A 57,671-nucleotide genomic window follows, 5' to 3' on the forward strand; every position below is an offset into this window, starting at 1 on the left:
TAAAGTATGGTCCTCTTCTATAAATGACTGGTTGCTTATTTCCACCGGCAGCCACCGATTTGATTTTCCTGGGGTAACTCCGTTCCGGTCTTTAAACTTTCGCAGCCAGTACCATAACTGCCTGGGGCTGATGCCTTCATGGGCGGCGCACCATTCTCTGACGCTTTGCCCACTCATCTTGTATTCGGCTATTCGGGTTTCCCATAGCGCTTCCCGTTCGGCTTTGGTCATAAGAAAAAATCCTCCTCATCGAGCTTTTATCTGAGGAAGATTATCCCTTAAACTTGGGTATTATGCCAAGGTGGGTTGTATTTGACGCTTACCTTTAAATGGTATAGATAGCACCAAACTTGCACTTTTCCATACACGTGCCGCACCGGAGGCATTTTTCCAGGTCTATCCGGTGGGGCTTCTTTTTCTCTCCGGAAATAGCTTTTGCCGGGCATACCAGGGCGCAGCGCCCGCAACCGTTGCATTTTTCTTCGTCTATGGCGTACACCATCAGGGCCCGGCAAACCCCGGCGGGACATTTCTTGTGGTATATATGGGCCTCATACTCATCCCGGAAGTGGCGTATGGTACTGAGCACGGGATTGGGGGCCGTCTGCCCCAGACCGCACAGGGCGGAAGATTTGATGCTCTGTCCCAGCTCCTCAAGAAGCTCAATATCTCCCTCCCGGCCTTCACCCCGGGTGATCCGCTCCACAATCTCCAGCATGCGCTTGGTGCCGATGCGGCAGGGAGAACACTTGCCGCAGGACTCGTCCTGGACAAACTCGAGGAAGAAACGGGCCAGATCCACCATGCAGGTATCCTCATCCATAATGATCAGGCCGCCGGAGCCCATAATGGCTCCCAGCCGGGTCAGCGACTCGTAATCCACCGGCACGTCCAGGTAGCGGGCCGGAATGCAGCCGCCGGAGGGACCCCCTATCTGCGCGGCTTTAAATTGCTTGCCTCCCGGGATACCGCCGCCAATATCAAAGATAATCTCCCTCAGGGTGGTACCCATGGGCACTTCAACCAGACCGGTATTGTTTACTTTACCGGCCAGGGCGAAAACCTTCGTCCCCTTGCTTTTCTCCGTGCCGATGGAAGCAAACCACTCGGGCCCGTTCAGGATAATGGGCGGGATGTTGGCCCAGGTTTCCACGTTGTTGATCACCGTGGGCTTTCCCCAGAGGCCCTCCTGGGCGGGAAAGGGAGGTCTGGGCCTTGGTTCACCGCGGCGGCCTTCAATGGAAGCCAGCAGAGCTGTTTCCTCGCCGCAGACAAAGGCGCCGGCTCCAACCCGGATTTCCACGTTAAAACTAAAGCCCGTACCGAAGATATTTTCTCCCAGCAGGCCGTATTCCCGGGCCTTCTCGATGGCCAGGCTCAATCTTTGCACAGCCAGAGGGTATTCAGCCCGCACATAGACATAGCCCTGGCGGGCTCCTATGGCATAGCCACAGATAGCCATGGCTTCCAGCACGCTGTGGGGATCTCCTTCCAGAATGCTCCTATCCATAAAGGCCCCCGGATCGCCCTCGTCGGCGTTGCAGACCACGTACCTGGGCTTCCCTGGAGCTTTAGCTGAAAACTCCCACTTCAGGCCGGTGGGAAACCCCGCGCCGCCCCGCCCCCGCAGGCCGGACTTTTTAATGCACTCGATAACTTCTTCCGGGGTCATACTGGTAAGCACTTTGCCCAGAGCCCGGTACCCGTCCCGGGCAATGTATTCTTCCACCGATTCAGGGTTGATGATCCCGGTATTGCGCAGGGCAATGCGGGTCTGCTTTTTAAAGAAATCTATTTGATCAGAGGTCACCGCCGCCTTACCGTCTTCGGGCGCTTTATAAAGCAGGCGCTCCACCACCCGCCCTTTTAATAAATGTTCTTCGGCAATTTCCACAGCATCGGCGGGTTTTAGCTGGCGGTAAAATACTCCCTCGGGATAAACCACAATTACCGGGCCCAGGTCGCAGGGACCCATACAGCCGGTTTCAACCACCTTCACTTCGCGCTTTAAACCCAGCCTGTCTATGCTTTCTACCAGGGCAGATTTCACTGCCTGGCACCCCGAGGAAATGCACCCGGCCCCGGCACAAACCAGAACATGCGCCCTGTAAAGTTCCATACCAACTCCCCCTAGTTAACTACTTAATAATCCAATCTTTAATTATCTGGCCGTTGACCAGGTGGGAAACCACAATTTCCCGTGCCTTTTTCTCATCTACGTGACCGTAGATAACCTTATCCCGGCCGGGCCTTTCTACCTCCACCAGCGGTTCGCAGTGGCACATGCCGGCACAACCGGTCTGGGTTACCGTTACACCTTTGAGCCCTCTCTTGCTAACTTCTTCCAGAATGGCTGTAAGCACTTCCCGGGCTCCCGAAGCAATCCCGCAGGTACCCATGGTGACTACAACTTTTACGTCCTCCCTGCCCTCCCGCAGGCGCATCTCGTCCTGCAGCCTTTCCCTGAGCTTATCCAGCTCGGCGAGCGACTTCATAATCACCACCTCCAAACAGAATGTCTAAATTTTCCTCAACGTACTGGCGCAGCCAGAGAAGTACCTCCGGTGTATCCAGGGGTATCCCCTTGAGGCGGGACCGGATTTCCGCAGTATCCAATTTGAAGCTCTGACCCTGGAAAATATGATGGTAGCACAGGTTCAGGTGGCCGTTGCCCGCCAGCAGGCTGACTATAGTCCGGGGCATATCCCCCAGGGGAGGGCGGTCCCAGCAATAATAAGGAAATGTTGCCGTAACCTTTGTGCCCCGCCCAACTTCGCTTTTAATTTCCAGATCTCCACTGCAGCGTTCCACCGCCGCCTGCAGAAAAGGCAGTCCCAGCCCCACCTTTTTACCGCTCTTGGTGGTAAAAAACGGGTTGGTTAAATGGCGCTGGACGTATGGAGGAATCCCGGAACCGTTATCCACCACGGAAAAGCGCACCAGGTCACCGGCCGGATCTTCTTCCACGATAATTTCCACCCGGGTAGCCCCGGCCTCCAGGGAATTCCTGGCCACGTCCAGGATGTGGTGAGCCAGTTCTTCCATCATGGGGAAATCCCTCCCGTCAGTCACTCACTGCCGGTAAGCCGTCAGGATGTCAGACAAGCGTTCCGGCCTGACCCGGGCGTGAACGTCTTCATCTACAGTAATCACCGGCCCCAGGCTGCAGGCTCCGAGGCAGCGCACCACTTCCAGGGAAAACTGGCCATCATCAGTGGTCTCCCCGGGCTTGAGGCCCAGTTCATCTCTGAGGCGCTCCAGAAGCTGCCCCGCTCCCCGCACATAGCAGGCTGTACCTTTACATACGCTGATCTGGTGTTTGCCCTTGGGATAAGTGGTAAAAAAGGAGTAGAAAGATACCACGCCGTAAACCTGGCTTAAGGGTACACTCAGCGCCTCAGCAACCCTTTGCAGTACCTTTCTGGGCAGGTAACCGTAAAGCTCCTGGGCCTGGTGCAGCACCTGAATCAAAGCCGAGGGCTGTCCCCGGTACTTTTCCAGCAGCGCATCCATCCTGCTGTTCAACTCCCCGCTACACTTACAAGCAACGGACATCCGCAACAACCTCCTTGTACATGGTCTATCTACACCGTTAGCGAATCACAGCCCGGGATACACCACCTCCTTTATATTCCGACCTTCAACCTGCCGCAGCGGGCGTGACCGTCCCCCTTCATCTCTGGAGGTTTCCCCCTCCCGGTTTGATTAAACCTGCCCTGGTGAGCAGGTTATATAACCTGCCGGCAGCATGGAAACTATCCAGGGGGGTGGAGAAAAGGGGAACGCCCTCCCTCTCCGCCAGGGCCACGGTATCCGGCGGGGGAACCCGGCCCCCGGAAATAACCACCCCGCTTAAACCCACCAGGGATGCCACGGCGATCACGTTGCGGTGGCGCTGGATGGTAATCCACAGGCTTCCCCGGCGGGCACGGGCCAGCACGTCGCTCATCATATCACCACAATAGGCACCGTACACCGGGGGCAGGACCAGGGCTTTGTGGTGATGGGCAGCCAGTTCCAGTTCCGCAACTATTTCCTGCCAGTCAATCATTTTCACCACTCCCGTCCCTGGCCTGTTTCCAGTCCCGCCCCATGGCCGGCGGTTGTTTCTGGGCCAGTTCGACCATCTCTTCCGCCAGCTGCTGCAGGCGCTCCCGCAGCTCAAAAATACAGTAGCTGCGGCGGGCATACCCCTGCACTATATCTTCAGCCAGGGCGCGGCAGCTTGGTGAACCGCAGGACCCGCAGTCCAGCCCGGGAAGTTCGGCACAAATTCGCTCCGCCTCCTCCAGCCGGGCCAGGGCCACCCGGGGATCGCTGGCCAGGGTTAAGGCCGGACGGGCTGGAATGGGTGTCTTCAGGCGGTAATAATCCAGCTCCCTGGGGTACGCCCATTTTTCGCGGGAGCGGTGATGCTTGACCAGATTGCCCATGCGCACCCGGGCCACAAAGGGATTCTGCGGCACCAGGGGACCGCCGATGCAGCCTCCTGTGCAGGCCTGGGCTTCCAGGTAGTCGATGTCCGTAAGACCTCCCCTTTCTATTTCATCCAGGACGCTGATCACGCTGTGAATGCCATCAACGGCCAGCAGTGAACCGGTTTTAATGGCCTCGTTTTCTCCCCCTGCCCGGCCCCAGCCGATGCCCACTCCCGAAGCGCGGGGGGCCACCGGGTCTGTGATGGGCATTTCCAGACGCTTGAGCAGGGCACCATAAACCACAGCCATGGAGATGGCCCCATCAACACTGGACCTGCCTTCGGAAGGCTGCTTAACTTCCGTTACTTTGGCGGGACAGGGGGTAATGAAAAAGGTGCCAATTTCGCCCGGCTCAAGCCCGGTCTTCCGGCAGGCCTGCTCCCGGGCCATACGACCCGCTATTTCCATGGGAGATTCTATAGGAATGATGTGCTCCAGCAGGCTGGGAAAACGCACCTGGATTAGCCTTACCACCGCAGGACAGGCCGAAGAGATCAGTGGCCGTGGTCGTTCGGGGTAAACCTCAAGGTAATGCCTGATGGCCCAGGAAACGGCTTCCGCCGCCAGGGCTACCTCGAAAACATCATCAAAGCCCAGGGCCAGCAGGGCACTCAGAACTCTGGCAGGTGTATGTTCGGGTTTGAACTGGCCGTAAAAGGAAGGGGCCGGGAGAGCGATAATATATTTAAAATCTTTAAGTTTTTCCAGGGAATCGGTTATGGCCAGTTTGGCCTGGTTGGGGCAGATGCGAATGCATTCACCACAGTCAATGCAGCGCTCCTCAATTATGCGGGCTCTGCCCTTGCGCACCCGGATGGCTTCCGTGGGGCAGTGCTTGATGCAGTTGGTACACCCCCGGCATTTTTCCTCGTCCAAACGCACCGAGTGAAAATACTGCTGCATTTTCAATCACCACTTCTAGATAATGTCGCATACCCCGGCAGCGGTCGTCTTCCGTCGTTCCGTTCAACTCTTACCTTACTAATTGTTGAAAACTGCCGCCCACAGTTTGGTGCCTTTATTTACTTCGGACTGGATATCCAGTTCATCGGCGCTTTTCTTGATGTTGGGCAGGCCCATACCCGCCCCGAAGCCCATTTCCCGGATGTGGGGCGGAGCGGTGGAGTACCCTTCCTGCATGGCCAGAGAGATGTCGGGAATACCCGGGCCTTCATCTTCGGCAATAATTTCCACCCTGCGGGGAGTGATATTGGCAGTCAGGCTGCCGTGACAGGCGTGGATGACAATGTTCATCTCCGCCTCGTAGGCAATAATGATGGCCTTGCGGATGGTTGCGGGATCCATACCGGCCAGCTGTAAGGCTTTTTTGATCTTCGTAGCAGCCTGGCCCGCCCGGCTGAAATCCATTCCCTGCACCTGGAACTTCAACTGCAAGGTATCTCACCCCGCTTCAGAAACTCCGCAGTCCCGCCTGGTAAAGGATGCCGCAACTTTCAAAAAGGAACATATCCGTTGCCAGCAGGGGAAGGTTCTTTTCCCGCGCCAGCCCAATTACGTCCTCACGGGGCCTCTTACCCCGTACAAAAACGATGGCCCGCGCTTCCACCATTTCCGCCAGGCGGATGATCTGCACATTGGTAAGCCCGGTCAGCAAAAGGCAACCCGGCCTGGCAAAACATAAAGAGTCGCTGATCAGGTCGCAGCCGAAGCCACAGGTAACCTCTGTGTCAAGCAAGTTATCGCCGCAGAGAACATCGGCATTAAGCATTTCCTTAATAGCTTGTAACTTTATGGTCATTCACCTGCCATAAAAAGCTTTTTTGATCATGCACCCCGGTCAATAATCATATATTATTGTCAACCATCAAATTTATTTATTACAACAGAATAATACTTTTTTTCAAAAAAGCAATACAAGTTTGCTAAATGGTCATTTAAAAGAGCCGAGCGGTATTGTAATACGGCCCAATGGTTTTAACGACGTTTATTAACAAAAATCTCGTTTTATCACCTCCCAGTGTATTTTACAAAAAAATCCTCCTTCGTTACCAAAGGTTTTTCTGCCCAGGGTAACAAAGGAGGTTTTGAAGACCAGCAGATGTAAACGCGAAAACGCACAGTAAAACCTAAAAGTACAGGTCCCGCTGCCCTTTCTCGATCATCTCCAGACGGGCAATGGTTTCCTCACGCACGGCGGGATTTTCGATGAGCTCCAGGTGCTTCCGGATAGCCTCCTCGCCCACCCGCCGGGTTTCCGGAGAAGCATAGTCCAGGAGAAATTCCTTGAAGGTGAGAATGGCGTTGGGCTGGCAGACGTTCTGAATCTGGCCGGTTTTGGCCAGAGACATGAACCGGTCCCCGGTACGCCCCTTGCGGTAACAGGCCGTGCAGAAGCTGGGTATGTACCCGGACAGGCAGACACTGCGCAGCATCTCGTCGGGGCTCCGGTGATCCTCCACCTGGAACTGGGCGGTCTCGCCTTCCTCTTGATGCTCACCGCTTAGAGATTTGCGGTAGCCTCCCACGCCCGTACACGAGCCGGCGCTGATCTGGGAAATACCCACCGAGATCAACTCATCCCGGAACTCCGGCCGTTCCCGGGTGGACAGAATCATGCCCGTATAAGGCACGGCCAGGCGCAGGATGGCAATGATTTTCTTGAAGTCCCGGTCGGAAACCAGGTAGGGGAAATTATCCAGGTTGATATTTAAAGCCGGACGCAGCCGGGGCACCGAAATGGTATGCGGACCCACACCAAAGCGCTCTTCCAGGTGCAGGGCATGAAAGAGCAGGCCCAGCACCTCAAACTTATAATCGTACAGCCCGAACAGAACTCCCAGGCCCACATCATCAATGCCGGCTTCCATGGCCCGGTCCATGGCCGTGGTGTGCCAGTCGTAATCCCGCTTGGGGCCGGAGGGGTGCATGGCGCGGTAAGTCTCACGATGGTAGGTTTCCTGGAACAAAATATAAGTACCGATGCCGGCTTTCTTTAAAAGGCGGTATTCATCCACCGTGGTAGCGGCGATGTTCACGTTCACCCTCCGGATGCTGCCGTTCCTGTCCTTCACGGAGTAGATGGTCTCGATTGCTTCCAGGACGTAATCAATGGGGCAGTTGACCGGATCCTCGCCTGTTTCCAGGGCCAGCCGCTTGTGCCCCATGGCTTCCAGGGCAACCACCTCATCCCGGATTTCCTCCATGGTCAGGCGGCGCCGCACCAGCTCTTTGTTATCCCGGCGGTAGCCGCAGTAACGGCAGTTGTTGATGCAGTAGTTGCTGATGTAAAGGGGGGCAAAAAAGACCAGCCTTTTGCCGTATATTTTCTCCTTAATCCGGTACGCAGTGGCATACATGAAGTCCAGGATATCGGGTTCTTCCACATGCAGCAAAACGGCCACTTCCGAAGGAGTAAGTCCCTTTGCCTCTCCCGCCCGGGTGATGATCTCCCGGGCCGCGGCAGGGTCTGCCCGGCGGCCTTCTTCCAGCAGGCCGTAGATCTGCTCTTCGTTGATAAAGGTGGCCGGTTCACACTTCATTGTTCATCCCTCCTTGGATTTTCGGGGCATGCCCGGGCCCGCGCCCCACCCGCCGGTTCAAGGAATGGATCATGTTTTTCAAGGCAACCAGTGTGGCTTCCATTTCGTCGTGCAATCCCGCTTTGCCGGGATAAATCTGGTAGTAGCAGCGGTAGGGTGGCGGGGTGGTATCGGGCATAATCACATTGGCACCAAAACACAGGCCCAGGCGGCGCCCCCCGGGGTGGATGGTACCCAGGGCGGTGGTAGCGGGTAAATGGGCCCGGGGAAGGAGCAGCCTGGACACGGCCAGCACTTTTAAAGTGAGTTCCAGCCCTCCGGGGGGCTCTTTGCCCAGAGGTGTCTCCGGGTGAGGTATGAAGGGACCGATGCCCGCCATCTCCACGTCCAATTCCCGCAGGAGCAGGATATCGGCGGCCAGGGTTTCCAGGGTCTGGCCCGGCAGGCCGACGATGTTCCCCGACCCCACCTGGTAGCCCAGCTCCCGCAACCACTTCAGGCGCAGCAGCCGTTCCTGCAGGGTGGTACCCGGCCGCAGCCGGGCAAAAAGTGCGGCGTCAGCGGTTTCGTGCTTTAGAAGGTAGCGGTCGGCCCCCGCCTCCCGCCACAGGCGGTAATCCTCAAAGGAACGCTCACCGACGGAAAGAGTTACCGCTTCCACCCCCACTTCTTCTTTCAGACGCCTGATGATATCCGCCAGAACCGGAGCCGTGTAATGGGGATCTTCTCCCGACTGCAGAACAACGGTGGGAAGCCCCAGCCCTGCGGCTCTGCGGGCAGCGGCCAGAATTTCCCCGGGAGTCATGCGGTAGCGCCGTAACTTCCGGTTGTCCCGGCGCAGGCCGCAGTAACAGCAATTCCGCCGGCAGTAATTGGAAAACTCTATGATACCCCGTAAGTGCACCTCATCTCCCAGGAATGCCGCCCTCACCCCGTCGGCCGCCCGGCCGAGGGCATCAACCTCCTCGCCCCTGGCCTGAAGCAAAACAATTACTTCATGGCGCTCAAGGTGGTGGTTTCCTCTGGCTTTTTTCAGCACTTCCACGAATTCCTGCCGCATATAAAACCACCTATGTACGGGATGCCTGCTGCAAAAGGGCCAGCTCGTCTTCAAATTCCACCTGTTCCTCTTCAAGAACGGCTAAAGCCTGGGGGAAGGGTGACAATGCCCGTTTCAAAACCCCGTGGAGGTGGGCTATAAGCACGCCGTAGTTGACAATGGGTACCCCGGCTTCCCGGGCCTGCATTATGCGGTAGAGCATTTCCCGGCGGTTGAGCATACAGGCCCCGCAGTGCACGATCAGCCTGTAATCCCGGAGGTTTTCGGGCAGGGTGCTCCCGCCGCTGGCCACGTCAAATACCAGTTCCCCTCCCACCGCCTGCCGGAGCCAGCGGGGGATCTTCACCCGGCCGATATCATCCTGGATGGGGTGATGGGTACAGGCCTCGGCAATGAGGATTTTGTCCCCGGGCTTTAAATCCTTGACGGCCCTGGCCCCGGCCACCAGGGTGGGCAGGTCTCCTTTATAGCGGGCAAACAGGATGGAGAAGGAGGTGAAAAGCACATCCGGCGGTGTGTCGGCCACGGCCTTGAGATAGGCCGAGGCATCGGTAACCACCAGCTTCGGCTTCACGGCCAGGTTGGCCAGGGCGTGCTTCAGCTCCCGCTCCTTGACCATCACGGCGACGGCGTCGTTTTCCAGCACGTCCCGGATCACCTGCTGCTGCGGGAGGATGAGCCTCCCCCTGGGAGCAGCCTTGTCAATGGGGATGACCAGCACAACCAGATCTCCCGACTCGATCAGGTCGCCCACAATGGTGGAAAGGGACCAGTCCCGGGGAGCAGCCTTCACCATGGCCATTTTCAGCCCGTAGATGCCCCGGCGGGTCAGGGCGCTCACCGCTACAAAGGGCACATCCAGTTCCTGCTGCCACGGGCGGTTAACCGCTTCGGGGTAGAGGTCAATTTTATTGATGACCCCCAGCACCGGCACTTTTTGTTCCCGGGCCCGGTTCACCACATCCCGTTCATAATCCCCGATGCCCTGCCCGGGATCCACCACCAGCAGGGCCAGGTCGGTTTTGTTGAGCACCTCCAGGGTTTTCTGCACCCGCAGGGCGCCCAGTTCCCCGGTATCGTCCAGCCCCGCCGTGTCGATAATCATCACCGGCCCCAGGGGGAGGAGCTCCATGGCCTTGGCCACGGGATCGGTGGTTGTGCCGGGAATATCGGAAACGATGGCCACTTCCTGGTTGGTTATGGCGTTGATTAAGCTGGATTTGCCCGCATTGCGCCGGCCGAAAAGGGCGATGTGCAGCCGCTGCCCCCGGGGGGTAGCATTCAGGCTCATGGCTTATCACCTTCCCTGGTTAAAAAGCGCTTTAAATGCCGCACGCCGGCCACACCCGGTGTGGTCAGCTCTTCCGGTTTAAGGATTGCTTCGATTTCCTCCCTGGTGAACAACCCCTCCTCCACCAGCAGTTCCGTTACCGGCCGGCCGCTCCGGACCGCCCGCAGAACCATGGCGGTAGCCTTCTCGTAGCCCAGGTAAGGGACAAAGGCGGTGATCACCCCCTGGCTGGCTTCCAGCAACTGCCGGCAGCGGGCCTCATCAGCTTGAATGCCCCGGACGCATTTTTCCGCCAGCAGCCTGGCCGCCCCGGCCATCATTTCCAGGGAGTGGAGCAAATTGTGGGCAATCAGGGGAAGGAAGGCGTTCAACTCCAGCTGCCCGGAAGCCGCGGCCATGTTAATGGCCACATCGCCGGCCATCACCTGGTAGGCCACCTGGGTGACCATTTCAGGTATCACGGGGTTGACCTTGCCGGGCATGATCGATGAACCGGCCTGCACCTCAGGCAGCACGATTTCCCCCAGTCCCGCCCGGGGGCCGGAAGATAACAGGCGCAGATCCCCGGCTATCTTGGCCAGGTTGACAGCGGCGGTCTTTACAAAGCCGGAGACCTCCGCGAAAATGTCGGCATTTTGCGTGGCTTCCACGGTATTTTCCGCCCGGGCCAGGCCAAAACCGGTCAGCTCCCGCAGGATCTCCACCACCCGGAAGATATAACGCCGGCTGGCGTTGAGTCCCGTCCCCACGGCTGTCCCACCCAGGTTAACCTGCCGCAGGCGTTCCTCTGCCTTGTACAAACGCCACCAGTCCCGGGCTACCGCCTCAGCGTAGGCGCTGAACTCCTGGCCCAGGGTAATGGGCACTGCATCCTGCAGCTGGGTGCGGCCGATCTTGAGTATGGAGGCAAACTCCTTTTCCCTGGCCTGCAGGGCCCCCTGCAGAACGGCCATGGCCTGGCTCAACTCCCGCACCAGTTTGATGGCCGCCACCCGCAGGGCCGTAGGGTAAACGTCATTGGTGGACTGACCCAGGTTAACGTGATCCAGCGGATGGACCAGTGAGTAATCTCCCTTCGTCCCCCCCAGGATTTCAATGGCCCGGTTGGCAATGACCTCGTTGACATTCATGTTGGTGGAAGTGCCCGCCCCGCCCTGAAAGGCGTCGACGACAATTTGATCATGCCACTGCCCCCGGGCCAGCTCTTCCGCCGCCTGCACTATGGCCCCGGCAATGCGGGGTTCCAGCAAGCCAATCTCCCTGTTGGCCATGGCCGCGGCTTTTTTGACCAGGGCCAGGGCCCGGATGAGCTCACGATGAACGGGAATCCCGGACACGGCAAAATTTTCTCTGGCCCTTAAAGTATGGATGCCGTAGTAGGCCTCCCGGGGGATTTCCCTTTCACCCAGCAGATCTTTTTCTACCCGGTAGGACACCTCAACCCAACACCTTTTTTAAATATGTTACTTACGGGACACCAGGGCGCTTTTCACCTGCACCCCTTTGATGCTACCCAGTTTTCCCGTCATAGCCCCGATTTCATCGGTGGTGCCGTCAACAATCAGGGCGATGACCGAAAGGTTCTTCTCCCGGTAAGGTATGCCCATGCGCCCCACAATAATCTCCGCATATTCTCCCAGGATGCTGTTGATCTTTCCCGCGGCATGCTGGCGGTCTTCGACCAGGATGCCGACCACCCCAATGCGCCTTTCCACACTTTCACCTCCCCCACGCCGCAGCTTAAACGCACCCCGCAATTCGTTCACAAATGAGCGCACCATGCCCTCTTAAGATGTTATTACTGTAAACAAAAAAGCCTGCCTTTCTCCCACGAAAAGCAGGCTGCTGCCCGGTTTCTCCACTGTCCCCTTGAGTACAGGAAAAACCCTTTTCGCAGGGAAGGCTGTTATGCCGTTGTCATACCCCTCCGGTTCAGGGCCACCAAGCCCCCAACCGTTAGGGTAGCTATGTAAAAATTATACTGCAAAATCAACGATATGACAATTAGTAACAATGCTCTGGTCCGGGTCTAAGCGATATTCGGCGCCGGGAAAGTATTTCATTCCCTGCTTGAGCCATTCTGCCCCATCGCCGCCAATGTAGATTTTCGGGGTCCGGCTCAGATCCCATTTCCCTCCGATTTCCGCATAACCTTCTTCCCAGATTGCCTCACCTTCAGTTAAGCTGCTTAACACATGCTTGTTTTTCAGGACAAAGCGATCCCGGCCTACTTGCTCCTTTCCTTCATATGCTACCATGTGTTTGATTTCTCCTCGTTTCTGCTCTGCCCTTTGCAGACGGATCATTACCCCGTCGGCTTCGATGTACAACTCCGGGGCCACCTCTTTCCCACCGGGAGCTTCGCCATCTTCAAAAACCGCTGCTCTTTTTTCTTCTCCTTCTTGCTGGAGAACCTCGCCTACTTCCCGGGTGGCCTGCCAGATGGTCATGGGGCTTACTCCGGGAACAAGGTAGCTTAAAATCTCCGCGGCCCGATCAAAGGGAAGCTCGGTGCTTAGTTTGACAGCCAGTTCTTTTAAGCGGGGGGTGATCCTGGCCCGGGCCGGCCAGCCCAGTAGCTCATCTAAAAAGAAGCTGGTTTCCCCGGTTTTTTTGTTTTTGTACAGGCGCCTTTTGTAGAGAAATTCCCCAAAGGTGCTGATGGCTGTTTTATCCCGAAACCCGACCACCTTCCAGGTGCTCCGATCACGTTCATTCATCAGGCGGGTATCGAGCTGTTCCAGTGCCCAGGTGAATATTTGGTTGCTGACCTTCTGACAAAGTTCAAGTCCTTGCAACTACCAAGTAATTCAATTAGACCCTTAACGAAAAGAAGGACTGCACCCACTATTTGGCGAATATTTAGCATGAGACCTCACACTCCTTTTGCTTGATTTCTGGTGTTTTTGGGGCGCGTGAGGTCTCATTTCTTTTTCAGGGGGCTGATCCCCTTCTGTTACCTACTGAAATTTTACACGGCCGGGGGCTAAATAGCGTCTTTGACCAGTTCCTCATAAAGCAGGGTGCCGAAAAGACGGGGATTGGCTGCCTTCTTTTCCCGGATTTTCTGGGCCATTTCTTCAGTTATCCGGCGGCTTTTACCCCGGTCCGAACGGTACCCGGGCTTTAAACCCTCCAGTCCGTGCCGCCGGTAAAGGTACAGCCACCACATGAAACTCTTTATGGAATAGCGCCTGGGACCGTAGTGGGGCATTTCAATTGGCCGGGCCGCCAGGTTTTTAAAATATTCCGTTTGGTTCTGTACCTGGCCGTTTAATACCGGTGCGATTAAAGAAAATTTCTTCAGGGCAATGGTTTCCCTTTCCTGGTCGGTGAGCATAAACTACCAGTCCTCCCTGTTACATTTTCTGGGAGGCTCTAAGCGCTTAAAGCCCTTTGACGCGTCACCAGCATAATAACACTTTCTCCGGTCGGCCCCAAGAAAAAAGGTTTGTTGGTGGTATCATGAACAGATTCCGGGTACTCTAAAGGTTCCTTTTATGCTAAAATATTGTGCAAAGGAGCCATAAAAGAGTACCCACATTGGGCATAAAACCTGCTGGAGAAGGTCTGGATCTGGGGAAATCCAGCTGCCACAATGTGCAGTACCTTTCTGGCTCCTTCTTTTTTGTCCGGGCTGTCCTGTGGAAGGCTGACCCTGGGGAGAAGCTGGCACAGGCCCACTTTAATGTTGTTTAAGTTGGCTAAAAACCGCCTCACGTAAAATTGCAGATGGCTTGCTTCCCAGTACAGGTTCTCGAACAATTTTTTCAGCAGATTTAAACACTCGGAAAATGAGTGGTGGGAAACCAGAGCATGCCAAAGGGTACTAAAGATTATCTCGACTGTGTACTGGAAGTACGGCAGGCAGAATGAAGGCAGATACGAGATGGTGGTCCGGCAGTGTTTGCAATAGTAGCGGCGGATGAGAATCCGGCCACAGAAATTTGCCGCGATGACGTTGCGTTGATAAAAACCGTGTTTTTGAGGGGGTGCCTTGACCAGACAACCGGGGTTGGGGCATGAGGTGGGTTAGGGAAAATGAAAATCTTTGCCCAGGCGGGCGTATTCTTCCGGCGGTACAGGCGTGTAAAATATCTGCTGCATGGCGGTCACTTCCAGCAAATATTCTACCTGTTCCACAGCCGGAAGAAAAGGGGTCAGTCACTGGTTGTCATATTCTGGTGAATAGACGGACTGACTGACCTGAAATACCAGCACAATTTGCGAAGCAGTTGCAGATTATTCTGGTATCGGAAATAGTTGCAGATTGTTTAGTCTGCGAAAAAGGGCAGGGGTTGGGCTAAATTAAAGTGAGAATTGACGCCCAGAAGTTCCGCGAGGCGCTTCTGGCTCAAGCCCAATTTGGCCCGCAGTCGCCTGATCCGGTCCGGATAATCAAAAGGGATATACTCCACTCTCGCCCCCCCATTTTCATCCAGCAAAGGATTCTCTTGCTAAGAGCATACAGGATCGCGTGGCTTATGTCAAGGCTATATCAAGTGCGATAGGGAAACAAAGACATCAACCAAGTGCGGGTCGAAATGGCTTCCCGCGCACTTTTTAAGCTCTGCTATCGCCTCTTCTTTGCTCCTGGGCTTTAGGTACGGCCGCCCGCCGGTCATGGCGTCAAAGGCATCGGCAATGGACAGGATGCGGCATTCCACCGGTATCTCTTCTCCTCTCAGCCCCAGGGGGTATCCCTTCCCGTCCCACCTTTCGTGGTGCTTGAGAATCAAGTCCGCCACCCCGGCGAGGTCGGGGGAGGACAGGGCGATGCGGTAGCCCTTTTCGGGGTGCTGGCGCATGACCTCCCATTCTTCCTCTGTAAGCGGGCCTTTCTTGAATAAAATGCTGTCCGGCACGGCAACCTTGCCCAGGTCATGGACCTGGGCCAAAAGGGCCAAGTCTGCCATCTGCCGGAGAGAAAGTCCCAGTTTCTCGCCCATTTTAAGGCACATTTCTTTCAGCCTTTCGGCGTGCCCCGCGGCGAGGTAATCCTTTTCTTTGAGGGCTGCCAGCAGGGCGCCCACGATCTGGTTTCGCGCGCCGGCCCTGTGCATAAGCTTATGGCGGTACATGAGGTCGTCGGCCTTCTTGAAGGTGTCTTCGAGGGATTCGTCCCCGCTCCGGCACGTGGCAAAGCCTGTAGATACGTGCAGGGGCAGCTCGGGGTGTTCCTTGTTGTACTCACCGATCCGGGAGCGTATCCGGTACACAATATCTTCCCCGGTTTTTTCATCCGTTCCCGGCAGAAGGGCGGCGAATTCATCGCCCCCTATGCGGGCCAGGATATCGGAACGGCGCAGGGAATTTCTCAAAACATCTGCACAGGCCTTCAACATTTCATCGCCTCTGGCGTGACCCAGGGTATCGTTGACCAGTTTAAGGCCGTCCAGATCGGCCACCAGGATGGTTATCGGGTATTCCCGGCTGAAAGATAAGCGCCTGAGCTCTTCCTGGAAAAAGGCCCGGTTGTAAAGGCCTGTCAATGGGTCGTGCAGGCTCAGGTATTTCAACTGTTCTTCGTAGCGCCTGCGCTCGGTGATATCCAGGGCTGCTTCCACGGTCCCTATCACGTTTCCCTTTTCGTCCTTAACGGGGGAGGCAGTAATACTCCACAGGCGGCCGTCCGGCGAAGCCACCTCCCCCGCGCATACCCGGCCGGTCTCCATAGCCTGCACCACCGGGCACCCCTGACAGGGATCGCTCCTGCCGTGCCATATTTCGTGGCATTTCGCTCCAAAAAGATCTCCGGGGCTCCTGCCGACGGATTGGCCGGCCGCGCGGTTGGCCCAGATGATCTGCATGTCCCGGTCTATAAATATAACCAGCTCCGTAAGGCTGTCGAGAATCAGGGATTTTTCTGCCATCAACCGCTGCAGCTCTTCTTCCAGAATCCTGCGCGGGGTGATGTCGGTCAAAAAATGCAGGGTGGCGGGCTGCCCCTCCCATTCGACCACCACGGAGTTTGTTTCCGCCCACTTGATACTCCCGTCCCTGGCTATTATCCTGAAGGGAAATGCGTATAAGATGCATTTATTCTCCAGCAATTTCCTGTAATGTTCCCATACCGCCTCCCTGTCTTCCGGGTGGATGAAGTCAAGGAAATGTCTGGAGACAAGCTCTTCCGTTGTGTAGCCTGTATGGACCGCAGCCGCCCGGTTGGCAAATTTGACCACACCCTCCTGAACCACCACAACGGCTTCGGCGGCGTTTTCCACCACCGCCCTGTATTTCTTTTCCTTGTCGCTTATCTCCCGCCGGTATTCCTCCAGCCTGTCCAGCATTTTGCCGATTTCAGCGGAAAGAAGGGCAAGCTCATCCCTTCCCCCCAGAACCGGGAACCCGGAGGAAAGGGGAAACTGGTAGCCCGTGCTGGTTACGGCAGCGGTAAGCTTTGCCAGCCGGGATACGACAGCACGGTTCAGCCAGAACAGAGCCAGGCCGCAGCACATGATCGCCGCCAGCGCCAGGTAGAGGCTGAAGGCCTTTTCGGCGGACTGGAACACCCTGGCAGCGCGCCTGTCCGAGTTAACCTGGAGGATTAAAGCGGTTTTTCCCTGCAGGTCTTTAACTACGGTAAAGCCGGCGCTTTCCCCAGGGGAAATTATCCTGGCGTAGCAGGCCTCCCCGTTCTCTAAAGAGCCCGCCGGCTGCAGGTCGCGGAAGTCCACGGCCCCCGGCGGGTGAAGGGTGAGGGGCAGGCGGGTAATCTTCGAGAGCTCTTTTAAATGCTTATCATTTAAGATACGGCCGAAAATCAGGGTTCCCCGGGCAGGCCCGGTGTCATCGCTTTTTAAAACGGGCCTGGCGGCCACCAGCACCGGCCCTTCCGGCGTCACCACCAGCCCTTTAAGACCGCCTGCTTCCTGGCGGACCGGAAGAACAATCTCCCGGGGTACGGGGATATCTTTCCCCTCTTCCGGATCGTATCCCCTGGCGTATACTGTCTCTCCTCCGGTGTTTATAATCACTGCGTAGTTGATCTTAAGAACCTCAAAGGTGCTGTCGACCAGGTTCTTTTTTATGTATTCCTTGTTTCTTTCTTTCACAAATATATACGTATCATCCCATGCAGCCCAATCTTCGGTATATTTATCCAACTCCGCCATTTCCCTTTCCAGGGCCTGCAGGGCCCGCTCAATATTCTGCTTAAGATCATCTCTTTCCAGCTCAGCTACAATGTTATTTGCGATCACATGAGAAACCGCGAAAAAAACAAGGGCAAGAATGGCAAAGGCGGCGCAGAGAGTGAGAACTATCCTGGTTTTTAAGGACATCCCGGTATCTCCCCCAGGTCCTGGCCGGCAGCCGGGTTCCCGTCACCGCATGAAGGTAAAGCGGCGAGCTCTCGGTGCAGCGGGGGGTATATTCCCCGGCATGTTCGGTTTTATTACTTTACCAAATTAAATGCCGTTACCAATAAAGCTTCAATATCTGGGGAAATTCGACACTTTAGCTCGATTACCTACCAGTCAGGGAAATTTTTTACCTCTTCGCCAGATCGCGTGAGCAAACATCTGTTCCCAGTTTATTGTTGTAGCGGAAGGGCAAAAATCCTCAAATTTGGAGTAACAAAAAAGCCCCGGCAAAAATTCTTACCGGTGCTACTGGTTCTCTGACCAGGATACAGCGGACTTTAAGCCTTTCACCAAATAACCTCTACCGGGTAACTGGCAATTTTGGGATCCGCAGTTATAATGGGCAGATTTTCTAACTGAGCCTGGGCAATCAGAAGGCGGTCAAAAGGGTCCCGATGGAAATCCGGGAGGGTATAAACGTGGAGGGCGTGGCGCATCGAAACAGCCAGGGGTTCAATGGCATTTACGGCAAGTTGTTCGAGAATGAAGGGTTCCGGGTTATCCGGCAAAGAGAGCTTGCCGAGCCTGGCCTTAATAGCCATTTCCCAACCGCTGGCAGCACTGAGGTACAGCTTATTTTCTCCACTGCTAATGATTTTCCGGGCTCGCGGGGACAACTGAGGATCGTCGGTAATCCACCACAAGAAAACGTGGGTGTCCAGCAGCGCTCTCATTTTTCAAACGCCTCTAAAATATTCTCGGGAAGTGGCTCATTAAAATCTGTGCTGATACCGACTCTCCCTTTTGCGCTGCCGGGAACGCGCCGGGCCGGCCGCTCCGTTACTGGAACCAGACGGGCTACTGGCTTGCCGGCTTTTGCAATTACAACCTCCTCGCCCTCTTTTACCCGCGCCAAAAGCCTGGAAAAATGGGTTTTTGCCTCATGAATATTCACCTGCACCGGCATCCGGATTCACCTCCGTTACCGGTAGTATAGACTAAGTTATAGACTAAGTCAATATTGCCTTCGGCCCTCTTCGCTTACCAGCCGCGGTTTTTCTTCCTCCAGGGATAAGCTCTGAATAATACTCATAGCACCAAATAACGGCCCGTTTTCTAATTTGGTGCCGGTGCAAAAAGGGTTTATAATCTGCCGCCTGATCAAGAAAATTATGCCGGACGACTTGATTTATCACGCAAATAGGTGATACACTCAGTTACGTGGAGGTGGAGCATGTGGAGTACCAGAATGTTACCCTTTCGCTACCTAAGGAAGTGCTACGCCGGGCGAAACATATCGCTATTGAGCGGGGGACCTCGCTCTCCGGTCTTCTCACCCACCTGCTCGAGGAACTCACGCGCAGGGAAGACGAGTACCGCAGGGCAAAGGAGTACCACCTAGCCATGCTGGACGAGTTTGACCTGGCGACGAAGGGAAACGCCACGTGGACCAGGGGCGATCTCCATGACCGGTAAAAATGGCGACCGGCAGTTTGTGGATACCAACGTGCTGGTTTATGCCCACGATACCTCGGCCGGGGAAAAGCACGCCCGGGCTAAAGCTCTGGTCGCAGAACTCTGGCAATCGGGCAACGGCTGCCTCAGCGTGCAGGTATTGCAGGAATTCTACGTGACGGTAACGCAAAAGGTCCGCAAGCCGCTTGCGCCGGAAACGGCATCACGGATCATTAAGTATCTGTCGAACTGGCGCGTGCATACGCCGGATGCCTGCGACGTGCTGGAGGCCATCCGGATTCAACAGAGGTACGCCATATCCTTTTGGGACGCGATGATTATTCGCAGCGCTGAGGCACTGGATTGCAGAGTGATCTGGTCCGAAGACCTGAGCCCCGGGCAGTATTATGGCAAGGTGAAGGTCGCAAATCCTTTTTCATGCGGCGACGATCACAACCGAAGCGGCCAGAAAACCTATTTTTCCAGGTACCTCCGGGGGACTCGATAAGTTAACTCGATAAGTTAATAAGTTAAGTGCCTGGCACCACTGCTGGACCTCGGCCCACCCCATATGGGCTGATTTGCTTATCGTCGCCAACGATGACGACTTTTTTAGCCCGGAAAAGGGCCAGAATGCCCAAAGAATCCATCTGGCTGCTTTCATCTATGATGACCACGTCGAAAGGTTCGTTTAAGGGGTGAAAGCTTTCCACCACCCGGTTTAGCGGCATGACCCACACCGGTACGGCGGCGCGAGCCTTTTCCATCTCCCTCTGCGCCAGCGCGCGGTAACGACCGGCATATTTCCCGGTGCCCTTTCCGATTCTCCGGACATAGTCCTTCCAGGCAACAAGGCTTCTGCGCTGCTCTTCCGTTACGCGCCCGGCGAGAGTGAGCCAGGTAGAAAGAGCCACCAGCTCTGCCACGAGCTTCCCTTCCCTTTGGAGAAGCTCATCGAGCCTCCTCGAAAGCTCCCGGGGGTCCTCTGCATGCATCTTTTTGAGGTAAGTTTCGGCTTTGCGCCACTCCCAGGCCTCGACGACGTTTTCCGGCGGTTTTAAGGGGCTGCCCTTCCCGCCTTGAAGCACGACCGTTTCGGCCCACTTCGGGGCTACTTCAGCGAGGCGGGACTTCAACGACTGCAGCTCAGCTTCCATCTTGTGTACTTCGTTCAAATGCTGGATGCGCCGGACCGCTCCGTCCCACCGATCCCATTCCCCGGCTTCCAGGAATTCGCTTAATTCGTTCCACAGGCCAGAAGCGCCCGGCCGCGCTCCTCCATCCTTCAAGTACCGGTGGACTTCTTCAATTTTGGTTTTCAGATGGTCAAGCTTAAGCCTTTTCTCAATGAAGGCCAGGCGATCTGCAATTTCCCGGACTGTGTCCGGGGTAACTGTACAGGGTACGGCCAGGCCAAGCCTCTGGATCTCTTCCGCCAGCGGTGCCCATAACTTTTCCTTCCAATCGAAAACGTTTTTAATGATACGGACGTACCCGTCTATTTCGGCGGGAAGTCGAGATCCCTTCGCGACGAGTTCCGGTCCGCCCACCGCAACTATTTCATTCTGCCAGCGGGTGTGTAGCTTTTTTACCAACTGGCAACGTTCCACTTCTTTTAAAACGAGCCTAACTTCTTTAACGGAAGAGATCTTCATGCCGTCCACCAGACAGTTTTCCATTAAATATTTGAATCGGGGCTTTAAAATTTTAGTCAACATGCTGACCTTTTTTCCCCGCACCAGATGTGTTTCAAGTTCCTCCAGTTCGCTCTTCAGAAGTGTTATATGCCGGTCTCCAGGAAGTTCTATCCTGTGCTCGCTCACGACCTGCGAAAGAGAAATTAAAGTATCGCGCACCTCTTCCAACCAGGAGGTGAATTTTTCCCAAATCTCACTTCTCGCCCCGCCGCTCAGTACGTCTTGAAATACCGCCTGCAGCCATTCCTCCCTGAAATACTCCCGCGCCCCGGCCTCGGCCCTCATCGCCTCCTCCCGAACCCGCTCCACGACGTTAATTTCCAACTGCACCGGCGGTTCCCAGCCGGAAAGGATCTCTCTGCTTCCGGCGAGCTGCTTCTGAAGATGATGAATCTCCTCAACCAGTACCCTCAATTCCTTCCCCGGCGGCAGTAACCCGGGGTCGGGAAGAATCTGCCCGGCCTGAACACATTCTTCTCTGTCGAGTACGCCTGCCAATTCGTAAAACCTGGCAATTTCCCGAAGGGTCAGGGGCAGAACGGCGCCTTCAGGAAGGTCGTCGGGGATCCACCCCAGGCGGGATTCATTTTCCTTCACCCATCTGGCTAACTCCCCTGGCGTGTATTCCCGCCCGCTCAGGTTGTAGCTCTTGTTTTCACGCATGGCGACGTCCCGGATTTTCTTGCGGAGGGTGGCAATCCCTTCGCGGACGTCCCGCAGATTTTGCCGGAGCAGTTTAATCCCCTTCTCCGCCTCGTCCTTATCGAGAGTGGTCACTTTTTCGGACATTACCCGGACGGCTTCCTCGAGTTCAGCAAGCGAACCGCTGTCGTCGGCCAAAACGGTCACGCACAAGGGCCGCAGTTCCTCCGGAAACATCTCCCGCAGCACCCTCAGGGGTCGTTCCGCCTTAGCTGTGATCAGCACGCGCTTCCCCTGCGCCAGAAGGTGGCAGGTCAGGTTGACAATGGTGTGGCTCTTACCGGTGCCGGGCGGCCCCTGTACCGTTACACCGGTCTGGCGCGCCAGGCGCGTGGCGATCTCCCCCTGTTCTTTGTTTGCCGGAAGGGGAAAAAGCAGCTCCTCGCCTTCTTCCCTGTCGAACTCAGTGCCTGCTTCTACGACGGGCGATTCGTCCGTAACGATGCCCGCCACCGGGGGCGGTACATCGTGCCCTTTTCGCAGTGCGTCCAGAATGGTTTCCAGGTCCCGGCGGTAACCCGGCCTTTTGGGCCGGACGAAAATGACCGGTTCGTGGGCGATGCACGGCCTTTCTTCGGGCTTCATATTATTCCGGTCAAAGAGAACTTTTCCTTCGGGGCTAATCAGGTTGACGAATCTTTCGTAAAAGGCGGCGGTTCTTTCAAGGTCCCACGGGTTGACAAATTCACCGCGCAGGGCGGCAAATTTTTCCCGATCCGCAATGGAAAGGTCCAATCCTTCCAGAAACCAGGTTTCCGGCACTGTGGGGACCCTGCCCAGGATGGTCGTAGCCGGAGTAACTGCGATCACCCCGGCTCTTTCGTCGAACTCGACGGTCAGCCGGGTGGTCAAAACGGGGTGCCGGATCCGTTCTTTCCCCAACCGCAGGTAGAACATCCCGTGACCCCAGACCAGTTCCAGGTTTTCCTGCTCGAGGTCAAGCCGCTGTTTCAAGAGAAAAAGTTGGTTATAAAGATTCTGCACCTTCTTTTTGGGCGCCGCTTCCCTCGACCAGGGCTCCCATTCTTCTTTCAGCCATTTCTGCCAGCGGCGCATCCTTTGGGGATTGTCGTCGAACTTTTCTTCCGAAGCATTCTCGTTAAGCTGCTCGTCAGTTTTAAGAGGTTCAAACAAACTGTTTTTTTCCGCAAATCTTTTCTTTATCTGCCTTACTTCCGGAGGCTTAAAGGGATCTTTCCAGGTACCCTCCAGCCATTCGGATATCTCTGGGGGAGGATTTGGGGGATCGGGGATCCTTTGTTTTTTTACGGTGAGCCAGGCCCCTTCGGGTGCTCCTTCCGAAAAAAGGCGGCACCCCTCGCCCTCCGGCAAGTCTCTTTCCCAGCGGACAATCTCGTACTTTTCAATTTCTCTTACCGGTCTTTCCAAACAGTAGGCCCTGAGTAAAAACTCAACGAGATTGCAGGCCTTTGCCGGTAAGGCGTTTGTGGCTGGATTACTGAAAAGGTCTTCGCTCCGGATGTTTTCAAGTTTTTCAATAACCTTTTTAGAAGGCAATTCTCCTCCGGCATCAGCAATTACCTTCAGCAAAGGAAGCTTTATGCTTTCCTCGGTTGGAATGGCCATCTATGCATCTCCCTTCTTTATCTTTAGACTTTCTCAACGTTTTTAAAGAAGAGGGTCTTTCTGCACTTACATCCTATAATCCAGTACGCCCACTTTTTCCGGATCAGCCCGGTTAAAAATTCTCTCTTCTGCTGTCACCAGGGGGTAAAGTGGAAGGCGTCGAAGCGGTACATTCCTTCTTCCTTCATAGCCTGCCAGAAGTATTTAACTACCCCCCCCGAAATTTAAATCCTATCTTAAAATCTATACATCAAATTGTAAGGGGGAAGGGATGACATATGTGTGTCGGAGCAAAAAAGTTTTTTCTCATCCTCGCCGCCGCCGGTAATTAAACGCCGGATACTTCGAGTCACTCGTCCGCACACTGTCAAAGCTGGATACGGAACACCAGACCTGGCGATTTAAACGTCGGGTTGATCATTCACTCCCTCTTTTTGGTAAACGTTCGCGACCCTCTCTGCCAGGGCGCGCACTTCTTCCCGCAACCACGCCGGCTCCAGCACCTCCACCATATCTCCCCACTGGAAGAGCCAGCCCACCATCTCGGCGATGCCGCAGACCTCGAAGGAAACAAGGGCGGACCCGTCGGACAATTCTTCTTCGATTTTCTGGGAAGGGTGATAGAGTACATTTTTCACCCGGTGAGCCACCCGTTTGTTAAATTTAAGCAAAACCCGGCAAACTTTTCCGTCGTTGATCACGCCCCAGCTCGAGGCCATGTAGCCGGAGAGGGAGAAATCCGCGGGGTATTCAAAGCGTTCGGTGGTATAGGGAAAAATGTCTTTGATCTGGTCAATCCTAAAGACCCGGATGTCGTTTCTTTTCAGGCAGCGGCCGACCAGGTACCAGTTCTGGTGCTTGCAGATCAGGCCGTAGGGCTCCACCACCCGTTTGGTCTCTTCCCCGCTATGGGTGGTGTAGTACCAGATTTTGACCCGGTGGGAGTCCTTGATGGCCTGCACGAGCGCGTTAAAGAGGCCGCCCACCTTCTCCGGTTCGGCCAGGGCCTCTTCCACGATGTGGATGCGTTTCTGGAGCTTTTCTACCGCCAGTTCTTTGGGGTCGTAGTGGTACTTGAAGAGGGTGGAAACGAGGGCGTCTTTGATTTCGTTGAGGTGGCCGGAGAGGGCGGAGCCCTTTTGCTGGAGCAGGCTCAAAAAAATGACCGTCGCGGTCTGGGGGCTCAAACCGGGCAGGTAGCCGGCCTTTATGCCCACGCGCACGGTTTTGCCGGTCTCCTGGCGGACCAGGGGAACGCGCAGGTAGTTTTCGATGGTGCTTAAGTCCCGGTAAATTTGGCGCTCGCTCACTTCAAACTTTTCGGCCAGTTCCTTGACGGTGACGCCGCCGTAAGGAGTCTTTTTGTTGAGCCAGTCGATGATCATGTTCAGCCGCAGGCCCCGCGTGGCGTCTTTTTTTGTTCTACCCGGCACGACGGACACTCCCGGCAGATATTTTTTCATCTGCTGCCAAAATCCCGTAAGCAAAAGAAGGTTGGCTGGTTCATTTCTTTACGTAATTTCGTTGGAATGCTACAATTTTCCTGCCGGGAGGAATTACTATTTTGCTAATGTTCCAAATTAAGATCGGCCCGGTAAGGCGACAAAAAAGAGTTAATGAAGGCTGTTTCTGGTTAGCAGGGAGGCGAACTTTTGTCCCGGGGCCAGGGTTTCTTCAAACCGCGCCAGCTCTTCAGCCAATTCCGGGGTATTGCCTCACCGTACTCAAAAGTACCTGTTTAACCCTGCCTCACCGGCAGTAAACGCACCGGTCCAGCCCCTTCACCCAGCCCGTCCAGGGGGCGTCCTTATCCTCCCTGCCGGCGGCGGCGCGGGAAAACATGTCCGCTTGAGCATCCAGCAGGTCGAGCTGGTGCAGGAGAGCCGCTTCCAAAAACTTGGGCCGTTTGGGCGACTGCCACTCGTAGCGCCCGTGGTGGCTGATGATCATGTGCAATAGCTTTAAGCGCAGGTCTTCCGGAAAGTCCGGCACCCTGGTTATATAGCGGTCCAGGAGCAGTGCTCCGGAAACGATGTGCCCTAAAAGCCGCCCTTCGTCGGTCTGCTCTATGGCGCCGCGGCAGCGGTATTCATACACCTTGCCGATATCGTGCAGGAGCGCCCCGGCCACCAAAAGGTCCCGGTCGGCCTGGGGGTAGCCTTTGGCGATACCGTCCGCGGCGGCAGCCACGCCGACGCTGTGGACCAGCAGCCCGCCCAGCAGGGCGTGGTGGTACTGAGCTGCGGCTGGGGCCAGGCAGAAGGCTTGATAAAAATCCGGATCAGAAAAAAGAAGGGAGAGCAGTGCTTTTAAGTATGTATTGGTTAATGAATCAATCAATTGTTGGAGCTTTACTCTGGCTTCCTCCAACCCTTCAGCGGAAGGGATGAACCTTGCCGGGTCAATTTGACCATTCTCTTTAACGATGGAATCGATGCGCAGCTGCACCACCCCGTTGTACGCCACGGCCTGGGCCTCCACGGCAACGATATCCCCCACTTTCAGCCGGGCTCCGGCCTCCTCGGCCCCTTCCCAAAGCCGCCCCTCCACTTCGCCGGTTCGGTCGACAAGCGTCACCGCCAAAAAATGCCCCGGGGCCTCCCGGTAGGGAAGGAGCCTTTTTGACTTCAGTGCGAAGACCCCGCGCACGTTCAGCCCGGGGCGAATCTGTTCAACCAGCAGTTCAGCCATTTTGACCCCCCTCTACAGTCGAGCCCTCCGTCTCCTGCCCGGCCTGCTCAGCGGGCATCTGCTCGTCTCCCGGTCAGCATTGTACCGGGTGGTCGTGACATATCTCTGTCAATCAAATTGACATCTGCACCATACATAGACAAGGCTATAATGGAAAAGCTAACATGGGAGGTATAAATGGAGATGGCAGATATCACCATTCACCTGGAACCGGTTATCAATGAGCAGGAAATAGCCCGTCTGCAATCCGCTTTAAACGATCTGGGCGAAGGCGATGAGCTCAACATCGTTATGGAAGCTGCTGACGCCCACCAGGCCGACCGGGTTACGGAAATCCTGGAGGCAGGTGGTTTTGACTACCAGCCCCGGGGCAGCCATGACGGGAGGCTCTACCAGATCACTGCCCGCCGGAAGACGAAGTAAGGGAATTCAACTCTTTCCACCTCTGCAGCTCCTGTACTGTTTCCCGGGGCCGGCCCAGCCAGAGGGCCAGGGACAGAAGAACCAGGAGGGTACCGCAGACCAGGGGAAAATACCGGACCGGTCCGGCCAGGAATCCCCTCCCGGCAGCCATTGCCGCGCCGTAGAAGCCCAGCCCGGGGATCATCACCCCGTAGTTGCCGGCGCCCAGCTCCACCACCATACCGGCTAAGGCCAGAAGCCCGCCTGCCCCTACAAGCCAGGGCGACAGGTCCAGCAGGGGAACCAGAACCTCCCCTGCCCCACCCAGGCAGATGACGTACCGCCCGCAGCGGGCCAGCGGTTTGAACCAGGCATACCTTTCCATATACAGGGCATAAAAATCAGCCAGGAGGAAAAATACCTCCCGCCAGGCCTTAAGCTTCTGCTGCCAGTTGAGAGTGGGGGTAATTACGGGCAACGAATCCAGGGGGTGTTTCCGCCCGGGGTAAAGGTAGCCCAGAAATTCAGGTACCAGGGCCAGACCCGTAACAGCAACAGCCACCGGCCACGATAGGTCAGCACCTCCGCCAAAATATTCTAGAATATATAACACCAGCAGATAGGTGACGGCAAAGAGCAGGCTGTGCAATAGGCGCCGGAAAGCCGCCCAGAGGGGCAAAAAGCAAAGCCAGAGCAGGGGAGTGATGATCACCCATATCTCACCGGCCCCCGAGCCCCAGACAAACAGACCGGTAAGGAAAGCCCATGCCAGGGTCGTCACCCAGGCCAGGGGTGTATGATAATATGTAGCAAAAAAATATACTCCCGAGAACAGGTGGTAGGCAGCAAAAACGGCAGCGGCCAGTATTACAGCTTCCAGGGCCTTTTTAAAAATAAACAATTCTTTAAGTCCGGAAATGATGGCCGCAACGGCCAGGGCTCCCAGACAGAAGCCTGCCCAAAAGTAAACCTGCCGGACACGTCCTGCCCGCCAGGATATATAGAACCCCAGGAGCAAGAGTATGATTGACTGGTAAAACACTTGCCCGGCCAGAACAACTACAGCGGCTGTGGTCATCCCTTCCCCCAGGAACGCGGCAGGTGAAACGGCCCCCCGGGGCCGGTGTAAAGATTCCCTTTGGTTAGACACATTGTGCACCTCCACATTTTATAATTCGACAGATGGATTTTAATCCCTGCCCTGCCATTGGAACAGCGCTACCTAAAGGCTACTTTTTAAAACTTCAACAATTAAAGGCAGGAACCCCAGCGAAAATAGCGAAAAATTATTTTTACAATTTATATCTAACCGGTCTGGCAGGCTGGCCGGTCAACCATTTTCTGAAGCGAAATTAAAAAATTCCGGGTGGAAAATACGCCGGTCCGGTTCAAAAACTGCCCCGGATATTTTAAAGTTAATAAGTTAATGATAAAATAACAGTAAGTCCCCGAACAGGTTAGGCGGTTCACCCGGTCAAGCGATACGGAGGTGGGAACGGTGATCCGTGTCAATGTAAAGGGAATTGCCTATGATATGTCGGGCAATCCCATTATCCTGCTGACCGATCAGGAGGAAGAAAGGGTACTACCCATCTGGGTAGGGTTGCTGGAAGCCCATTCTATCGCCGTAGCCCTGGGACAAATAGCCGTACCCCGTCCCTTGACCCACGATCTGTTCAAGTCCGCCTGTGAAGCCATGGGTGCCCGTATCTCACAGGTTGTCATTACCGACCTGAAAGACAGCACTTTTTACGCGGAAGTCCACCTGGCGCTGCCGGAACACGGTCTGGTGCTGGACGCCCGGCCCAGCGATGCGGTGGCCCTGGCCCTGCGGGCAGCGGCACCGGTATACGTTACCGATAAGCTCACGGAACATATGCTTTCAGTAAAGGACCTTTTTGACGAGGAAACCCGGGCCGAGCTAGAAAAAATATTCGAACTTGCCAGGGAATATAAAAAATCCCTGCACTAGGCAGGCGACGCACTGCACCTCCCCTTCAAAGGGGAGGTTTACTTTTTTATTTATATATGCACAGGAGATTAGGGTATAAAGGGCGGGGTAAAAATAATCTTCGAAATCAAAATACTAAAAATCAATGAAGGAGGGTACCCCATGACCAAACCTTATATCCCCGGAGACAAAGGGTACCGGAGACCCGAAACCATTGCCGACCTCCACCGCCCGCCGGGCAGCCCCCGGCCAAGGGAAATCAAATCCCAGGAGGCCCAGCTGGAAAGCGCCCACAGGCACGGAACCAATAAGGCAGTAAAGTGGCAGATGTCCTGCAAAACGGGACAGGTAGAAAGAAAAGATAAAGAGTAAAAATTGAATCAGGAGCAACTGCTCAAAAGGGCCGGGGAAACCCGGCCTTAAAAGTCAGCGGCAGGGGGGGCTGCAGGAAGTGCGTTCCTCCACCTGCTGTTGTTCCTGCAGGCGCACAGCATACCGGATGAGCAGGCGGTATATTTCCTCCACCACTGCGGGGTCCATCCCTTTCAACCGGGCCAGGTGGGACACCCGGGCCAGGACCCGGGATTCACGGTGAGGATCCCGTACCGGGTAAATACCTGCCTTCAGTTTTCCCAGGCAGGCCACCAGGGCACTGCGCCGGGCCAGCAATTCCACCACCTGTTCATCCACATTATCGATGGCCTGCCGCAATTTCTCTATTTTTTCCCGTCGTGCATGGGATGGAAGCATTGCCTTCCCGGCAGACCCGGTTTTAATGGAAGCAGCCCCTGAAATGCCGCCGGCAGGCTCTTTTAGTTCTTCCGGAGGAAAACCAGCATCTCCCGGCATACCCCGGTCGTCCGCGGGATAAGAACCGAGCACCTTTAAACCAGCACGCAGGGCCACTGCTGCCAGTGCCTCCTGAACCGGCCTGTCACACCTGTGGCCCATCAGATCGATGAAGAAAAGGTACTCCCCAAAACGGCGCCGGGAAGGCCGGGACTCTATGCGCGTCAGGTTGATCCCCCTGGCGGCAAACTCCCCCAGCACCTCGTAAAGAGCTCCCGGACGGTGAGCCACGGAAATAAGCAGGGTCGTTTTACACCCCGGCGACCAGGGACAGTCCTCATGTCCCACCACCACGAACCGGGTAGCGTTGCCGGTGCAGTCATTGATTTTTTCCACCAGCACTTCCAGTCCGTACTCCCGGGCAGCCGCCGCGGGACCAATGGCCGCCCACGAAGCACCCGTGGAAGCCACCAGTTGCACGGCAGCGGCCGTGCTTGCGGTTTCCACTACCTGAACTCCGGGCAGGTGCCGGGAAAGAAACTCCCGGCACTGGGCCAGGGCCTGGGGATGGGATAGCACCCTTTCAATTGTTTCCAGCTTTACCCCCGGAGGAGCCATAAGGCAGTGAACCACCGGGAGGATGACTTCCCCTTTTATGCGCAGGTCCGGGAAGGTATGGACCAGCAGATCCTGGGTCTGGTTGACCGCCCCTTCGCTGGAGTTTTCCAGCGGCACCACCCCTTCGGCCACCTCCCCCCGGGCCACTGCCGCCAGCACTTCATATAGGGAGGGCAGGGCTACCAGCCGGACATCTCCCGCTGGTTGCCGGGCCAGATACTGCCGCGCGGCCAGCTCGGAAAAGGTGCCGCAGGGACCGAGATACCCGATTCTTTTCACCATGTCTTTGCTCCTTTCATCATGCAGCCCGGCCAACAGCAGCGGCCACGGCCCGCAATTCTTCCATCAGGGCAGCAAACTGCGCCGGTGTGAGGGACTGGGGACCATCGCAGAGGGCCCGGGCAGGTTCGGGATGAACCTCAATCAACAAACCGTCGGCACCGGCAGCCACCGCTGCCCTGGCCATAGGCCCTACCAGCCGGCGGTCTCCCGTGGCATGGCTGGGATCCACAATGACCGGCAAATGGCTTAAAGATTTCACCAGCGGTACAGCACTCAGGTCCAGGGTGTTGCGGGTGGATTGTTCAAAAGTACGAATTCCCCGCTCGCAGAGGACTATCTGCTCGTTACCTTCGGACATGATGTACTCCGCCGCCATCAACCACTCTTCCACCGTAGCCGACAGGCCGCGTTTAAGCAATACCGGCTTGCCGGAACGGCCAACCGCCTGCAGGAGGCGGAAGTTCTGCATGTTCCTGGCCCCCACCTGGAGCATATCCACATACTGCACGGCCAGCTCCAGGCTGTACTCGTCAACCACTTCGGTAACCGTAGCCAGCCCGGTCTGGCGGGCCGCCTCCGCCAGCAGTTTCAGGCCTTCTTCTTCCAACCCCTGAAAGCTGTAGGGTGAAGTGCGGGGTTTGAATGCGCCGCCCCGCAGGATAACCGCTCCGGCCTGCCGCACCCTGTGTGCCGCCGCCAGCAGCTGCTCCCGGCTTTCCACGGCACAGGGTCCGGCAATGACCACAAGCTGGTTACCTCCAATGGCCGCCCCGCCCACCCGGACCACGGTATCTTCCTCCCTGGCCTCCCGGCTGACCAGCTTGTAGGGCTTCATAATCGGCACAACCCTTTCCACCCCCGGCATGGTTTCCAGTCCCAGCGAATCGAGGGTACGGCGGTCACCGACAGCACCAATAACAATCCGCCTGACCCCATAAATGGGGTGAGGAGAAAAGCCATGCTCCTTCAAGCGCAAGATTACCGCCTCGACCTCCCCGGCAGAAGCCCGCCCGTCCATAACTACTACCATTTTCACCCCTCCATTCAGATAAAATAAAAAACCCGCCGCTTTCATCCCGGGGACGAAAGCAGCGGGCTTCCGCGGTACCACCCCAATTGACCGGAAAAATCCGGCCCCCTCGTTCAGGGTACGGGAAAAACACCCCGCAGCAACGGGAAAAATAAAAGCTTCTCGCACCTAGGGACGAGAAGCAATTTGCTTTCCGCGTTACCACCCTACTTGACCGCAAAAAACGGCCCACCTCTTGCAGGGTACGGGAAAAGTTTTTCCGATACCCCCTTCCCGGTAACGTGGGAAGACTCCGGCGCGACCTACTTGCCCGCAGGCGCGGGTTTCAGCCTGCATCTCCGGGGAGAACTTCAACCGGTCATGTTCTGGAGGCGCTTCCAGTCGCCGGCGCCCCCTCCCTGGAGAACTGTTTCCGGTCTACTTTTCCCCTTCATTGACTTTCGACATATAATTTTAGCCATAATTATAATGAAAAAAAACCGGCAATGCAAGGGGCTGGTTGTCTTTTTTTAAAGCCTATTATATAAAAGCTGCCTTAACGATATCCAGCACTTTTTGAACTTTTACCGGAGCATCGGGGGCACGGCTGTCAACCGCCTCCCAGGCTGCTTCCACATCGGCGGACAGGTCTGGTTTTAGATGGCCGGCAATGAAGAGATAAGAGGACAACCTTCGTTCCAGCTGAATTTTGAGCCTTTCATGAAGGGGTTTTTGCAAATATTCATGGATGGTGTTCAGTATAGCCGCTTTATCACCGGGCAGCTGTCCCTCTACTTCCCACAAAAGATTGCACATCTGGTCGCTGGCCAGGTAAGCATGGCAGTCCAGGTGCTCCAGGAACAGGGCAATTTCTTCCACCACTTCGTCTTCTGTCAGCGGCTCAAATTCCCCGGCCAGCACCCTGTCGTAAAGGGGGGTGCCCCGGCGGGGAACAAGGGTGCGCAGGCGGATAAAATCCGGATCAATTTCGTTTAATACCTGCGCGGACTCAACGGCATGCTTTTGTGACCATTTCCTTCCCCCCAGGCCGGGCATGTAATACTCGCTCAATTCAAAACCCGCTTCCCTGACCTTTTTGCCAGCCAAAAGATGCTCGGCCGCCGTGGTACCTTTTTTCACCCCGGCCAGCACTTCGTCACAGCCCGACTCAAACCCGATGTGCAGGCGGGAAAGACCGGCCTCACGCAACCGCTTCAGGTCCTCCGGCTTTTTTCTGGCCATGGTCTTGGACCTGGCGTAAGAGGTTATGCGCTCAATGGAGGGGAAATTTTCCTTGAGGTAATTTAATATTTCCACCATCTCGGCTGTCCGGATTTGCGGAGCATTGGCATCCTGAAGAAAAACAGTCCTGGCCCCGGAGGAAAGCCAGTGGACAACATTGGCCAGGCTTTCCAGCCGCCGCTGTACAATGGAGGGCTCGCTGTAAGCCTCGCTGTAAAGTGAGGGGTTGGCGTTGATAAATGCAGCCACCACTTCCCGGTTAATGGTGCCCCGGTAGCCAAGCCGCCAGGAAGTGGCCTTGAGCTCCTCAGCCAGGGCTTTAACCGTATCGATATCGGCTTTAATCTCTGCCACACTGCGCAGGCCGTAGGTTTTATTCTTGTAAGTGCGGCAAAATTCGCACCGGTTCCAGGGACAATTTCTGGTAATTCGGAGGAGCAGTGAGCGGTCGCGGCCCTCGCTGGGTGGCCTGATGGGCCCCATTTCGTGGTATCCCTTACCGTGCTGCAGGATTGCGGGCAGCATCGTTTTTCCACCACCTTACCTGTTGAACTTCACTGAAAGTTATAATACTTTTAATTCTTCAACCGGCAGTCCCGTACCTGAAGGATACCCCTACCCCACGACCCCTTCGGATTTTAAGGTCTCAATGTCCTGATCCCGGTAGCCCAATTGGCGCAGGATCTCCACCGTATGCTCCCCTGCCCCCGGTGCCGAAGAATCAGCTTCTTTCTCCACACCGTGTATTTTTAAAGGCTGGCCAACTGTGGTAATGACCCCTTCACCCGCGGGAAGCTTTATAAATAAGTTTCTGGCCCTTACCTGGGGATGCGCCGGCACCTCACTAACATCCAGCACAGGCTCAATACAGGTATCCACCCGGCCAAACAGCTCCATGATTTCGGCAAGCGTTTTGCTGCTGAAAAACTCCTGCACCGCCCGCCGCGCCTCCTCATCCTCCCTGTACTGCAGGGGCAGCAGGTCCGGCCGCCCGGCGGCATAACAAAAGTTTTCCCAGAACCTGGGTTCAAGGTTGCCCACGCTTACATAGCGCCCGTCCCTGGTGGAGTATATGTTGTAACACACCCGGCCACCGTTCAGATCTTCCGCACCGCGACGTGGTTCGCCAGCCCCGGCCAGGTACTGGGTAAGGTAAAGGCTCATCCACGACACCACCGTGTCCATCAATGATACATCTATGTAGGCACCACAGCCGGTCAGCAGATTCTTGATGCAGGCGGCCAGGATGCCCACAACTGCCATCAACCCGCCGCTCAGGTCGGCCACCTGCACCCCGGGCAGGACGGGGGGCCCCCCGCGGCTACCCGTCAGGCCGAGGGCGCCGGCTATGGATATATAGTTGATGTCGTGTCCCGGCCGCATGCTGTAAGGGCCGTCCTGTCCGTAACCGCTCAAAGCACAATAAACCAGCCGCGGGCTTGCAGCAGAAAGGATTTCATATCCCAGGCCCAGGCGTTCCATAACTCCCGGACGAAAACTTTCCACCACCACGTCGTACTCCCGGACCAGTTGTAAAAATATTTCCCGTCCCTTCAACGTTTTGAGATTTAAACGCATGGACTTTTTGTTGCGGTTGACAGCGTGAAACCAGGCACTTTCCCGCCCTACCTGAGGCCCCATTCCCCGCAGGTAATCTCCTGTCTCCAGGTCCTCAATCTTGAGCACCTCCGCTCCCAGATCCGCCAGGATCATGGTAGCATAAGGGCCCGGCAGAAGGCGCGTCAAATCCAGAACCTTTACGTTTTTCAATATCCGGTACAACAGCTTTCCCTCCCCCTATTTTACGAAAATTATACCAGGATAATGCTTATTGTGGTAAGATTTAGATTAATTAAAAACAGTTAGAGCAACATAAGGAGGAGGCTATTCAGTAATATGGTAGAAAACCTGCAAAGTCTCATTCCCTTCTTTCAACCCCGGTCAATAGCACTCATTGGAGTTTCCACCAGGACGGGCCTGCAGGCTTTCAATATCCTGGAGCAGGTACTGGCCGGCGGTTACCGGGGGCGCATCTATCCCGTCAACCCCAAGGGGGGAACCCTGCTGGGCCTCCAGGTTTACCGTACGGTCAGCGAGATTCCCGAAACACCCGACCTGGCCGTAATCTCCACGCCACGGACAGCCGTAAAGGAAGTGATACAGGAATGCACAGCCAGGGGCATTAAAGCTATAATCGTTATCACTCAGGGTTTTGCCGATGCTGACAGCTGGGGAAAACAAACACAGCAGGAATTACAGGAAATCGTTTGGAACGCGGGAGCCCGCCTCGTCGGGCCCAATACTATTGGCGTTGTTAATCTTTACGAAAACTTGAATACTTCCTTTATTGGCTTTCTACGCAAAGAGGCCGACACGGCCATGATCTGCCAGTCAGGTATTTTTTTGCTGGGTGCTGCCGATTTCACCGGCGGCATCGGGCTGGGGGTGGATATCGGTAATGCGGCAGACGTTGGTTTCAGCGAAAGCCTGGCCTTTCTGGGGCAGGAACCCCGGGTCAGGGTAATTAACCTGCACATGGAAGGGATCAAAGATGGTCATAGATTTATGGAAGTTGCCCGCGCGGTGACCAGAACAAAACCCGTCCTCTGCCTGAAAACCGGCCGCAGCGAGGCCGGAGCCAGGGCCGCCAGTTCCCACAGCGGTTCTCTGGCCGGCGAAGATCATGTTTTCACCGCCGCATTTAAACAATGCGGAGTCATCAGGGTGCGGGACGTGGAGGAAATGCTCTATCTGAACAAAACTTTTCTCACCTATCCCTCCATGCCCGGACAGCGAATAGCCGTGGTAACAATAAGCGGCGGTGCGGGTATCATGGCTATAGATGCCTGCAGCGCTTGCGGCCTGGAAGTAGCCCGTTTCAGCGAAAAAACCCGGGAGAAGCTGGCTGCTGTTTTCCCCGACTGGATGGAGGTAAATAATCCGCTGGACATCTGGCCGGCAGGTATGGCCAGGGGATACCTGGAAATTCTGGAACTCTCCCTGGACACGATCCTGGAGGACCCGGGCGTGGATGCAGCTCTGGTTATCAGCCCTGCTTATTTACCCCCGGAAGAAGACCCGCGCCTGGACATCTCCCGCACCATCAACCAGGCTGCATCCCGGCACCCGGAAAAACCTCTGGCCCTGTGGATATTTGGCAATTACCGGCATGAACTGGCGGCCAGGATGGAAAAAGAAAACCGGGTGGTGGTCTACCCTTCCCCGGAAAAAGCCATGGCCTCCCTGGCGACTTTATACCGCTACCTGCATGAAATTAAAGGCCGTGCCCCCGGACATCCAGCAGTTTTCACCGATTTTCATGAGGAGCGCATTGACTCCCTTCTTGCCGTGGCCATGCCGGAAGGACAGGCAACCATAAATGAAGCCGCCCTGGAAATCCTGCAGGCTGCCGGCATCCCCGTGTTACCTTCCCGGGTGGCACACAGCACCGGAGATGCCGTAAGAATAGCCAGCTCCCAGGGTTACCCGGTGGTAATGAAAATTGTCAGCCCGCAGATCTCCCATAAGTCCGATGTGGGCGGGGTGAAGGTTAATCTAAAGGATGACCGGGAGGTAGCAGCAGCTTATAACGAGATGATGGAAGTGGTTTCTGCCCGGGTACCACAGGCCACCATCAAGGGAGTGCTCATTCAGCCTTACAGGCCCGGTGGAGTGGAGGTTCTCCTGGGCTGCAAGCGGGACCCCTCCTTTGGGCCGGTCCTGGTTTTTGGCCTGGGAGGGATTTACACGGAGCTGTTCCGGGACGTTTCCTTTGCCATTGCGCCGGTGGACAGGGAAAAGGCCCTGGACATGATCAGGGAAACAAAAGCTTACCGCCTGCTCCGGGGGTTCAGGGGACAGCCCCCGGCCAATATCGATGCCCTGGTGGAATGTCTCCTGCGCCTGGGTCAGCTGGTTACCAGGTGGCCTGAAATTGTAGAAATGGACATCAACCCGCTCCTGGTTGACCCGCAGGGCGCGGTAGCCGTGGATGCCCGTATAACTTTGCACACCTCCAACTTGTAGAGCCCGTGAACCTCAGGCCAAAAGCATATGGAAATTACGTTAATCGCCCCACCCAACGCTTTACGCAGCAAACTGCAGAACTGGTACCCCCGGGCAACGCCTTCTGGGGGTACCGGTTCCTGTCCACCGCCTGTCACAAGCGAATACTGCTCCAGGTTCATATTTTACGGTGTAATTTGACAAGAATACCATTTATTACTGCCTTTTTCAAGCTTCTTTCAATAACGCCACCAGTTCAACCTCTACGGCCGCATCCAGAGGCAGCTCATTCACCCCTACTGCCGACCGCGCATGCTGGCCAGCTTCGCCAAAAATCTCACCCAGTAAGTCGGAAGCGCCGTTAACTACAAAGGGCTGCCGGTTAAATCCAGGGGCGCTGTTCACAAAGCCGGTTAATTTAACGATACGTTCAATCTTATCCAGGCTTCCGGCTACCTGTTTAACCACGGCCAGGCAGTTTAACACACACAAACGCGCCGCCTGGTATCCCTCTTCCTCCGACAGGTCGCCTCCTACCTTCCCCTTATAGCGGAGCTCACCATTCCAGAAGGGAATCTGCCCGGAGGTAAAAACAAGCCGGTCCACTTTCACTGCTGGTACGTAGGAAGCAACGGGCTTGGGCGCTACAGGCAATTCTATCCCCATAGCTTGAAGTTTTGCTTCAAACATTTAATCACCCCATCTTGCCTCTAATTTTAATTGTTGCCTCCAGCTGTAAACCCAATTCTACACCATCCCGGCGGTGGGGTGCATAGAGCACCACATTCAGATGGTTGGGCAGGTGGGTCTCATCAAACCCGATAATCCGGCCCAGCAACGTATCATTGCATACCACCTCGTCCCCTTTTACCAGCACCCCCCCGCTTTTAATCTCCACAAAACCCAGGTAAGCTATTCTCTGAACCTCTTTCCCCGGCCCCGCTTCTTCTTCATCGGTTACAATCAGTTCGTGAATTTCGTTCTGCAAAACAGCCCTGGATATGGGAGTAATTAAATGCAATCCCCGGTTCTCCAGCTTTCCCTGCAGGACAACCACCAGCTTTCCTTCCACATCCCTTTTCCGGGCATAAGGGCTGGTGCGAAATAACTTTTCACTGTAGGGATCGCCCATAGCTGCCCCCTCCCATTTCCCAATAACCTTATTTTTGATGAGGTGTTTTTTTTGCAAGTGTTCCTCATCTATGATGAGGTACTTATATAGTTCGACAACTTATTTCGATTTCCTTCCCGGCTTAAGACTTTTATAAAAATAAAAATCCGGCAGGAAACTCCTACCGGAAAATCTACGGTTTTATAAAAACCTCACACCGAATTATCACTGCGCATTTGCGACCAGTATTTCTTCACATCTGAAATGAGGCTTTCAATATGGTCTACCATGGCCCGTTCCGCTTCAGCGGGATCCCGGTTAATAATAGCCCTCAGAATCCGGGCATGTTCCACAGCCAGATTACCCTTAACTTCCCGGCGAATATATTCGAGGATCATGGACATCTGCCTTCCCTGGCGGATTAAATCCAGGGTCGCAGCCAGCACTTTGTTTTTTGCGGCACTGGCAATCAGGCGATGAAACCGGAGATCCTGTTCCACAGACATCTCATTTTGGGCAGCCAGCCTTTCCTGTTCCCGCAGTACGGATTCCATCAAACCTATTTCCGCATCGGTAGCCTTTACGGCTGCCAGGCTGGCCAGTTCCCTTTCAATGGCCCTCCTGGCAACCAGCATATCGATCAGGTCCTCCTGTCTGTGGGAGTTAAGAATACGTACCAGCCGGGAACTGTTATGATTCAGGCGACTGTCACTTTCAACATCTTCCAGAACCTTTCGCCCGTGGGTGGAAATTGAGCGACCCCGGTACCCGTATTTCACGGTCAATTCTTTACGGTCCATCTCACTTAAAATCCTACCCACAGTGGCCTCACTCAGGTTAAAACCCTTTTGAAGTAAAAGCCTGCGCAGCTGACCTGAACCCAGGGGCTTATTTTCCAAGCTTAATATTTTTAAGATCTCGTATTCATGCCTTTTGAGCTCTTCCACCTGTTCCACTCCCCCAGAGTTCGGTTAAAATCCCTTTTCACACACCTCCGGTAAATTTCTTATATCATATACTTAAGAAAGTTCGCAAGCAATCGCAAATCTGAAGTATCCAATCAAGCGTAATCAAGCGCTGACCATACACATATCATCACCGGGAACAATAAACTTGCGATGCAGAGCACGAACAGCCCGGGAAACTTCATGTGCTTTAATAATACAGGAGATCTTGATCTCCGAAGTAGCAATCATTTCTAGATTAATGTTTTCCCTGGCCAGGGCTTCAAACATCATGGCCGCCACTCCCGCATTGGTAGCAATCCCGGAACCCACAATGGAAACCTTGGCCACATTTTCATCATACGTATAATCCGTGGCACCAACCTGTTCCCGGATATTTTCCAGGACAGCAAGTGTCTTTTTCAAATCACTTTTACAGATGGTAAAAGCAATATCGTTTAACCCATCCCTCATAGCACTCTGAATGATCATATCTACATTGATATTTTCCACAGCCAGGGCATGGAATATTTTCCAGGCAATACCCGGCCGGTCGTAAACATCGAAAAGGGCGACTTTGGCAATATTTAAATCATGGGTTACGCCGGTAACTATTATCGATTTTTCCACTTCGCCAGCCTCCTTAACAATGGTGCCGGGATTGCGGTTAAAACTGCTGCGCACATGCAGGGTAACACCGTGCAGCTTGGCACATTCCACAGCCCGGTAGTGAAGCACCGCCGCTCCCAGGTGGGCCATCTCCAGCATCTCATCATATGATACGGTGGGCAGCTTGCGGGCATCGGGAACCAGACGGGGATCAGCGGTATAGACACCATCAACATCGGTATATATTTCGCACAGATCAGCCTTCAGGGCCGCGGCCAGGGCTACAGCAGTGGTATCCGAACCGCCTCTCCCCAAAGTGGTAATATCGTTGGCGTCATTTACTCCCTGGAAACCCGCCACCACGACAATTTTACCCGCAGACAGTTCACGGATAATACGCTCGGTATTAACCTTAATAATACGTGCTTTTGTATGCACGCCATCGGTAGCAATGCCCGCCTGCGATCCGGTTAACGAAATAACATCCTCCTCCAATCTGGAAATAGCCATGGCCAGCAGGGCAATGGAAACCTGTTCCCCGGTTGACAGGAGCATATCCACTTCCCTTTCAGGCGGGTTATCGGATACTTTATTCATTAATGCAATTAATTCGTCAGTGGTATCCCCCATCGCCGAAACAACCACCACAACCTGATGTCCCTGCCGGCGATATTCCACCACCCTGCGGGCTACTCTACGGATGTGTTCGGGAGTGGCTACAGAACTGCCCCCGTATTTTTGTACTACCAGCAACGTTCTCTTCCCCCTTATGGATTCTGCTACTTGAGGCGTCCCGGCACCGAAAAATTTAAAGCCACCCGCAACAGGTGGCTCAGTCAAACGATAGGTTCGGCAGGCCAGGACACACCACTGGGTTGCGGGCAAGATCAAAGAAAAGGCATGCACATCAGGCCGCGCATAGCCATGCCCGAATCCATCATAGTTATGCCCCTGGTAGTGGTGCCAACCCAAAGCATGATCCGGCCCTCCTTAATGTAAAATGCATGGCTTAACTATAACATAAAATTCCGGACCATGCAATCGCTTGTTTTGAATTATCTACCCCATCAAGGATTTAAAGGATATAAAGCAACCGGAGCGAATGGTATATTAAAGCAGGACAAGTTCCGGATAATTTATGCCAAAATAGAGAGGATGGTAATAATGACCGGCAGCTGGCAAAAGGTAAATTTTGTTAACTCCCGAGGGTTAAACCTGGCCGGGCTATTATATGTCGCTCCGGGGAACACAGGTAGGATCATCATTAACTGCCACGGCTTTACGGGAAGCAAGGAAGGAGGCGGGCGTGCCCTGGAGCTTGGCACCGAACTAAGCCGGCGCGGGTGGTCGACCCTGCTTTTTGATTTTTCGGGTAATGGTGAAAGCGAGGGTAATTTTGCAGATCTAACTTTATCAGGACAGATTGACGACCTTACCTGCGCAGTCGACTGGGTGGTAAAAAGAGGCTATAACCAGATTGTCACCGTCGGCCGCAGTTTTGGCGGCTCCACAGTTATCTGCCAGGCAGCAAGGGATCACCGGATAGCCGGGGTTTGTACCTGGGCCGCCCCGGCCAGGTTAATGGACCTTTTCACCTCATTCACCGACGAGTCTCTGGACAGCCCTGAAGAGATGGTAACCATGGCAGGGGAAAATGGCGTCATCTATTTGAAGAAAGCTTTTTTCCGGGATCTCCAGTTATACGATGTTCCCCGGGAAGCAGCGCGCCTGACACCCCGTCCCCTGTTAATCATCCACGGTACCGGGGATGGCGTGGTCCCGCCCGGGGACGCCCGTCTGATCTTTGAGGCAGCCGGAGAACCCAAAAAGCTGGTATGGATTGAAGGAGGAGATCACCAGTTTACCGGGCATTATCTACAGGTCTGGGAAAATCTTTTTGCCTGGCTGAACAAACATTTTCCAGGCATATAAAAGCAAAGGCCACAGGGCTAGATGGGCTGACGGTGGTTTGTCCCCTATAGACACAGGTAAAGCGTTATGATATAATTGCTTTAAGTCAAACTGGTTGGGTTACCGGCAAATACTCTTCTCCTGGATGGGGGAGCGGGTAGTTTGTGTTTGGGTCCCTGAACCAGTAAGTCCCTGAAAGGAGAGGAGTATTCATGTCTTACGAGGACAAAGTGCTTACCTGCCGGGATTGCGGCGCAGACTTTGTTTTTACCGCTGGAGAACAGGCTTTTTACGCTGAAAAAGGTCTGCTGAATGAACCTACCCGTTGCCGGGACTGCCGCCGCCGGCGCAAGCAGCACAACAACGCTGGTGCAGCTGGAATGGATCGCCAAATGTACGATACTTTTTGTTCCAGTTGCGGCGCACCCACGCAGGTGCCTTTCAAGCCCACCGGAAGAAAGCCCATTTACTGCCGTGAGTGTATGGCCGTAAACCGGCGGGCAAGCTTCCGCTAGATCATTACAGATCTCAAAAGCCTACCTGGAGAACAGGTAGGCTTTTTTGTTGAATACTGGAGAAAAATAAGCGGGTTGTTTTATAATAACAATTGTATCAATGCATGTTTGGAAGGTGATTTAAATGATCGATCCCGTAGCCTTTCAGATTGGCCCTTTACAAATTCGGTGGTACGGCATTATTATGGCCACCGCTTTTTTAACCGGCATTTATTTAGCTTTACGCCGGGCAGAGCAAAACAGAGTAGATCCCAACCACATCTTAAACATGGTAACCCTGATTATACCGGCAGCCATTATTGGCGCACGGGCATATTATGTTTTTTTTGAATGGCCAAGCTATCAGCATAATCCCTGGGAAGCGCTGGCCATCTGGCATGGCGGGCTTGCCATCCACGGCGGCCTGCTCGGAGGTACACTGGCAGGAATATGGTATGCCCGGAGACATAAACTCTCTGTTCCATTGCTGGCCGACATCCTGGCTCCCAGTATTATCCTGGGCCAGGCCATTGGCCGGTGGGGTAATTTTATCAATCAGGAAGCACACGGTGGCCCTGTATCCCCGGAGTTTATGGCTCATTTTCCTGAATTCATCCGCCGGCAAATGTTCATTGAAGGCCAGTATTATCATCCCACCTTTTTATATGAATCCCTGTGGAATTTGGCAGTGTTTACTTTTTTAACGTGGTACTGGCCCAGAAAACGCTTCACCGGGGAAGTGGCGCTTTTATATCTGGGCCTTTACTCGGCCGGACGCTTCTTTATCGAAGGTTTGCGTACCGACAGCCTTATGCTGGGACCTGTTCGGGTAGCCCAGCTGGTGAGCCTCCTGCTGATTATACTTGCCCTGGCAGGGATATGGTACGGGCGTAATAAAGCCGGAACCGGCAAATCCCTGAGGTGAAGCACCGGCCCCATGAACAATAACTTTTTTTGACTCCCCCGGCCGGCAACAAGGTAAACTTGCCTCTTTGTCCACTTTATGGTAAGCTCAAGATATGATGAGATTGGGCATCTCTTGTCACAACCGGTCGTTTTAACTTGCAAGGAGGGGAACCCGTGGCCAAACACCGGTTGGAGGAGCTAAAATTCGAGCTTTACGGGCTGGCCATAATTACCCTGGCCCTGCTGGGCATGGCCAGCCTGCTGACCCCGGCGGCAGGAACGATAGGGCACTTTTTAGCCAGGGGTCTGACAATTACCGCCGGAAACGGTCGCTATTTATTGCCCGTAATTCTCTTTTGTTTTGGGGTTAAAGTTTTACTCGAAAAAAAACTAGGTAGCTTCAATTCCCGGGTCTGGGGCCTGTTAATCCTGCTGCTCAGCACCCTTACCTTTGTACACCTGTTTATACCCCCGGATAAGTTTTTCAGTGCTGCCCGGGAGGGGCAGGGCGGCGGAATAGTGGGGGCAGTTTTGAGCTATTTTCTTTATCTCTGTTTCGGCACTGCCGGAAGCTATATTTTACTGGGGTTTCTTACGATAACGGGTCTTATCCTTCTAACCGGCCAGTCCCTGGCCAAACTCACGGGCACTGCGATTAAGATTATACGTGAGGCTATAAAGGACGCGGGGAAGCGTTTATCTGACTTTCTTTTTGAAGAAGTCCCGGAACCGGTAATACCTGAAAAAACAACTCCTTCCCTGCCACCGGCGCAACTCCAGAGAGGAACCCGTACTACGGAGACACAGGAACGTCAGGATCTTTCGAGCCACAGGCAAAAGGAAAGACGCAGAAATAACACCCGGGAGCAGGAAGAAATAGCATCAATAGAGAAGGAAGTCAAGGAAGTGGCTACCCGCGCCCTTGCCGACGGTCGCCCCTATCGCCTGCCCTCCACTGCCCTTTTAACCAAACCCCTGGTCAGGGATAACTCTCTGCTGGAGAGGGAAATTGCCGAGAAAAAGCGGATTCTTGAAGAAACCCTGGCCAGTTTCAACATCCAGGCACAGGTAACCCATGTATCTATAGGCCCGGCCATCACCAGGTACGAAATTCAACCTCCGGCAGGCATAAAAGTAAGCCGCATTATGGGGCTGGCCGATGATATAGCCCTGGCCATGGCTGCTCCCGGTGTACGCATTGAGGCACCTATCCCGGGGAAAGCGGCTGTGGGCATTGAGGTACCAAACCGGGAAATAGCTACCGTACATTTAAGGGAGCTTCTTGAAAGCAGGGAATTTAAAGAAAGATCTTCGCGGCTAACCGTTGTTCTGGGCCGCGATATAGCCGGCGCTCCCGTCATTGCAGATCTTGGTAAAATGCCCCACCTGCTGGTGGCCGGGGCTACGGGTTCGGGGAAAAGCGTGTGTATCAATACTTTAATTGCCAGCATTTTATTTAAGGCCACCCCGGATGAAGTTAAATTTCTAATGATAGACCCCAAAATGGTGGAATTAACCACTTACAACGGTATTCCCCATCTGGTAGCACCCGTCGTTACCGATGCCAAGAAAGCTGCCGGAGTTTTACGCTGGGCAGTAAAGGAAATGGAACGACGCTATGAACTTTTTGCTGGCCTGGGGGTCAGGGACATCAAACGTTACAACGAACTATTTCAAACGACAGAGAACGAAGCAAGCGCTGGTGAAACAACGCCTGCCAAAACCCGGGAGGAAGGTCCCCTTCCCTATGTAGTAATCATTATTGACGAGCTGGCTGACCTGATGATGGTTGCCCCGGCCGATGTGGAGGATTCCATCTGCCGGCTGGCCCAGATGGCCCGCGCAGCGGGGCTTCACCTGGTGGTAGCTACCCAGCGTCCCTCGGTGGATGTAATTACCGGCCTGATTAAAGCTAATATTCCCTCCCGCATCTCCTTTGCCGTTTCCTCCCAGATGGACTCCCGAACCATCCTGGACATGGGAGGAGCAGAAAAACTGCTGGGTAAAGGGGATATGCTCTTCTTCCCCGTGGGTGCTCCAAAGCCCATGCGCGTACAGGGAGCCTACCTGTCGGATCAGGAAGTGGAAAATCTGGCCTCCTTCTTGAAGGAACAGGCCCAGCCGGTTTACAACCAGCAGGTAATGGAAGAACCACCGGTGGAGGAAGATAAACCCGGGGAGGAAGAAGAAGACGAACTCTTACCACAGGCAGTAAAAATACTTATTGAAAACGGCAGTGCATCCATATCCATGCTGCAGAGAAGATTGCATATAGGATATGCCCGCGCTGCCCGTTTAATCGATATTATGGAACAACGGGGTATTGTGGGTAAATTTGAAGGCAGCAAACCCCGGGCCATTTTAATGACCATGGAACAGTACCAGCAAATGTTTGGCCGGACTGGTTGACTTCTTCCCACACCGGTGATACATTTTTAGTAAAGAACAGGGGATGAAATTACAGGGGGCGGAAATAAAATGTTTGACTGGTCGATTTTTTATGCAGGCGTGGCTATAGTTCTGGGTATAGGTGTTCTGGCAGCCATTTTTGCCGGGCCAGTAGAGCAAGTCATGGAAAAGGTTGAAGAAAAAGCCAGTGGCAGAACCCACTAGATGCGCCAGTAAATAAATGCCGGCACCCTGCATTACCGGGGAGCCGGCTGTTTTATTTATTTTTCCACGGCAAGCTTTTTCGCTAAAGGTATGACCTGGCGATTAAGGGTGACAGGGAACGCCTTTGAATGATATACTAAGGATAAAATTATCAATGACAGGAAGTGGGGTATGTCCATGGTTACAGGCAGGAAATCCAGGTGGAGGGTTCCGGTGCTGATTTTAAACCTTTTCCTTGCACTGCTTCTGGCATCGGGATGTTCCTGGACCGGGCAGCAGGCACCAGCCAACCAATCACCGGATCCTTCCCCACCCCAACCTTTATACGTCGCTGTTTATTATGTAAAATCCAATGACCAGGAGAGCTATCTGGTCCGGGAAATTCACAAAATACCGCAAACGGATAAGCCGGCTCTAAAAGCGGTAGAAGAATTAATTTCCGGGGAACCATCCACGCCAGGAGCCATGCGCATCTTACCTGCCGGAACCAGAGTCCTTGACGTATCAGTGAAGGACGGTCTGGCCACAGTCAATTTTTCCAGGGAGGTACTGGAACAGCCCGGTACAGGTGCTGAAGGGGAAGCCCTGGCCATCCAAAGTGTGGTTAATACCTTAACCGAGTTCCCGGAAATTCGCCAGGTATCCTTCCAGGTAGAAGGGAAGGTGGATGAACGCACTCTGGACTGGTGGGGCCACGTAGGCTTATATGACCAGCCATTTCGCAGGGATTTATCCAGGGTTTATGAGCCTGCTATATGGGTTACTCACCCCACACCGGATCAGGTAATAGGAGTGCCCCTGCTGGTTAAAGGAAGCGCCAGAGTTTACGAAGGAACGGTTAACGCCAGGTTGCTGGACAGCCAGGGCCGGGTTCTGGCCAGCGCTTATACAACCGCCACCAGGGCTGCTCCCGAGCGGGGAGATTTTGAGATGCGGCTCAGCTTTAAGCCCCCCCAGGATGGCAAAGGGACGCTGGAAGTCTATTCCATCAATGCCAGGGACGGCAGTATTGAAAATAAGGTGACCATACCCGTCAGCTGGCCATAAAACATTGTATGCCCTGAATCATCCCAAAAGTATCAACCAGAAAAGAAAGCGAGGTTCCAAGATGACCAGAGAAAAAAATAAACCCGGTTCCGTAGAAACAGCCCAGGGGGAATCCATTGAACACCTCATCAGGCGAGTGAAAAGAGAATTGCTCTGGGTCCTGGCCAGCAGCGTTGTTGCTTTTGGTCTCGGCCTTCTTGCCGGAAATCTAATCAAGTTTTAGCTGGCTTCCGGCAAGCAACCAGATAACCATGGCCAGAGCAATTAACGCTATACGCAAAACAATTGTTGCCCTTCCCTGCACCAGCCCTTTCATTTTCAACCATTCCACTAGAGCACAGGGCAATATCAATACTCCAAAAATTAACCTCGCCAGGGGACGGAAAGCAGGGTAACCAAGGGTAAAGATCCATAAAATCAGTGCCCAGGCCAAAATAGCCAGAGCAAGTTTAACCGGGCCGGGTAAATTTCGAAATAACACTACACTAATACCTCCAATCACTACCACTATATCTTATAATACTGCTACTATTACCTGATTCCCTTTTTCAGGGGAATCTCCTTCTCCTTTTTTCCCGCCCTCGCATATTCTAAAGAAAAAGGAGGGCGGGACATAAAGTGTTTTTAAAAATAGTTCGTGTTCAGAGAAGGTCAGAGTTTTTTACATTCCTTAATCTGGTGGATAGAATATACGGCCAGAACAGCCCTTTTGCTCTTGCCAACAGGCAAAAAACATCTCTCTTATTGCATCCCGGTACCAACCCGGCTTTAAGCCATGTTCACCTGGCTCTATACATAGCCTATGAAAACAATAAACCAGCGGGACGGATTGCCTGTGCAGTGGATGAATTTTGCCGGAAGAAAAAAACGGGGTTTATTGGCGCCTTTGAAGCCGTACCGAAGGAAAATATCACCCGGGCCTGATGGAAAAAGCGGAAGAATGGCTCCGGAAACAGAAGTGTGAAATTGTAATTGGCCCTGTGCTGGTAAATACCAACCAGCAGGTAGGATTGCTGGTAAACGGTCCTCCCCCCTTCGCGGGTCACCCGCTACCTTACAATCCACCATATTACAGAGAACTCCTGGAGAATTATGGTTACAAAAAACTCACTGACCTCCTGGTTTATCAATGGTCAACAGAAACAACACTACCAGAAAACATAAACCGGGTAGCCCGCAGGGCCACCTGTCACCCGGAAGTCATGGTACAGCCCTTAAACTTTTCTATGTCATTCTACGAACAGGTAAAAGCAGTTCACTATATTCTCAACCGTTCCATGGAACGAAACTGGGGTTACATTCCCCTGACCATTTCTGAAACCCGAGCCATTTTAACTCACTTTAAGAGGATAGCTGACCCCCGCCTTCTCTTGCTGGCCAGGGTAGGTCACCAGCCAGCAGGAATTTGCTTCTGCGTACCTTTACCGGGAAAAATAGATAAAAAACCTGCTTTCAGACTGGCCCTTCTGGCTGTTGTTCCGGAATTCAGGCAGAGGGGAATTGATGCCCTCCTCCTGAAAAACTGTCACAGCGTCTTACCCCGCGGCAGCCAGGTGGAAATATCCCAGATTCACGAAGGAAATATCGCGGTGCTAAAAATGGTGCAACGGGTGACCACACAGCCGCCTGTCAGGCGATACCGGGTTTACCAGAAAAATATTCCGTAAAAAAAATTCCCACCTGAAAAAGTGGGAATCGGGAAGAAGGAGGTATATGGTTTTTTCACTGCGTGCACTACTTATTGTGACATAATCCGCCCTTATTTTCTGTCAACCCGCCGACCATTTATTTGTCTTGTTCGCGACAACAAAAAGAATTCCCGGACTTCATAGTTCCCTTATTTTGACTCCTGAAGATAGCCTTTCCCCTCTCAAGTTATAAAGGGCGTCAAGCAGGGCAACCTGAAAGCTCGCCGGTCCCCGGGTGACGGCACCGGCATGCTCCGCTGCCAGGCCGTAACAGGCCAGGGCTGCCGCTCCGGCCGTCACGCCATCATCTTCCACGGCCCGGAAAGCAGCAACAACGCTGGTCGCAGAGCAACCCGTACCCGTTACAGCAGCAAGCATGGCATGACCATTATCCACAGCCAGCAAACGTTCCCCATCGCTGACATAATCTGTTGCCCCTGTTACGATTACTACAGTTTTTAAATCCCTGGCCACCTTCCTGGCCAGCTGGCCGGCTGGAATGGTAATTTCCCCTGCATCCACGCCTCTGGTGTTAGCGTGTAAACCACCAAGGGCAGCAATTTCCGAGGCATTACCCCGTAAAATATCGATTTGCAGTTCCCTGACCAGCATCTGCGCGGTTTCCGTGCGAAAAGGTGTTGCCCCCGCCCCTACAGGGTCAAAGACCACTGGAATACCCGCCTCGTTGGCTGCCCGGCCCGCCAGCAACATGGCATCCACCTCACCTGCTGTGAGTGTTCCCATATTCAATACCAGGCACCGGGCCAGGCGCACCATATCAGCTACCTCTTCAGGAGCGTAAGCCATTACAGGTGATGCTCCAACAGCCAGGGTAATATTGGCAGTAATATTGGTAACGACCAGATTGGTAATATGATGTATCAGCGGGCGCTCCTCAAGCACTTTCTCCCGCAGGACCATAACCCGTTCTCCCCATTTCATTACCTATTCCCTCCCGAATTACTATTACCGCCAAATTAATGCATCCACATGGGGCCTTACCCGAACACGAACATCAGTCCTCAGGGAGGATTGAATTCCACCGTAACTGTCGTTCCCGGTGCTACACGTTTACCCGCCTCAGGGCGTTGCCGGGTAGCCACCCCGCTCCCCGAGGCTTTAAATTTTAACCCCAGTTTTTCCAGGATTGAGCCTGCTTTTTTTACCGTAAGTCCGGACAGATCGGGGACAAGCAGCTGTTCCGGAGTATTACCGGTAGCAATACGTAAACTCACCACCGTACCCGGGGGAACACTTCTACCTGCCGGTGGCTCCTGGCCAGTAACCAGACCCGTTTTACCCGGTGGCCAGGACCGGAATCCCCGCTCTTCCAGCAACCAGATGGCATCGGCAACCGGGAAACCGACCACATTGGGCACCTTAATCTGTACATCCTGACCAGCTGGAACTTCCCGGTTTTTCTGAACGGGATCTTCCGGAACCTCCAGGTAACGCAATGTATCCCTCACTACAGCACTAAAAGCCGGAGCCGCCACTTCTCCCCCGTGATATTCCCCACCGCGCGGTTCGGCTACCACCACCAGAACCGCAATACGGGGATCGTCCGCCGGGGCAAACCCGGCAAAGGAAGCCACATACTTCCCCTCCATATAACCACCCGGACCGGGCACCTGGGCAGTACCTGTTTTCCCGGCCACCCTGTAACCTTCTACCAGGGCTCTCCTGCCCGTCCCTTCCAGAACAACTTTTTCCAGTATTCCGGATAACTGCCGGGCGGTCTCGCTGGAAATGACCTGCCGGATTACCCGGGGAGATACTTTCCGGATGGTTTTTCCAGAAGCATCTTCCACAGCCCTGACCACATGGGGCTGCATAAGATAACCCCCGTTGGCGATAGCTGAAACAGCGGTTAAGAGCTGGACAGGTGTGACAGCTATGGATTGCCCGATAGACATGGTTGCCAGGTCCAGCTCTGACGCCTTATTTTCAGGGACTATAACTCCGGCCTCCTCGCCGGGCAGGTCAATACCGGTGGGAACCCCAAAGCCGAAACCCCGGACGTACTTATATAACTTTTCTTTACCGAGCTTTTGCCCCACCTGGATGAAAACCGGGTTGCAGGAGTTTTCCACGGCCTGGGCAAAGGATTCTGACCCGTGTCCCTTTCGTTCCCAGCAATAAATCCGCCGGCCTTTAACCACAATATAACCCGGGTCATAAAACCAGTCGGCAGGTCGTACCACTCCTTCCTCCAGGGCTGCGGCCGCAATAATCATTTTAAAAGTTGAACCTGGTTCATAGGTATAAAGAGTGACCGGATTCTTTTCCCAGACCTCGCGGGGAAACTTCCGCCAGCGGGAAGGATCAAAGGTGGGACGGCTGCCCATGGCCAGGATCTCCCCTGTTTTAGGATCCATAACCAGAATAACCGCCCATTTGGGCTGGTAATCGGATTCAATTCTATCCAGCTCCCGCTCTACGTAATACTGAATGGTCTGATCCAGGGTAAGTACCAGGTTATTTCCCGCCTTTGAACGCTCCACCACCACCGCGCTCTGGGGAATTTGACGGCCCCGGGCATCAATTTCCAGCACCATTTTCCCCGGCATACCCTGAAGCTCGTGATCATAATATTTTTCCAGGCCATTGAGGCCCTGGTTATCATCACCTACAAATCCCAGCAAAGCCGCGGCCAGGCTACCCTGCTTGTAAGAACGGGTACTGGTTTCAACAAAGCCCAGGCCACTAATCCCCTCCAGCTTTTTAACCAGGTCCAGTTCCACACCATGCTGCAACCAGACAAAAGAGGCATTATTATCCAGTTTTTTTAAAATTTCCTCGCGCCGGACACCTAAAACAGCTGCGATCTTTCCCGCAACCTCCCCGGGATTTTTAATTTGATCAGGATGGGCATAAAGGGAATAGGCAGGAATGCTGGTTACCAGGGCGTTATGATTGCGGTCGTAAATATTTCCCCGGTAGGGTTGCAAAATTACATCCCGTGTGCGGATACTGGTTGCTTCCTGACGTAAATGTCCTCCCCGTATAATTTGTACAAAAAACAGGCGTGCAACCAGGCAGGAAAAAGCCGCCAGCAACAACAGCATGAGAATTCCCAGGCGGCGGTAAAAGTTAATTTGAGGAGGAGTCAAATCAGACCCTCCTTTTTTAAATGGCTGCACTCATTGAACAGGGTTAGAATCCCCCTCTCCCAGGTGGAAAATTCCAGAATGGAGAGGCAGGCATTATTAACTCCCAAACGCCAGTATTGATTCAAATCCATGCCCAAAACCGAACCTACCAGTGCCCGGATAGTGCCCCCATGGCACACAACCACTACCTGTCCGGCGGGGTGTTTTTCTACTATACCCCGTACCGCAATGGTTACCCTTTCCACCACTTCCGCCAGCGTTTCTCCTCCGGGAATACGCGTATGCAGGGGAGAGTGCCACCACTTTTTCAGCTCGCGGGGGTAGCGGGCTTGAATCTCTTCCATGGTAAGACCTTCCCAAAAGCCAAAGTTAATTTCCCGCAGGGCTTCCAGGGACACCACGGGCAGGCCGTGAGGCTCAGCCAGAATACGCGCCGTATTCATGGCTCTCTGGAGATCGCTGGAGTAAAAGGCACAAAATTCCTCTTTACTTAAACGCCTGGACAAAGCCCGGGCCTGCTCCACTCCCCGCGGGGAAAGAGCAACGTCGCTGTGTCCCTGAAACCTGAATTCAGCATTCCAGGCTGTCTCGCCGTGTCTGACCAGGTATATACGACAGCTCATCTTTTACCTCTCCTGTAGTACCTCACCCAGTACTTTTAAAAGACGCAGATTTTCATCATGCCCCTTCACGGCAACCCGGATGTAACCTTCCGTCAGACCGGGGAAATTAGAACAATTACGAACCAGGATACCCCGGCGACCCAGTAAACCAGTCAGCTCGCCTGCAGTAATACCAGCATTCGTTATGTCTACAAGCAAAAAATTGGCCGTCCCGGGAAAAGGGCGCCATCCGGGCAGGGAAGAAAGCTCCCGAAACAGGAATTCCCTCTCCCGGGTCACCACTTCCCGGGTGGCTTCCAGATATGCCCTGTCCCGCAACCCGGCTACCCCGGCAACCTGAGCCAGAGCATTAACACTCCAGGGATCCCGTGCCTTTTCCAGGGTGCGGACCACTTCGGGCCGTGCCACCAGTGCTCCCAGCCGCAGACCTGGAATGGCCAGGATTTTAGTTAACGAGTAGAGTAGAATCAAACGGTGATGCCGCCCGGCCTGGCAAAGCAGGGAAAAGGATGCGGGATTCTGGACAAAATCCATAAATGCCTCATCAACAATTATCATGGAGCCGCAAGCCAGAGCTGTTTCCAGCAAAAACCCCAGTTCCCGGCAGGTAACAAGCCCCCCGGTAGGATTATTGGGGTTGCATAAAAAAAGAGCATCCACTTCCGGTAATAGCTTTAAAATTTCCTTTAAAGGAAAAGGAAAACCTCGAGAGGAATCCAGAAAAACATATTTCACTTCCCCTCCGGCAGCTCTAACGGCCAGGGCATATTCGCTGAAGGTCGGAGCAGGAATAAGCGCCCGGCGAAAGGGAAAAACACGAGCCAGCAGATAAATCAATTCACTGGCTCCATTTCCTACCAGAAGACAGGAAGGATCAACTCCCAGGTGTTCTGCCAGGGCCACCTTCAATTCCCGGCAATCTGGATCCGGATAGTGGGATATCTGCCAGAGATTATCTTTCAATGCTTCCAGGACCCGGGGGCTGGGACCCAGGGGATTGATATTGGCACTGAAGTCCAGAAAATCCTGCGGCGCAAAACCATATTCCATGGATGCCCGGACCAGGTTGCCCCCATGGGGAGGAACGGCCTGGTAACCCTTATCTATTTTATCATTACAAATCACCATTTGCACCCCCGTTTACAGCAATGTTAATGGGAGGCACTTACTCAATGGATACGCTGCCAGAAGTAAAAACACTTCCGTAATTTCATTAATAGCTCCGTAAGTATCTCCGGTCAGCCCGCCTAAACGGCTGGTGAAGTAGCGGGCGAGCCCGTGTACCAGCACCAGGGAGGCAAATAACAGGGACAACCCCAGCCATCCTCCTGTTAAAGCAATCAGCAGAACCTGGAAAGAGGCCGCGGCCAGCTCCCTGCTTCCGGTATATTGAACCTGAAACAGGCCAAGACCCTGGGCGCGGGCATAGGGAAAGCGTGCGATGGCGTAAACCATTCCCCAGCGGCTGATGGCCGGTACAATTGGTAACAGGCGTAATAAAGCTTCGCGGGGCAGGCTTAACAGGAGAGCAAATTTTAGCAGCAATAAACAGACCAGCCCGAGCACCCCGAAGGCGCCAACCCTGCTATCCCGCATTATTTCAAGCATTTTTTCTCTGGAACGCCCGCTGAAAATTCCATCCATGGTATCCATAAATCCGTCCAGGTGCAGGCCCCCGCTAAGGGTGGCCATCCCCAGAACTAGAAAAGCGGCAGTTACGGGCTGCGGGAACAAGTGCGTCAGAGCCAGATAAAGAACCGTCCAGGCCACGCCCAGAAAAAGGCCCACCAGGGGGAAAAACATGGGTGCCCGCCCGTAGGCTCTTTCATCAAAATCACCACGGTAGACGTAAAACCTGGTTAGAAATTGTAAAGACATGGCCAGGATTTTCAGCATTCCACCACCCTTTTCTTTTTAAATCTTGCACAGCATTCCACAAAGCGGCGGGCAGCCTCCGGACAGGACGCAAAATGCAGGTGCAGGTAGGAAGCCAGTAAATTGCCGCGGACATAGCCATCCAGTACCTCCACCTCTTCTCCTTCCCGGCGGAGGGCATAGGCCCTGGGAAAATCTGCAGGCATGTCTTCCAGGGAAGAATAATGAAATTCATGACCCACCAGCTCTGTGCCCGCTGGAGCCAGAATATTATCGTTCAGCACCCGGGCTTTACAGTATCCCAGTGCTACCCGGCGGGTATGCATGCGGCACACTCCGGGCAGTAAGCCGGCCATGGGATATTCCCGGCCATCAAAACCATAAATACTCCGGCATATATACATCAGGCCTCCGCACTCCGCGTATACAGGCATACCCCGGTTAAAAGCGCGGCGCAGGCTTTCCATAAAATTCCTGTTGGCCGCCAGCTTTTCCAAAAACATTTCGGGGAAGCCACCACCTATATAAAGGCCGTCCAGATCCGGCGGCAAAGCCGGGGAAGAAAGGGCGCTGAGAAAAACCACTTCTGCACCCAGGGCGGCCAGGAGCTCAAGCCCGTCCTGGTAATAAAAATTAAAGGCGGCATCTTTAATTACCCCCAGACGAACCCGCGGGCTCCTGGGCACAGCAGGAAAAATTTTTTCCCCAATCCGGGGCAGGGGCGGAGCCGCCCGTGCTATTTCCAGTAAGCGGGAAAGATCCACTCCCTCCCCCAGGACCGCCACCAGCCGATCCAGGTGTTCCGCCAGGGCATCCTTTTCCATAGCCGGCAAAAGACCCAGATGCCGGTGGGGAAGGGATATCTCCGCACGGTGGCCAATCCAACCCAGCACGGGAACACCTGCCTGTTCTTCTATGACTTTTTTCAGAATGTTGTAGTGCCGCGGACTCCCTACCCGGTTAAGCAATATGCCGGCTATCCGCACCCCGGAATCAAACATGCGGTAGCCAAGGGCTAGAGCGGCTGCGCTCCGGGACATGGACCGGGCATCCAGGATTAGCAGGACCGGAGCCTCAAGAGCTTTGGCTACCTCCGCCGAACTGCCCCGCTCGGTGGACCCCCTGCCGTCATAAAGTCCCATAACTCCCTCAATTATACAGAGGTCTGCCCCCAGAGCGGCACGGGCGAACACCTCCCGCACCCCTTCCAGTCCCAAAAAGATGGTATCCAGGTTGCGGGAATCCCGCCCTGTAGCTGCTAGATGATAGCCGGGATCAATATAATCCGGCCCCACCTTGAAAGGCTGGACAACATAACCCGCCCTGGTAAAGGCGGCCATTAAAGCCGTAGCCAGCGTTGTTTTACCGGCACCGCTATGGGTGGCGGCAATTAAAATGCGCGGTATGTTCAAATATACCCCACCCCCTCAAAAAAGAGAACCCGAAATCATTTTTACCGCCGTACCACTTATTACGGCCAGGGCAGCGGTGAGGTACAGCATGTCGATAGCCTGGCGTATATGGTCCGTAACCGGCGGCTGGCCGGGTTGATTCAAATAAGCCCGGAAGGAGGCCTGTCCCCCATAATAGTTCAGCCCGCCGAGACGAACCCCCAGGGCACCAGCCATGGCCGCCTCGGGAATCCCGCTGTTGGGGCTGGGATGATACCGGGCATCACTTTTAATCACCCGCCACGCGCTACCAGCCCGGCGACCGGTAAGCCAGGCTGCTGCTACCAGCAACAACCCCGTCCAGCGCGCAGGCAAAAAATTAGCTATATCATCCAGGCGGGCCGAAGCCCAGCCCAGATCCCTGTATTTCTCGTTTCTGTACCCCACCATGGAATCAAGAGTATTCACCGCCCGGTAGGCCATGGCCAGGGGAGCCCCGCCAATAAGAGCGTAAAAAAGGGGGGATACAAAACCATCAACAATGTTTTCTGCCACCGTTTCTACCGTAGCCCTGGTAATTCCCCGTCCATCCAGCGCCCGGGTATCCCTGCCGACAATAAGGCTTACCTTTCGGCGAGCCAGTTCGAGGTCACCCCGGGACAGCGGGATGAGAACATCCCGGGCAGCCCCGGCCAAACCCCTGACGGCAAAGGTGGTGGCAATAAGCCATATTTCTACTCCCAGGGCCAGCCACGGGTGTACAAGTTCAGCCAGGCGAATCAGGAAATTGGTAACCAGATAACTTAACCCCACCACTGTGGCTGCCAGGAAGACCCCAGCCAACCGGAGGGCGGAGGGATTCCTGGCAACAAGGCGAAAAAATTTTTCCAGGGCGGCAATTAATTTGCCGATGTAAATAACCGGGTGGGGAAACCAGGGGGGATCCCCTACCAGCAAGTCCAAAACATAGGCTGCAATTACCACCGACATACCCTCCGGCCCGGTTTATCCAGGCCTACCTCCCCCTTCTATAATCTGTGGGAGACTGCTTTACACTGCTCCAGCCAGGGCTCTTCCTTTTTTGGGTCCCGGCAAACCGAGGAGACGGTAAATCCTGCCCATATCCAGACTTCCCCTTACAACAGCGGCCAGCCGGTCATAATCCCGTTCCCGCTGTTCCAGATGACCAACCCCTCCTTTTTCCAGGGGAGCCAGTCCCTTTTTAACCCTCAGGGCGTTCAAAAGATGCCTGCGAAAAACGTCGTTGTCAAACAGGCCGTGGATATAGGTGCCCCAAACCAGACCTTCCTTATCCTGCGCCCCGTCCGGACAATCTACCATTTCTCCCGACCGCCGGAATATGCGGAAGGCCGGTACGGCATCGCTCCCCAGCACGGTACGCCCCATATGGATCTCGTAACCCACTAACCTTTGACCCCGGGAATCCGCCAAAAGAGGCCCGCCGCCGGCCACTGTCGCCTCTACCTGGGTTGTTACCTTTTCCGGCTCAAAAGTGGTGCTAATATCCAGCAACCCCAACCCTTCTATTCTGGGAATGCTGGACTCGGTTTGATAGGGATCGGCCAGTTCTTTGCCCAGCATCTGGAATCCACCGCAAATACCAATTACCGGCACTCCCTCCCGGGCCAGACGGCAAATTTCACCGGCCAGGCCCCAGCGTCTTATGGTAACGAGATCTTCAATGGTATTTTTACTTCCGGGAATTATGATTAAATCGGGCCGTCCCAGGGAACTTCCCCTGCCAATATAGCGCAAGTTCACATCCGGTTCATTTTCCAGGGGATCGAAATCGGTAAAATTAGAAATATGGGGCAGGTGGATAACAGCAATATCTATATCCCTCCGGGTAGAAGACCGGCTTTTACGCAGACTTTCCTCGGATACCGTATCTTCCTCCTGCACCCGAAAGCCTTCAAAATAGGGAACCACCCCTATCACCGGTACACCCGTCTTTGCTTCCAGAAAATCAACCGCCGGCTGGAATAGCTTTAAATCACCGCGAAATTTATTAATAATAATCCCGGCTACCCGCTGCCGGTCCTCTTCCGGAAGCAATTCCAGGGTACCAACCACAGCCGCCAGGGCGCCTCCCTTATCTATATCGGTAGCCAGCAGTACAGGAGCTTCAGCCATCCGGGCCACGCGCATGTTTACAATTTCCGTTGCTTGAAGGTTAACTTCAGCCGGGCTCCCGGCGCCCTCTATGGCCACAATTTCGTAACGCCGGCGCAAACGGTCCAGCGCCTGGCAGATAACGTCCCACGCTTTTTGAGCGTAGTTATTGTGATACTCCCGGGCGGAAAGATTTCCCACCGGCCGGCCCAGTACAATTACCTGAGAGGACGCCTGCCCCGTAGGCTTAAGTAAAATAGGATTCATGTCCACATGGGGCTCAATCCCGGCAGCCTCGGCCTGCACTACCTGAGCCCGGCCCATTTCACCTCCGTCCCGGGTTACAAAAGAGTTCAAGGCCATGTTCTGGGATTTAAAAGGGGCCACACGATAACCGTCCTGATAGAAGATGCGGCACAGGGCAGCCACCAGAACACTTTTACCCACGTGGGACGCGGTTCCCTGTACCATAATTGTCCTGGCCTGCATACGTAGATTACCTCCTTCCTTTAAACACGCGGGACTTGATCTCCACGGGTAAACCGGCCACCACCAGATACACTTCTTCTGCCTCCCGGGCCAGGAGCTGATTTACCCGCCCCGCCAGATCGCGAAATGTCCGGCCCAGAGCATTGTCCGGGACAAGGCCCAGCCCGACCTCATTGGCCACCATTATCACCCTGGCCGGGGAAGCCACCGCCGTCCTGGCCAGCTGGCGGGCTTCTTCTAAAATATAGCTCTCCCTGTCATCCAGCGCACCACCAGAGCAGGGCAGGTTTTCATCCAGCAGAAGATTGGTCAACCACATGGTAACGCAATCAATTAAAAAGGCATCTGCATCGTTTTCATACTGCCTGATTACTTTTTCCAGGCAGCGGGTTTCTTCTACGGTAACCCAGCTGGCAGGGCGGCGGAGCCGGTGAATGTGAATCCGCCGGGCCATTTCCTCATCAAGGGCAGACGCAGTAGCTACATAAACAACCCTTGAACCACAAGAAGCAGCCAGCTCTTCGGCAAAACTGCTTTTGCCACTTCTGGCACCACCAATTACAAATACCAGAGCCATATCCACACCCCTCAAAATAAAAACCCCAGCCTTTGAAAGACCGGGGAAACTTGTGCCAGGCCAGTCCCTAACCCTGAAAGCCAT

At 54.4% G+C, this 57,671-nt stretch carries 56 protein-coding genes and 1 pseudogene; 15 read left to right on the forward strand and 42 right to left on the reverse strand.

The genetic code is table 11. From position 1 onward, the window contains the following. The 20 genes and pseudogenes from tnpA to BR83_RS0100105 all read right to left on the reverse strand — a co-directional run. Positions 1-231: IS66 family insertion sequence element accessory protein TnpA (gene tnpA, locus BR83_RS0100005; protein ID WP_027355346.1), on the reverse strand; the 231-nt coding region annotated here is incomplete at its 3' end. A 94-nt stretch (positions 232-325) separates the two neighbouring features. Further along, a complete protein-coding gene (nuoF, locus tag BR83_RS0100010) occupies positions 326-2,119 on the reverse strand; it encodes an NADH-quinone oxidoreductase subunit NuoF (protein ID WP_027355347.1) in 1,794 nt (597 codons plus the stop codon). 19 nt (positions 2,120-2,138) lie between these two features. Next, positions 2,139-2,495, reverse strand: coding sequence for a (2Fe-2S) ferredoxin domain-containing protein (locus BR83_RS0100015; protein WP_027355348.1), 357 nt, complete (start codon positions 2,493-2,495; stop codon positions 2,139-2,141). Further along, positions 2,470-3,048, reverse strand: coding sequence for an ATP-binding protein (locus BR83_RS0100020; RefSeq protein ID WP_242839590.1), 579 nt, complete (start codon positions 3,046-3,048; stop codon positions 2,470-2,472). The genes BR83_RS0100015 and BR83_RS0100020 overlap by 26 nt, the downstream gene beginning before the upstream one ends. Before the next feature lie 24 nt (positions 3,049-3,072). Then, positions 3,073-3,555, reverse strand: coding sequence for an NADH-quinone oxidoreductase subunit NuoE (gene nuoE, locus BR83_RS0100025; RefSeq protein WP_027355350.1), 483 nt, complete (start codon positions 3,553-3,555; stop codon positions 3,073-3,075). A gap of 118 nt (positions 3,556-3,673) precedes the next feature. Next, positions 3,674-4,051 carry a DRTGG domain-containing protein gene (locus tag BR83_RS0100030; protein ID WP_027355351.1) on the reverse strand — a complete coding sequence of 126 codons (378 nt, stop codon included), beginning with the start codon at positions 4,049-4,051 and terminating at the stop codon, positions 3,674-3,676. Further along, a complete protein-coding gene (locus BR83_RS0100035; RefSeq protein ID WP_027355352.1) occupies positions 4,044-5,381 on the reverse strand; it encodes a [Fe-Fe] hydrogenase large subunit C-terminal domain-containing protein in 1,338 nt (445 codons plus the stop codon). The genes BR83_RS0100030 and BR83_RS0100035 overlap by 8 nt, the downstream gene beginning before the upstream one ends. A gap of 78 nt (positions 5,382-5,459) precedes the next feature. Continuing rightward, entirely contained in the window at positions 5,460-5,873 is a 414-nt protein-coding gene (locus BR83_RS0100040; RefSeq protein WP_027355353.1) for an ATP-binding protein, read from the reverse strand. A gap of 16 nt (positions 5,874-5,889) precedes the next feature. Beyond that, positions 5,890-6,237, reverse strand: a complete 348-nt coding sequence (locus BR83_RS0100045; protein WP_207640160.1) for a DRTGG domain-containing protein — start codon at positions 6,235-6,237, stop codon at positions 5,890-5,892. A gap of 328 nt (positions 6,238-6,565) precedes the next feature. After that, positions 6,566-7,978, reverse strand: coding sequence for a [FeFe] hydrogenase H-cluster radical SAM maturase HydG (hydG, locus tag BR83_RS0100050; protein WP_027355355.1), 1,413 nt, complete (start codon positions 7,976-7,978; stop codon positions 6,566-6,568). After that, positions 7,968-9,038, reverse strand: a complete 1,071-nt coding sequence (gene hydE / locus BR83_RS0100055; RefSeq protein WP_027355356.1) for a [FeFe] hydrogenase H-cluster radical SAM maturase HydE — start codon at positions 9,036-9,038, stop codon at positions 7,968-7,970. Before hydE ends, hydG begins: the two co-directional genes overlap by 11 nt. Positions 9,039-9,048: 10 nt before the next feature. Next, on the reverse strand, positions 9,049-10,329 hold the full coding sequence (gene hydF / locus BR83_RS0100060) for a [FeFe] hydrogenase H-cluster maturation GTPase HydF (RefSeq protein ID WP_034634120.1): 1,281 nt from the start codon (positions 10,327-10,329) through the stop codon (positions 9,049-9,051). Further along, on the reverse strand, positions 10,326-11,765 hold the full coding sequence (locus tag BR83_RS0100065) for an aspartate ammonia-lyase (RefSeq protein ID WP_027355358.1): 1,440 nt from the start codon (positions 11,763-11,765) through the stop codon (positions 10,326-10,328). The genes hydF and BR83_RS0100065 overlap by 4 nt, the downstream gene beginning before the upstream one ends. Positions 11,766-11,792: 27 nt before the next feature. After that, complete coding sequence (locus BR83_RS0100070) at positions 11,793-12,044, reverse strand: TM1266 family iron-only hydrogenase system putative regulator (protein ID WP_027355359.1); 252 nt, start codon at positions 12,042-12,044, stop codon at positions 11,793-11,795. Positions 12,045-12,353: 309 nt separating this feature from the next. Beyond that, positions 12,354-13,198 (reverse strand): annotated as a pseudogene (locus BR83_RS14580) (ISLre2 family transposase); the annotation flags it as partial. 117 nt (positions 13,199-13,315) lie between these two features. Then, on the reverse strand, positions 13,316-13,669 hold the full coding sequence (locus BR83_RS0100080) for a helix-turn-helix domain-containing protein (RefSeq protein ID WP_027355360.1): 354 nt from the start codon (positions 13,667-13,669) through the stop codon (positions 13,316-13,318). Between the two features lie 158 nt (positions 13,670-13,827). Continuing rightward, positions 13,828-14,334, reverse strand: coding sequence for a DUF6431 domain-containing protein (locus BR83_RS14585; RefSeq protein ID WP_278244190.1), 507 nt, complete (start codon positions 14,332-14,334; stop codon positions 13,828-13,830). A 488-nt stretch (positions 14,335-14,822) separates the two neighbouring features. Then, positions 14,823-17,612: a CHASE4 domain-containing protein gene (locus BR83_RS16235; RefSeq protein ID WP_051617693.1), complete on the reverse strand. Its 2,790-nt coding sequence runs from the start codon at positions 17,610-17,612 to the stop codon at positions 14,823-14,825. Positions 17,613-17,980: 368 nt separating this feature from the next. Beyond that, positions 17,981-18,367, reverse strand: coding sequence for a type II toxin-antitoxin system VapC family toxin (locus BR83_RS0100100; RefSeq protein ID WP_027355361.1), 387 nt, complete (start codon positions 18,365-18,367; stop codon positions 17,981-17,983). Next, positions 18,364-18,600: a type II toxin-antitoxin system Phd/YefM family antitoxin gene (locus BR83_RS0100105; RefSeq protein WP_027355362.1), complete on the reverse strand. Its 237-nt coding sequence runs from the start codon at positions 18,598-18,600 to the stop codon at positions 18,364-18,366. The genes BR83_RS0100100 and BR83_RS0100105 overlap by 4 nt, the downstream gene beginning before the upstream one ends. Before the next feature lie 269 nt (positions 18,601-18,869). Between BR83_RS0100105 and BR83_RS0100115 the strand changes: the two genes are divergently transcribed. Next, complete coding sequence (locus BR83_RS0100115) at positions 18,870-19,109, forward strand: DUF6364 family protein (RefSeq protein WP_027355363.1); 240 nt, start codon at positions 18,870-18,872, stop codon at positions 19,107-19,109. Continuing rightward, positions 19,099-19,596: a PIN domain-containing protein gene (locus BR83_RS14595; RefSeq protein ID WP_051617694.1), complete on the forward strand. Its 498-nt coding sequence runs from the start codon at positions 19,099-19,101 to the stop codon at positions 19,594-19,596. The genes BR83_RS0100115 and BR83_RS14595 overlap by 11 nt, the downstream gene beginning before the upstream one ends. Positions 19,597-19,618: 22 nt before the next feature. Here the strand turns inward: BR83_RS14595 and BR83_RS0100125 are convergent, their stop codons facing one another. From BR83_RS0100125 to BR83_RS0100135, 3 genes are all read right to left on the reverse strand, one after another. Next, positions 19,619-23,074 carry an AAA domain-containing protein gene (locus BR83_RS0100125; protein ID WP_027355364.1) on the reverse strand — a complete coding sequence of 1,152 codons (3,456 nt, stop codon included), beginning with the start codon at positions 23,072-23,074 and terminating at the stop codon, positions 19,619-19,621. 401 nt (positions 23,075-23,475) lie between these two features. Next, entirely contained in the window at positions 23,476-24,537 is a 1,062-nt protein-coding gene (locus BR83_RS0100130; RefSeq protein WP_051617695.1) for a helix-turn-helix transcriptional regulator, read from the reverse strand. A gap of 286 nt (positions 24,538-24,823) precedes the next feature. Further along, the gene (locus BR83_RS0100135) at positions 24,824-25,765 is read right to left on the reverse strand and encodes a 3'-5' exoribonuclease YhaM family protein (protein WP_027355366.1); all 942 of its coding nucleotides are present in this window, start codon (positions 25,763-25,765) and stop codon (positions 24,824-24,826) included. A 177-nt stretch (positions 25,766-25,942) separates the two neighbouring features. Between BR83_RS0100135 and BR83_RS0100140 the strand changes: the two genes are divergently transcribed. Next, the gene (locus tag BR83_RS0100140; RefSeq protein WP_051617696.1) at positions 25,943-26,188 is read left to right on the forward strand and encodes a hypothetical protein; all 246 of its coding nucleotides are present in this window, start codon (positions 25,943-25,945) and stop codon (positions 26,186-26,188) included. Here BR83_RS0100140 and BR83_RS0100145 read toward each other — a convergent pair. Then, a complete protein-coding gene (locus BR83_RS0100145) occupies positions 26,163-27,317 on the reverse strand; it encodes a hypothetical protein (protein WP_027355368.1) in 1,155 nt (384 codons plus the stop codon). The two genes, BR83_RS0100140 and BR83_RS0100145, sit on opposite strands and share 26 nt — an antisense overlap. A gap of 348 nt (positions 27,318-27,665) precedes the next feature. Between BR83_RS0100145 and BR83_RS0100155 the strand changes: the two genes are divergently transcribed. Both BR83_RS0100155 and BR83_RS0100160 read left to right on the forward strand, forming a co-directional pair. Further along, positions 27,666-28,139 carry a bifunctional nuclease family protein gene (locus BR83_RS0100155; protein ID WP_027355370.1) on the forward strand — a complete coding sequence of 158 codons (474 nt, stop codon included), beginning with the start codon at positions 27,666-27,668 and terminating at the stop codon, positions 28,137-28,139. A 141-nt stretch (positions 28,140-28,280) separates the two neighbouring features. Continuing rightward, positions 28,281-28,490, forward strand: a complete 210-nt coding sequence (locus BR83_RS0100160) for a hypothetical protein (protein WP_034634125.1) — start codon at positions 28,281-28,283, stop codon at positions 28,488-28,490. A gap of 54 nt (positions 28,491-28,544) precedes the next feature. On the opposite strand, the gene pheA is transcribed toward BR83_RS0100160, so the two are convergent. The 4 genes from pheA to BR83_RS0100180 all read right to left on the reverse strand — a co-directional run bounded on the left by pheA (position 28,545) and on the right by BR83_RS0100180 (position 33,840). Beyond that, complete coding sequence (gene pheA, locus BR83_RS16240; protein WP_157832933.1) at positions 28,545-29,807, reverse strand: prephenate dehydratase; 1,263 nt, start codon at positions 29,805-29,807, stop codon at positions 28,545-28,547. A gap of 16 nt (positions 29,808-29,823) precedes the next feature. Then, on the reverse strand, positions 29,824-30,837 hold the full coding sequence (gene aroF, locus BR83_RS0100170; RefSeq protein ID WP_027355372.1) for a 3-deoxy-7-phosphoheptulonate synthase: 1,014 nt from the start codon (positions 30,835-30,837) through the stop codon (positions 29,824-29,826). Between the two features lie 519 nt (positions 30,838-31,356). Then, on the reverse strand, positions 31,357-32,583 hold the full coding sequence (locus BR83_RS14605; RefSeq protein ID WP_051617698.1) for a radical SAM protein: 1,227 nt from the start codon (positions 32,581-32,583) through the stop codon (positions 31,357-31,359). A 90-nt stretch (positions 32,584-32,673) separates the two neighbouring features. Beyond that, positions 32,674-33,840: a CaiB/BaiF CoA transferase family protein gene (locus BR83_RS0100180; RefSeq protein ID WP_034634126.1), complete on the reverse strand. Its 1,167-nt coding sequence runs from the start codon at positions 33,838-33,840 to the stop codon at positions 32,674-32,676. Between the two features lie 114 nt (positions 33,841-33,954). On the opposite strand from BR83_RS0100180, the gene BR83_RS0100185 reads away from it, so the two are divergent. Continuing rightward, positions 33,955-36,084, forward strand: a complete 2,130-nt coding sequence (locus tag BR83_RS0100185) for an acetate--CoA ligase family protein (RefSeq protein WP_051617699.1) — start codon at positions 33,955-33,957, stop codon at positions 36,082-36,084. A 207-nt stretch (positions 36,085-36,291) separates the two neighbouring features. Here the strand turns inward: BR83_RS0100185 and BR83_RS0100190 are convergent, their stop codons facing one another. From BR83_RS0100190 to BR83_RS0100205, 4 genes are all read right to left on the reverse strand, one after another. After that, entirely contained in the window at positions 36,292-36,753 is a 462-nt protein-coding gene (locus BR83_RS0100190) for a RidA family protein (RefSeq protein ID WP_027355375.1), read from the reverse strand. A gap of 4 nt (positions 36,754-36,757) precedes the next feature. Continuing rightward, positions 36,758-37,195, reverse strand: a complete 438-nt coding sequence (locus tag BR83_RS0100195; RefSeq protein WP_027355376.1) for a DUF6917 domain-containing protein — start codon at positions 37,193-37,195, stop codon at positions 36,758-36,760. Positions 37,196-37,386: 191 nt separating this feature from the next. Beyond that, positions 37,387-38,121, reverse strand: a complete 735-nt coding sequence (locus tag BR83_RS0100200) for an FCD domain-containing protein (protein ID WP_034634222.1) — start codon at positions 38,119-38,121, stop codon at positions 37,387-37,389. A gap of 123 nt (positions 38,122-38,244) precedes the next feature. After that, positions 38,245-39,480, reverse strand: a complete 1,236-nt coding sequence (locus tag BR83_RS0100205) for an aspartate kinase (protein ID WP_027355378.1) — start codon at positions 39,478-39,480, stop codon at positions 38,245-38,247. Between the two features lie 411 nt (positions 39,481-39,891). On the opposite strand from BR83_RS0100205, the gene BR83_RS0100215 reads away from it, so the two are divergent. From BR83_RS0100215 to BR83_RS0100245, 7 genes are all read left to right on the forward strand, one after another. Continuing rightward, entirely contained in the window at positions 39,892-40,659 is a 768-nt protein-coding gene (locus BR83_RS0100215; protein WP_027355379.1) for an alpha/beta hydrolase, read from the forward strand. Between the two features lie 191 nt (positions 40,660-40,850). After that, positions 40,851-41,153, forward strand: a complete 303-nt coding sequence (locus tag BR83_RS0100220; RefSeq protein WP_027355380.1) for a zinc-ribbon domain containing protein — start codon at positions 40,851-40,853, stop codon at positions 41,151-41,153. A gap of 124 nt (positions 41,154-41,277) precedes the next feature. Beyond that, the gene (lgt, locus tag BR83_RS0100225; RefSeq protein WP_027355381.1) at positions 41,278-42,057 is read left to right on the forward strand and encodes a prolipoprotein diacylglyceryl transferase; all 780 of its coding nucleotides are present in this window, start codon (positions 41,278-41,280) and stop codon (positions 42,055-42,057) included. 155 nt (positions 42,058-42,212) lie between these two features. Further along, on the forward strand, positions 42,213-44,447 hold the full coding sequence (locus BR83_RS0100230) for an FtsK/SpoIIIE family DNA translocase (protein ID WP_027355382.1): 2,235 nt from the start codon (positions 42,213-42,215) through the stop codon (positions 44,445-44,447). Positions 44,448-44,516: 69 nt separating this feature from the next. Next, a complete protein-coding gene (locus BR83_RS17710; RefSeq protein WP_278244178.1) occupies positions 44,517-44,651 on the forward strand; it encodes a hypothetical protein in 135 nt (44 codons plus the stop codon). A 171-nt stretch (positions 44,652-44,822) separates the two neighbouring features. Next, entirely contained in the window at positions 44,823-45,698 is an 876-nt protein-coding gene (locus tag BR83_RS0100240; protein ID WP_242839591.1) for a Gmad2 immunoglobulin-like domain-containing protein, read from the forward strand. A gap of 61 nt (positions 45,699-45,759) precedes the next feature. Then, positions 45,760-45,921, forward strand: coding sequence for a hypothetical protein (locus tag BR83_RS0100245; protein WP_157832934.1), 162 nt, complete (start codon positions 45,760-45,762; stop codon positions 45,919-45,921). Here the strand turns inward: BR83_RS0100245 and BR83_RS0100250 are convergent. Beyond that, positions 45,907-46,179, reverse strand: a complete 273-nt coding sequence (locus BR83_RS0100250; RefSeq protein ID WP_027355385.1) for a hypothetical protein — start codon at positions 46,177-46,179, stop codon at positions 45,907-45,909. The genes BR83_RS0100245 and BR83_RS0100250 overlap by 15 nt on opposite strands. 137 nt (positions 46,180-46,316) lie before the next feature. Between BR83_RS0100250 and BR83_RS0100255 the strand changes: the two genes are divergently transcribed. Continuing rightward, positions 46,317-46,622, forward strand: coding sequence for a hypothetical protein (locus tag BR83_RS0100255; protein ID WP_027355386.1), 306 nt, complete (start codon positions 46,317-46,319; stop codon positions 46,620-46,622). Next, positions 46,622-47,365, forward strand: coding sequence for a hypothetical protein (locus BR83_RS0100260; RefSeq protein WP_027355387.1), 744 nt, complete (start codon positions 46,622-46,624; stop codon positions 47,363-47,365). The genes BR83_RS0100255 and BR83_RS0100260 overlap by 1 nt, the downstream gene beginning before the upstream one ends. A 159-nt stretch (positions 47,366-47,524) precedes the next feature. On the opposite strand, the gene thiM is transcribed toward BR83_RS0100260, so the two are convergent. The 9 genes from thiM to cobU form a co-directional block, all read right to left on the reverse strand. Further along, positions 47,525-48,328 (reverse strand): hydroxyethylthiazole kinase, encoded by an 804-nt coding sequence (thiM, locus tag BR83_RS0100265; RefSeq protein ID WP_027355388.1) that lies wholly within the window; start codon positions 48,326-48,328, stop codon positions 47,525-47,527. 80 nt (positions 48,329-48,408) lie between these two features. After that, a complete protein-coding gene (locus BR83_RS0100270) occupies positions 48,409-50,499 on the reverse strand; it encodes a PASTA domain-containing penicillin-binding protein (RefSeq protein ID WP_034634152.1) in 2,091 nt (696 codons plus the stop codon). Next, positions 50,496-51,122 (reverse strand): alpha-ribazole phosphatase, encoded by a 627-nt coding sequence (gene cobC, locus BR83_RS0100275; protein WP_027355390.1) that lies wholly within the window; start codon positions 51,120-51,122, stop codon positions 50,496-50,498. The genes BR83_RS0100270 and cobC overlap by 4 nt, the downstream gene beginning before the upstream one ends. 3 nt (positions 51,123-51,125) lie before the next feature. Next, positions 51,126-52,250, reverse strand: coding sequence for a threonine-phosphate decarboxylase CobD (cobD, locus tag BR83_RS0100280; protein WP_051617700.1), 1,125 nt, complete (start codon positions 52,248-52,250; stop codon positions 51,126-51,128). Positions 52,251-52,262: 12 nt separating this feature from the next. Then, complete coding sequence (gene cobS / locus BR83_RS0100285) at positions 52,263-53,018, reverse strand: adenosylcobinamide-GDP ribazoletransferase (protein WP_027355392.1); 756 nt, start codon at positions 53,016-53,018, stop codon at positions 52,263-52,265. Then, complete coding sequence (locus BR83_RS0100290) at positions 53,012-54,409, reverse strand: cobyrinate a,c-diamide synthase (RefSeq protein ID WP_027355393.1); 1,398 nt, start codon at positions 54,407-54,409, stop codon at positions 53,012-53,014. The genes cobS and BR83_RS0100290 overlap by 7 nt, the downstream gene beginning before the upstream one ends. 15 nt (positions 54,410-54,424) lie before the next feature. Then, complete coding sequence (gene cbiB, locus BR83_RS0100295; protein WP_027355394.1) at positions 54,425-55,378, reverse strand: adenosylcobinamide-phosphate synthase CbiB; 954 nt, start codon at positions 55,376-55,378, stop codon at positions 54,425-54,427. Positions 55,379-55,438: 60 nt separating this feature from the next. After that, entirely contained in the window at positions 55,439-57,010 is a 1,572-nt protein-coding gene (locus BR83_RS0100300) for a cobyric acid synthase (RefSeq protein WP_027355395.1), read from the reverse strand. A 7-nt stretch (positions 57,011-57,017) separates the two neighbouring features. Beyond that, positions 57,018-57,587: a bifunctional adenosylcobinamide kinase/adenosylcobinamide-phosphate guanylyltransferase gene (cobU, locus tag BR83_RS0100305; RefSeq protein ID WP_027355396.1), complete on the reverse strand. Its 570-nt coding sequence runs from the start codon at positions 57,585-57,587 to the stop codon at positions 57,018-57,020. Positions 57,588-57,671 lie beyond the last annotated feature (84 nt).

It is taken from the genome of Desulfofundulus thermocisternus DSM 10259, assembly GCF_000686645.1.
In the GTDB taxonomy this organism is placed as follows: domain Bacteria; phylum Bacillota; class Desulfotomaculia; order Desulfotomaculales; family Desulfovirgulaceae; genus Desulfofundulus; species Desulfofundulus australicus.

Bases quoted from the DNA above. Each gene is read 5' to 3' on its own strand.
- thiM (WP_027355388.1), bottom strand. From the start codon at position 48,328: ATGAAATGGGGAGAACGGGTTATGGTCCTGCGGGAGAAAGTGCTTGAG.
- BR83_RS16235 (WP_051617693.1), bottom strand. From the start codon at position 17,612: ATGTCCTTAAAAACCAGGATAGTTCTCACTCTCTGCGCCGCCTTTGCC.
- BR83_RS0100135 (WP_027355366.1), bottom strand. From the start codon at position 25,765: ATGGCTGAACTGCTGGTTGAACAGATTCGCCCCGGGCTGAACGTGCGC.
- pheA (WP_157832933.1), bottom strand. From the start codon at position 29,807: ATGGTGAAAAGAATCGGGTATCTCGGTCCCTGCGGCACCTTTTCCGAG.
- lgt (WP_027355381.1), top strand. From the start codon at position 41,278: ATGATCGATCCCGTAGCCTTTCAGATTGGCCCTTTACAAATTCGGTGG.
- BR83_RS0100220 (WP_027355380.1), top strand. From the start codon at position 40,851: ATGTCTTACGAGGACAAAGTGCTTACCTGCCGGGATTGCGGCGCAGAC.
- aroF (WP_027355372.1), bottom strand. From the start codon at position 30,837: ATGGTAGTAGTTATGGACGGGCGGGCTTCTGCCGGGGAGGTCGAGGCG.
- cobD (WP_051617700.1), bottom strand. From the start codon at position 52,250: ATGGTGATTTGTAATGATAAAATAGATAAGGGTTACCAGGCCGTTCCT.
- hydE (WP_027355356.1), bottom strand. From the start codon at position 9,038: ATGCGGCAGGAATTCGTGGAAGTGCTGAAAAAAGCCAGAGGAAACCAC.
- BR83_RS0100015 (WP_027355348.1), bottom strand. From the start codon at position 2,495: ATGAAGTCGCTCGCCGAGCTGGATAAGCTCAGGGAAAGGCTGCAGGAC.
- BR83_RS0100215 (WP_027355379.1), top strand. From the start codon at position 39,892: ATGACCGGCAGCTGGCAAAAGGTAAATTTTGTTAACTCCCGAGGGTTA.
- hydF (WP_034634120.1), bottom strand. From the start codon at position 10,329: ATGAGCCTGAATGCTACCCCCCGGGGGCAGCGGCTGCACATCGCCCTT.
- BR83_RS14605 (WP_051617698.1), bottom strand. From the start codon at position 32,583: ATGCTGCCCGCAATCCTGCAGCACGGTAAGGGATACCACGAAATGGGG.
- BR83_RS0100045 (WP_207640160.1), bottom strand. From the start codon at position 6,237: ATGACCATAAAGTTACAAGCTATTAAGGAAATGCTTAATGCCGATGTT.
- BR83_RS0100105 (WP_027355362.1), bottom strand. From the start codon at position 18,600: ATGCCGGTGCAGGTGAATATTCATGAGGCAAAAACCCATTTTTCCAGG.
- cobC (WP_027355390.1), bottom strand. From the start codon at position 51,122: ATGAGCTGTCGTATATACCTGGTCAGACACGGCGAGACAGCCTGGAAT.
- BR83_RS0100030 (WP_027355351.1), bottom strand. From the start codon at position 4,051: ATGATTGACTGGCAGGAAATAGTTGCGGAACTGGAACTGGCTGCCCAT.
- cobU (WP_027355396.1), bottom strand. From the start codon at position 57,587: ATGGCTCTGGTATTTGTAATTGGTGGTGCCAGAAGTGGCAAAAGCAGT.
- BR83_RS17710 (WP_278244178.1), top strand. From the start codon at position 44,517: ATGTTTGACTGGTCGATTTTTTATGCAGGCGTGGCTATAGTTCTGGGT.
- BR83_RS0100195 (WP_027355376.1), bottom strand. From the start codon at position 37,195: ATGGGCGATCCCTACAGTGAAAAGTTATTTCGCACCAGCCCTTATGCC.
- BR83_RS0100020 (WP_242839590.1), bottom strand. From the start codon at position 3,048: ATGATGGAAGAACTGGCTCACCACATCCTGGACGTGGCCAGGAATTCC.
- BR83_RS0100035 (WP_027355352.1), bottom strand. From the start codon at position 5,381: ATGCAGCAGTATTTTCACTCGGTGCGTTTGGACGAGGAAAAATGCCGG.
- BR83_RS0100240 (WP_242839591.1), top strand. From the start codon at position 44,823: ATGTCCATGGTTACAGGCAGGAAATCCAGGTGGAGGGTTCCGGTGCTG.
- BR83_RS0100185 (WP_051617699.1), top strand. From the start codon at position 33,955: ATGGTAGAAAACCTGCAAAGTCTCATTCCCTTCTTTCAACCCCGGTCA.
- BR83_RS0100080 (WP_027355360.1), bottom strand. From the start codon at position 13,669: ATGCTCACCGACCAGGAAAGGGAAACCATTGCCCTGAAGAAATTTTCT.
- BR83_RS0100190 (WP_027355375.1), bottom strand. From the start codon at position 36,753: ATGTTTGAAGCAAAACTTCAAGCTATGGGGATAGAATTGCCTGTAGCG.
- cbiB (WP_027355394.1), bottom strand. From the start codon at position 55,378: ATGTCGGTGGTAATTGCAGCCTATGTTTTGGACTTGCTGGTAGGGGAT.
- BR83_RS0100100 (WP_027355361.1), bottom strand. From the start codon at position 18,367: ATGAGAGCGCTGCTGGACACCCACGTTTTCTTGTGGTGGATTACCGAC.
- BR83_RS0100130 (WP_051617695.1), bottom strand. From the start codon at position 24,537: ATGAAAAAATATCTGCCGGGAGTGTCCGTCGTGCCGGGTAGAACAAAA.
- hydG (WP_027355355.1), bottom strand. From the start codon at position 7,978: ATGAAGTGTGAACCGGCCACCTTTATCAACGAAGAGCAGATCTACGGC.
- BR83_RS14595 (WP_051617694.1), top strand. From the start codon at position 19,099: ATGACCGGTAAAAATGGCGACCGGCAGTTTGTGGATACCAACGTGCTG.
- nuoE (WP_027355350.1), bottom strand. From the start codon at position 3,555: ATGTCCGTTGCTTGTAAGTGTAGCGGGGAGTTGAACAGCAGGATGGAT.
- BR83_RS0100140 (WP_051617696.1), top strand. From the start codon at position 25,943: ATGGAGATGGCAGATATCACCATTCACCTGGAACCGGTTATCAATGAG.
- nuoF (WP_027355347.1), bottom strand. From the start codon at position 2,119: ATGGAACTTTACAGGGCGCATGTTCTGGTTTGTGCCGGGGCCGGGTGC.
- BR83_RS0100260 (WP_027355387.1), top strand. From the start codon at position 46,622: ATGGAAAAAGCGGAAGAATGGCTCCGGAAACAGAAGTGTGAAATTGTA.
- BR83_RS0100160 (WP_034634125.1), top strand. From the start codon at position 28,281: ATGACCAAACCTTATATCCCCGGAGACAAAGGGTACCGGAGACCCGAA.
- BR83_RS0100300 (WP_027355395.1), bottom strand. From the start codon at position 57,010: ATGCAGGCCAGGACAATTATGGTACAGGGAACCGCGTCCCACGTGGGT.
- BR83_RS0100245 (WP_157832934.1), top strand. From the start codon at position 45,760: ATGACCAGAGAAAAAAATAAACCCGGTTCCGTAGAAACAGCCCAGGGG.
- BR83_RS0100125 (WP_027355364.1), bottom strand. From the start codon at position 23,074: ATGGCCATTCCAACCGAGGAAAGCATAAAGCTTCCTTTGCTGAAGGTA.
- cobS (WP_027355392.1), bottom strand. From the start codon at position 53,018: ATGCTGAAAATCCTGGCCATGTCTTTACAATTTCTAACCAGGTTTTAC.